The organism is Haladaptatus sp. R4 (assembly GCF_001625445.1).
Taxonomy (GTDB): Archaea; Halobacteriota; Halobacteria; order Halobacteriales; family Haladaptataceae; genus Haladaptatus.
The window spans coordinates 615,466-670,445 of the sequence record NZ_LWHG01000011.1; the positions used below are offsets into that span (position 1 = coordinate 615,466).

The 54,980-nt window shown below is 62.3% G+C and carries 56 protein-coding genes, 2 tRNA genes and 5 pseudogenes; 29 read left to right on the forward strand and 34 right to left on the reverse strand.

Annotation, left to right across the window (positions count from 1 at the left end; translation table 11 throughout):
* Nucleotides 1-73 precede the first annotated feature (73 nt).
* From A4G99_RS28610 to A4G99_RS06810, 3 genes are all read right to left on the reverse strand, one after another.
* A complete protein-coding gene (locus A4G99_RS28610; protein ID WP_255359051.1) occupies nucleotides 74-202 on the reverse strand; it encodes a hypothetical protein in 129 nt (42 codons plus the stop codon).
* Complete coding sequence (locus A4G99_RS06805) at nucleotides 199-621, reverse strand: hypothetical protein (RefSeq protein WP_066141092.1); 423 nt, start codon at nucleotides 619-621, stop codon at nucleotides 199-201. The genes A4G99_RS28610 and A4G99_RS06805 overlap by 4 nt, the downstream gene beginning before the upstream one ends.
* 525 nt (nucleotides 622-1,146) lie before the next feature.
* Nucleotides 1,147-1,231: transfer RNA gene (locus tag A4G99_RS06810), tRNA-Leu, on the reverse strand.
* 89 nt (nucleotides 1,232-1,320) lie between these two features.
* Here A4G99_RS06810 and A4G99_RS06815 point away from each other — a divergent pair.
* Nucleotides 1,321-1,728: a desampylase gene (locus A4G99_RS06815; protein ID WP_066142407.1), complete on the forward strand. Its 408-nt coding sequence runs from the start codon at nucleotides 1,321-1,323 to the stop codon at nucleotides 1,726-1,728.
* A 51-nt stretch (nucleotides 1,729-1,779) separates the two neighbouring features.
* On the forward strand, nucleotides 1,780-2,805 hold the full coding sequence (locus A4G99_RS06820) for a C40 family peptidase (protein WP_082837718.1): 1,026 nt from the start codon (nucleotides 1,780-1,782) through the stop codon (nucleotides 2,803-2,805).
* Here the strand turns inward: A4G99_RS06820 and A4G99_RS06825 are convergent.
* On the reverse strand, nucleotides 2,789-3,673 hold the full coding sequence (locus A4G99_RS06825) for a serine hydrolase (RefSeq protein WP_066141095.1): 885 nt from the start codon (nucleotides 3,671-3,673) through the stop codon (nucleotides 2,789-2,791). The genes A4G99_RS06820 and A4G99_RS06825 overlap by 17 nt on opposite strands.
* Nucleotides 3,674-3,831: 158 nt before the next feature.
* Nucleotides 3,832-3,987: a hypothetical protein gene (locus tag A4G99_RS27020; protein WP_223301804.1), complete on the reverse strand. Its 156-nt coding sequence runs from the start codon at nucleotides 3,985-3,987 to the stop codon at nucleotides 3,832-3,834.
* A gap of 6 nt (nucleotides 3,988-3,993) precedes the next feature.
* Between A4G99_RS27020 and A4G99_RS28615 the strand changes: the two are divergent.
* The 9 genes and pseudogenes from A4G99_RS28615 to dacB all read left to right on the forward strand — a co-directional run.
* Nucleotides 3,994-4,158: pseudogene (locus A4G99_RS28615) on the forward strand (diaminopimelate decarboxylase); the annotation flags it as partial.
* 83 nt (nucleotides 4,159-4,241) lie between these two features.
* Complete coding sequence (locus tag A4G99_RS06830; RefSeq protein WP_255359052.1) at nucleotides 4,242-5,093, forward strand: hypothetical protein; 852 nt, start codon at nucleotides 4,242-4,244, stop codon at nucleotides 5,091-5,093.
* A 75-nt stretch (nucleotides 5,094-5,168) separates the two neighbouring features.
* Nucleotides 5,169-5,483 carry a hypothetical protein gene (locus tag A4G99_RS27025; protein WP_223301746.1) on the forward strand — a complete coding sequence of 105 codons (315 nt, stop codon included), beginning with the start codon at nucleotides 5,169-5,171 and terminating at the stop codon, nucleotides 5,481-5,483.
* A 258-nt stretch (nucleotides 5,484-5,741) separates the two neighbouring features.
* Entirely contained in the window at nucleotides 5,742-7,469 is a 1,728-nt protein-coding gene (locus tag A4G99_RS06840) for an ABC transporter substrate-binding protein (RefSeq protein ID WP_066141098.1), read from the forward strand.
* Between the two features lie 30 nt (nucleotides 7,470-7,499).
* Nucleotides 7,500-8,450: an ABC transporter permease gene (locus tag A4G99_RS06845; protein ID WP_066141101.1), complete on the forward strand. Its 951-nt coding sequence runs from the start codon at nucleotides 7,500-7,502 to the stop codon at nucleotides 8,448-8,450.
* Between the two features lies 1 nt (nucleotide 8,451).
* Nucleotides 8,452-9,528 carry an ABC transporter permease gene (locus A4G99_RS06850; protein ID WP_066141104.1) on the forward strand — a complete coding sequence of 359 codons (1,077 nt, stop codon included), beginning with the start codon at nucleotides 8,452-8,454 and terminating at the stop codon, nucleotides 9,526-9,528.
* A complete protein-coding gene (locus A4G99_RS06855; protein WP_066141107.1) occupies nucleotides 9,525-10,544 on the forward strand; it encodes an ABC transporter ATP-binding protein in 1,020 nt (339 codons plus the stop codon). The genes A4G99_RS06850 and A4G99_RS06855 overlap by 4 nt, the downstream gene beginning before the upstream one ends.
* A complete protein-coding gene (locus A4G99_RS06860) occupies nucleotides 10,541-11,824 on the forward strand; it encodes an ABC transporter ATP-binding protein (RefSeq protein ID WP_066141110.1) in 1,284 nt (427 codons plus the stop codon). Before A4G99_RS06855 ends, A4G99_RS06860 begins: the two co-directional genes overlap by 4 nt.
* 5 nt (nucleotides 11,825-11,829) lie before the next feature.
* Nucleotides 11,830-13,059, forward strand: coding sequence for a D-alanyl-D-alanine carboxypeptidase/D-alanyl-D-alanine-endopeptidase (dacB, locus tag A4G99_RS06865; RefSeq protein WP_066142410.1), 1,230 nt, complete (start codon nucleotides 11,830-11,832; stop codon nucleotides 13,057-13,059).
* 219 nt (nucleotides 13,060-13,278) lie between these two features.
* Here the strand turns inward: dacB and A4G99_RS06870 are convergent, their stop codons facing one another.
* The 5 genes and pseudogenes from A4G99_RS06870 to A4G99_RS06890 form a co-directional block, all read right to left on the reverse strand.
* The gene (locus tag A4G99_RS06870) at nucleotides 13,279-14,115 is read right to left on the reverse strand and encodes a M55 family metallopeptidase (protein WP_066141113.1); all 837 of its coding nucleotides are present in this window, start codon (nucleotides 14,113-14,115) and stop codon (nucleotides 13,279-13,281) included.
* Nucleotides 14,112-16,085, reverse strand: coding sequence for a prolyl oligopeptidase family serine peptidase (locus A4G99_RS06875; RefSeq protein ID WP_223301747.1), 1,974 nt, complete (start codon nucleotides 16,083-16,085; stop codon nucleotides 14,112-14,114). Before A4G99_RS06875 ends, A4G99_RS06870 begins: the two co-directional genes overlap by 4 nt.
* A gap of 74 nt (nucleotides 16,086-16,159) precedes the next feature.
* Nucleotides 16,160-16,885 (reverse strand): helix-turn-helix domain-containing protein, encoded by a 726-nt coding sequence (locus A4G99_RS06880; RefSeq protein WP_066141116.1) that lies wholly within the window; start codon nucleotides 16,883-16,885, stop codon nucleotides 16,160-16,162.
* 224 nt (nucleotides 16,886-17,109) lie between these two features.
* Entirely contained in the window at nucleotides 17,110-17,319 is a 210-nt protein-coding gene (locus A4G99_RS06885) for a hypothetical protein (protein WP_066141119.1), read from the reverse strand.
* Nucleotides 17,316-18,355, reverse strand: a pseudogene (locus A4G99_RS06890) (zinc-binding dehydrogenase). Before A4G99_RS06890 ends, A4G99_RS06885 begins: the two are co-directional and overlap by 4 nt.
* An 86-nt stretch (nucleotides 18,356-18,441) precedes the next feature.
* On the opposite strand from A4G99_RS06890, the gene A4G99_RS06895 reads away from it, so the two are divergent.
* Nucleotides 18,442-19,080: a molybdenum cofactor biosynthesis protein B gene (locus tag A4G99_RS06895; RefSeq protein WP_066141122.1), complete on the forward strand. Its 639-nt coding sequence runs from the start codon at nucleotides 18,442-18,444 to the stop codon at nucleotides 19,078-19,080.
* Between the two features lie 188 nt (nucleotides 19,081-19,268).
* A complete protein-coding gene (locus tag A4G99_RS06900) occupies nucleotides 19,269-19,889 on the forward strand; it encodes a histidine phosphatase family protein (protein WP_066141125.1) in 621 nt (206 codons plus the stop codon).
* A gap of 65 nt (nucleotides 19,890-19,954) precedes the next feature.
* Here A4G99_RS06900 and A4G99_RS06905 read toward each other — a convergent pair whose 3' ends face one another.
* Both A4G99_RS06905 and A4G99_RS06910 read right to left on the reverse strand, forming a co-directional pair.
* Nucleotides 19,955-20,761, reverse strand: coding sequence for a TrmB family transcriptional regulator (locus tag A4G99_RS06905; RefSeq protein ID WP_066141128.1), 807 nt, complete (start codon nucleotides 20,759-20,761; stop codon nucleotides 19,955-19,957).
* 88 nt (nucleotides 20,762-20,849) lie between these two features.
* Nucleotides 20,850-22,486: pseudogene (locus A4G99_RS06910) on the reverse strand (DUF255 domain-containing protein).
* 120 nt (nucleotides 22,487-22,606) lie between these two features.
* Between A4G99_RS06910 and A4G99_RS25795 the strand changes: the two are divergent.
* Nucleotides 22,607-22,780, forward strand: coding sequence for a hypothetical protein (locus A4G99_RS25795; RefSeq protein WP_190303710.1), 174 nt, complete (start codon nucleotides 22,607-22,609; stop codon nucleotides 22,778-22,780).
* Nucleotides 22,781-22,806: 26 nt separating this feature from the next.
* Here A4G99_RS25795 and A4G99_RS06920 read toward each other — a convergent pair whose 3' ends face one another.
* From A4G99_RS06920 to A4G99_RS29785, 5 genes are all read right to left on the reverse strand, one after another.
* Nucleotides 22,807-23,574 carry a creatininase family protein gene (locus A4G99_RS06920; RefSeq protein ID WP_066141137.1) on the reverse strand — a complete coding sequence of 256 codons (768 nt, stop codon included), beginning with the start codon at nucleotides 23,572-23,574 and terminating at the stop codon, nucleotides 22,807-22,809.
* A 99-nt stretch (nucleotides 23,575-23,673) separates the two neighbouring features.
* Nucleotides 23,674-24,192, reverse strand: coding sequence for a peptidylprolyl isomerase (locus A4G99_RS06925; RefSeq protein WP_066141140.1), 519 nt, complete (start codon nucleotides 24,190-24,192; stop codon nucleotides 23,674-23,676).
* Between the two features lie 77 nt (nucleotides 24,193-24,269).
* Nucleotides 24,270-24,482: a hypothetical protein gene (locus A4G99_RS06930; protein WP_066141143.1), complete on the reverse strand. Its 213-nt coding sequence runs from the start codon at nucleotides 24,480-24,482 to the stop codon at nucleotides 24,270-24,272.
* Nucleotides 24,483-24,572: 90 nt separating this feature from the next.
* Complete coding sequence (locus A4G99_RS29780; RefSeq protein ID WP_190303711.1) at nucleotides 24,573-24,746, reverse strand: hypothetical protein; 174 nt, start codon at nucleotides 24,744-24,746, stop codon at nucleotides 24,573-24,575.
* 21 nt (nucleotides 24,747-24,767) lie between these two features.
* Nucleotides 24,768-25,217, reverse strand: coding sequence for a hypothetical protein (locus A4G99_RS29785; RefSeq protein WP_082837720.1), 450 nt, complete (start codon nucleotides 25,215-25,217; stop codon nucleotides 24,768-24,770).
* A 196-nt stretch (nucleotides 25,218-25,413) separates the two neighbouring features.
* On the opposite strand from A4G99_RS29785, the gene A4G99_RS29790 reads away from it, so the two are divergent.
* Together A4G99_RS29790 and A4G99_RS29795 are read left to right on the forward strand one after the other, a co-directional pair.
* On the forward strand, nucleotides 25,414-25,596 hold the full coding sequence (locus A4G99_RS29790; RefSeq protein WP_190303712.1) for a PGF-CTERM sorting domain-containing protein: 183 nt from the start codon (nucleotides 25,414-25,416) through the stop codon (nucleotides 25,594-25,596).
* Entirely contained in the window at nucleotides 25,593-25,970 is a 378-nt protein-coding gene (locus tag A4G99_RS29795) for a hypothetical protein (protein ID WP_066141147.1), read from the forward strand. The genes A4G99_RS29790 and A4G99_RS29795 overlap by 4 nt, the downstream gene beginning before the upstream one ends.
* Before the next feature lie 94 nt (nucleotides 25,971-26,064).
* On the opposite strand, the gene A4G99_RS06945 is transcribed toward A4G99_RS29795, so the two are convergent.
* Nucleotides 26,065-27,384, reverse strand: a complete 1,320-nt coding sequence (locus A4G99_RS06945) for a cytochrome P450 (protein WP_066141151.1) — start codon at nucleotides 27,382-27,384, stop codon at nucleotides 26,065-26,067.
* A gap of 180 nt (nucleotides 27,385-27,564) precedes the next feature.
* Between A4G99_RS06945 and A4G99_RS06950 the strand changes: the two genes are divergently transcribed.
* The 3 genes from A4G99_RS06950 (at nucleotide 27,565) to A4G99_RS06960 (ending at nucleotide 28,917) form a co-directional block, all read left to right on the forward strand.
* Complete coding sequence (locus A4G99_RS06950) at nucleotides 27,565-27,873, forward strand: SHOCT domain-containing protein (RefSeq protein WP_082837722.1); 309 nt, start codon at nucleotides 27,565-27,567, stop codon at nucleotides 27,871-27,873.
* Between the two features lie 52 nt (nucleotides 27,874-27,925).
* Nucleotides 27,926-28,453 carry a hypothetical protein gene (locus A4G99_RS06955; RefSeq protein WP_066141157.1) on the forward strand — a complete coding sequence of 176 codons (528 nt, stop codon included), beginning with the start codon at nucleotides 27,926-27,928 and terminating at the stop codon, nucleotides 28,451-28,453.
* Between the two features lie 266 nt (nucleotides 28,454-28,719).
* Complete coding sequence (locus A4G99_RS06960; RefSeq protein ID WP_066141161.1) at nucleotides 28,720-28,917, forward strand: hypothetical protein; 198 nt, start codon at nucleotides 28,720-28,722, stop codon at nucleotides 28,915-28,917.
* 265 nt (nucleotides 28,918-29,182) lie between these two features.
* On the opposite strand, the gene A4G99_RS06965 is transcribed toward A4G99_RS06960, so the two are convergent.
* Nucleotides 29,183-29,256, reverse strand: a tRNA-Ile gene (locus tag A4G99_RS06965).
* Nucleotides 29,257-29,293: 37 nt separating this feature from the next.
* Nucleotides 29,294-29,839 carry an FxsA family protein gene (locus A4G99_RS06970; RefSeq protein ID WP_066141165.1) on the reverse strand — a complete coding sequence of 182 codons (546 nt, stop codon included), beginning with the start codon at nucleotides 29,837-29,839 and terminating at the stop codon, nucleotides 29,294-29,296.
* A 719-nt stretch (nucleotides 29,840-30,558) separates the two neighbouring features.
* Here A4G99_RS06970 and carB point away from each other — a divergent pair.
* Nucleotides 30,559-33,693, forward strand: a complete 3,135-nt coding sequence (carB, locus tag A4G99_RS06975) for a carbamoyl-phosphate synthase large subunit (RefSeq protein ID WP_066141168.1) — start codon at nucleotides 30,559-30,561, stop codon at nucleotides 33,691-33,693.
* A gap of 15 nt (nucleotides 33,694-33,708) precedes the next feature.
* Here carB and A4G99_RS27035 read toward each other — a convergent pair whose 3' ends face one another.
* The 4 genes from A4G99_RS27035 to A4G99_RS06990 all read right to left on the reverse strand — a co-directional run bounded on the left by A4G99_RS27035 (nucleotide 33,709) and on the right by A4G99_RS06990 (nucleotide 36,634).
* On the reverse strand, nucleotides 33,709-34,113 hold the full coding sequence (locus tag A4G99_RS27035) for a hypothetical protein (protein ID WP_223301750.1): 405 nt from the start codon (nucleotides 34,111-34,113) through the stop codon (nucleotides 33,709-33,711).
* Nucleotides 34,026-34,847 (reverse strand): hypothetical protein, encoded by an 822-nt coding sequence (locus A4G99_RS06980; protein ID WP_223301751.1) that lies wholly within the window; start codon nucleotides 34,845-34,847, stop codon nucleotides 34,026-34,028. The genes A4G99_RS27035 and A4G99_RS06980 overlap by 88 nt, the downstream gene beginning before the upstream one ends.
* 238 nt (nucleotides 34,848-35,085) lie before the next feature.
* Complete coding sequence (locus tag A4G99_RS06985) at nucleotides 35,086-36,219, reverse strand: hypothetical protein (RefSeq protein WP_066141170.1); 1,134 nt, start codon at nucleotides 36,217-36,219, stop codon at nucleotides 35,086-35,088.
* 145 nt (nucleotides 36,220-36,364) lie between these two features.
* Nucleotides 36,365-36,634, reverse strand: coding sequence for a hypothetical protein (locus tag A4G99_RS06990; RefSeq protein ID WP_066141176.1), 270 nt, complete (start codon nucleotides 36,632-36,634; stop codon nucleotides 36,365-36,367).
* 165 nt (nucleotides 36,635-36,799) lie between these two features.
* On the opposite strand from A4G99_RS06990, the gene A4G99_RS06995 reads away from it, so the two are divergent.
* Nucleotides 36,800-37,528, forward strand: coding sequence for an SDR family oxidoreductase (locus A4G99_RS06995; protein ID WP_066141178.1), 729 nt, complete (start codon nucleotides 36,800-36,802; stop codon nucleotides 37,526-37,528).
* Nucleotides 37,529-37,592: 64 nt separating this feature from the next.
* Here A4G99_RS06995 and carA read toward each other — a convergent pair whose 3' ends face one another.
* Nucleotides 37,593-38,663, reverse strand: coding sequence for a glutamine-hydrolyzing carbamoyl-phosphate synthase small subunit (carA, locus tag A4G99_RS07000; RefSeq protein ID WP_066142416.1), 1,071 nt, complete (start codon nucleotides 38,661-38,663; stop codon nucleotides 37,593-37,595).
* A 102-nt stretch (nucleotides 38,664-38,765) separates the two neighbouring features.
* Between carA and A4G99_RS07005 the strand changes: the two genes are divergently transcribed.
* Both A4G99_RS07005 and A4G99_RS07010 read left to right on the forward strand, forming a co-directional pair.
* Nucleotides 38,766-39,179: an Lrp/AsnC family transcriptional regulator gene (locus tag A4G99_RS07005; RefSeq protein ID WP_066141181.1), complete on the forward strand. Its 414-nt coding sequence runs from the start codon at nucleotides 38,766-38,768 to the stop codon at nucleotides 39,177-39,179.
* 294 nt (nucleotides 39,180-39,473) lie between these two features.
* Nucleotides 39,474-40,778, forward strand: a complete 1,305-nt coding sequence (locus A4G99_RS07010; protein ID WP_066141184.1) for an arginine deiminase family protein — start codon at nucleotides 39,474-39,476, stop codon at nucleotides 40,776-40,778.
* 7 nt (nucleotides 40,779-40,785) lie between these two features.
* Here A4G99_RS07010 and A4G99_RS07015 read toward each other — a convergent pair whose 3' ends face one another.
* Nucleotides 40,786-41,502, reverse strand: coding sequence for a CehA/McbA family metallohydrolase (locus A4G99_RS07015; RefSeq protein ID WP_066141187.1), 717 nt, complete (start codon nucleotides 41,500-41,502; stop codon nucleotides 40,786-40,788).
* 54 nt (nucleotides 41,503-41,556) lie between these two features.
* On the opposite strand from A4G99_RS07015, the gene A4G99_RS07020 reads away from it, so the two are divergent.
* From A4G99_RS07020 to A4G99_RS07030, 3 genes are all read left to right on the forward strand, one after another.
* A complete protein-coding gene (locus A4G99_RS07020; protein WP_066141191.1) occupies nucleotides 41,557-42,513 on the forward strand; it encodes a diacylglycerol kinase family protein in 957 nt (318 codons plus the stop codon).
* A 399-nt stretch (nucleotides 42,514-42,912) separates the two neighbouring features.
* Complete coding sequence (locus A4G99_RS07025) at nucleotides 42,913-43,410, forward strand: CBS domain-containing protein (protein WP_066141194.1); 498 nt, start codon at nucleotides 42,913-42,915, stop codon at nucleotides 43,408-43,410.
* Between the two features lie 84 nt (nucleotides 43,411-43,494).
* Nucleotides 43,495-44,430, forward strand: a complete 936-nt coding sequence (locus A4G99_RS07030) for a DMT family transporter (RefSeq protein ID WP_066141196.1) — start codon at nucleotides 43,495-43,497, stop codon at nucleotides 44,428-44,430.
* Nucleotides 44,431-44,463: 33 nt separating this feature from the next.
* Here the strand turns inward: A4G99_RS07030 and purQ are convergent, their stop codons facing one another.
* A complete protein-coding gene (purQ, locus tag A4G99_RS07035) occupies nucleotides 44,464-45,138 on the reverse strand; it encodes a phosphoribosylformylglycinamidine synthase I (protein ID WP_066141199.1) in 675 nt (224 codons plus the stop codon).
* On the reverse strand, nucleotides 45,135-45,386 hold the full coding sequence (gene purS / locus A4G99_RS07040; RefSeq protein WP_066142421.1) for a phosphoribosylformylglycinamidine synthase subunit PurS: 252 nt from the start codon (nucleotides 45,384-45,386) through the stop codon (nucleotides 45,135-45,137). The genes purQ and purS overlap by 4 nt, the downstream gene beginning before the upstream one ends.
* A 210-nt stretch (nucleotides 45,387-45,596) precedes the next feature.
* On the opposite strand from purS, the gene A4G99_RS07045 reads away from it, so the two are divergent.
* Nucleotides 45,597-46,553: a formyltetrahydrofolate deformylase gene (locus A4G99_RS07045; protein WP_066141202.1), complete on the forward strand. Its 957-nt coding sequence runs from the start codon at nucleotides 45,597-45,599 to the stop codon at nucleotides 46,551-46,553.
* Nucleotides 46,554-46,555: 2 nt separating this feature from the next.
* On the opposite strand, the gene A4G99_RS07050 is transcribed toward A4G99_RS07045, so the two are convergent.
* Both A4G99_RS07050 and A4G99_RS07055 read right to left on the reverse strand, forming a co-directional pair.
* Nucleotides 46,556-47,194, reverse strand: a complete 639-nt coding sequence (locus A4G99_RS07050) for a class I SAM-dependent methyltransferase (protein WP_066141204.1) — start codon at nucleotides 47,192-47,194, stop codon at nucleotides 46,556-46,558.
* A gap of 538 nt (nucleotides 47,195-47,732) precedes the next feature.
* Nucleotides 47,733-48,752: a phosphoribosylaminoimidazolesuccinocarboxamide synthase gene (locus A4G99_RS07055; protein ID WP_066141208.1), complete on the reverse strand. Its 1,020-nt coding sequence runs from the start codon at nucleotides 48,750-48,752 to the stop codon at nucleotides 47,733-47,735.
* A gap of 145 nt (nucleotides 48,753-48,897) precedes the next feature.
* Between A4G99_RS07055 and cofH the strand changes: the two are divergent.
* Nucleotides 48,898-50,249, forward strand: a pseudogene (gene cofH, locus A4G99_RS07060) (7,8-didemethyl-8-hydroxy-5-deazariboflavin synthase subunit CofH).
* 74 nt (nucleotides 50,250-50,323) lie between these two features.
* Here cofH and cofG read toward each other — a convergent pair.
* Entirely contained in the window at nucleotides 50,324-51,409 is a 1,086-nt protein-coding gene (cofG, locus tag A4G99_RS07065; protein WP_066141210.1) for a 7,8-didemethyl-8-hydroxy-5-deazariboflavin synthase subunit CofG, read from the reverse strand.
* Nucleotides 51,410-51,521: 112 nt separating this feature from the next.
* On the opposite strand from cofG, the gene A4G99_RS07070 reads away from it, so the two are divergent.
* The gene (locus tag A4G99_RS07070; protein WP_066141213.1) at nucleotides 51,522-52,169 is read left to right on the forward strand and encodes a S26 family signal peptidase; all 648 of its coding nucleotides are present in this window, start codon (nucleotides 51,522-51,524) and stop codon (nucleotides 52,167-52,169) included.
* A gap of 21 nt (nucleotides 52,170-52,190) precedes the next feature.
* Here the strand turns inward: A4G99_RS07070 and cofC are convergent.
* The 3 genes and pseudogenes from cofC to A4G99_RS07085 form a co-directional block, all read right to left on the reverse strand.
* Nucleotides 52,191-52,810 (reverse strand): annotated as a pseudogene (gene cofC / locus A4G99_RS07075) (2-phospho-L-lactate guanylyltransferase).
* 77 nt (nucleotides 52,811-52,887) lie between these two features.
* The gene (locus A4G99_RS07080) at nucleotides 52,888-53,685 is read right to left on the reverse strand and encodes a hypothetical protein (protein WP_082837760.1); all 798 of its coding nucleotides are present in this window, start codon (nucleotides 53,683-53,685) and stop codon (nucleotides 52,888-52,890) included.
* Nucleotides 53,663-54,838, reverse strand: a complete 1,176-nt coding sequence (locus tag A4G99_RS07085; RefSeq protein ID WP_066141219.1) for a tubulin/FtsZ family protein — start codon at nucleotides 54,836-54,838, stop codon at nucleotides 53,663-53,665. The genes A4G99_RS07080 and A4G99_RS07085 overlap by 23 nt, the downstream gene beginning before the upstream one ends.
* Between the last annotated feature and the right edge of the window lie 142 nt (nucleotides 54,839-54,980).

Consider the following 54,980-nt stretch of genomic DNA (forward strand, 5'->3'; position numbering starts at 1 on the left):
ACTCACTGAACGGATTCGATCCTCTTCCAGTATAGTTCGGTAGGGGGACAATTCGATGCTCGTTGAATTCAGATCACAGCAGCGCGGCTTCCTGTCGCTTTTTCACGACCACTGGAATCGACGTCGTATCGGTCTGACCGGCAAACGTCACGGTCACGGTCACGTGGTCGGGGAGCTTCCGCACCATCTCTTTCTGCGTCACCCCCGGCCGGTCGGTGCAGTCGAGACGAACCAATCCCCGTCGTGAGACGACAGGCCGGACGAGGTATATGCGTCGTCGAAAATCACTTCGATGCGCCGTTGAACCCTCCGGATCGCAATCCCCCCGGCTTTCATCTCTCCCCACTGCTCGAACGGCTCCGTCGCGTACGCAACCGCACCCGAACTGTTCCGGGCGGTCACGACCCTGACCTCGTTCGTCTTCGGGAGGTATTCGGCGTCCGTATCCTCGACGGTCGTTCGTACGTCGAGTGGCTTTCCGGTGGCTCGAACCCCGGGAAGCGGGGACAGACTGGCAGCGATTTTCTCCTTCGTGAACCCGTTCACCTGCGAGCCGACGAGGCCGAGTCCGGCCGCCGTACAACCCGCCGCGAGGAAGGCCCGTCGTGAAGAGGGGGACATTGTTGTTTCCACGAATAACGAGAATAAATGCTTTGTGCGAAAAATCCTTGCTCCCTGCTCATCGGGTGTGTCATCCCCTGTTTCGGTCGAAGCCAAAAATACGCGATCAGGAACGCTATTCCCTCCTACTCGAACACCACCTCCGGCGGCACTCGATGGCCGCAGGGCCACACCCGCGCGAAGCCCGGACCCGTACCCGTGGCGATTGCGATCGGTTCCTCACAGCGTGGACACCGCTGAACGGTACCCTTTTCTTTCGCAGAATCGTTTGTGCACATGCTTCGGTAGCGCCGAAGCAAGCGGGGTCGGAGCTCTTACCTCCGGCCTTTCGGCATAACCCGCTCGCTTCGTTGAATAAATGCCATTCTACGGGAATAATTCTATCGGTTAGGTGTTTCGATGTTGGAAAATGCGAGGGATGGGATTCGAACAACGACCGGACATGCTCACTGCGTTGTGCGCGCCCGGTCTAATTCGAACCCATCCGATCGATTCGCACGGCGCGACGGTTCGTCGCGCGACTCATGCGAGGGATGGGATTCGAACCCATGGACGTCTACACGAGCGGGTCTTAAGCCCGCCGCCGTTGGCCTGGCTTGGCAACCCTCGCGCGTCAGTCGATTGCCGCTTCCCCTGCAAGTGGGTTTCGGTTGGTACACGGCCCCCTCGTTTATTCGCGTTCCCGCCGAAATCACGTCCATGCTCGTCTTCTCGCGCGAAGTGTACGATATGCTCGTCAGCCGTGCGCGTCGGGGTCGCCCCGACGAGATTTGTGGAATCCTCGCGGGATCACGCGACGAGCGGGCCGAAGTCGGGGGCGTGTATCACGCCGAAAACGTCGCGGCGGACACGCGCACGAACTACGAGATAGACCCGGAGGAGCAACTCGCTGTCATGGATCGGATCGAAACGGACGGCTCCGAGGTGGTCGGCTTCTATCACTCCCATCCCATGGGTCCCGACGCGCCCAGCGAAACCGATGCCGCCGACGCGACGTGGGACGGCTACTCCTACGTCATCGTCTCGCTGAACGGCTCCCATCCGTTCGTCGGGTCGTGGCGCTGGACCGGCGAGGCGTTCGAACCGGAAGTCGTCCAACTCCGATAGCACGAGCCAACTAGGGGGTGGCTTTTTGAGGGCGCTCCGAACACAGGGGGCATGGACCGGAGCGAACGAACGGGAACCGAACGGTTGGACGACGGCGAACGGTTGAACGACGGCCACCGCGCGCTGTTGGCACTCCAACGCTGTCGAACCGTCCACGCGCCCGACGAGCGGGTTGCCGTCTTCGACGTGACCCCCGAACCGACCACTGATGGAATCGAACTTCGCGGACGCGTCTCGACGCCGCAACTCGAAGCCGAGGCGCGAGCGGCGGTCGAACGAGCAATCGGGACGGCGGTGACGAGCGACCTCGAAATTCTCGATGAACTGCGAACCGAGCGAACCGTCACCGGACCCGTCGCATCCGTGCTCGGAGACCCGGACGACGAGGCCGAACAGGTAACGCAGGTGCTCTACGGCGCGCGAGTCGAGGTGTTCGACGACGAGGGCGAAACCTGGTCTCGGGTGCGAACGCCGGACGGCTATCTGGGATGGCTCGACCGAAGCGCGCTCGCGCCGATCGAGGACGACGAAACGAACGCGGTCGTCGTCCGCGACACGCAGACGGAAGGGGGAAAGGCGGTGTACGCCGGAACCGACTGCCGAATCGAGGACGAAGGCGGGAACGAGACGACCGTTCGCTTCCACACCGGCGAGCACGCAACTGCCTCCGCGGGGGTCGTCCAGCGGCCACCCGAGAACCCGACCGGCGAGGCCGTCGTCGAAATCGCGCGGGAGTTTCTCGGTACCGACTACGACTGGGGTGGCATGACGAGCGACGGCATCGACTGCTCCGGACTGGCGTGGATCGCTTACCGAGTCAACGGAATCACCCTGCCACGCGACGCCGACCAACAGCGGGTCATGGGACGGCCCGTCGAGCGTGACGAACTGCTCCCCGGCGACCTGCTCTTCTTCCCCGGCCACGTCGCGGTCAGCCTCGGCGGCGACGAGTACGTCCACGCCTACGGCGGCGCGGAGTCGGTGGTAATCAACAGCCTCGACCCGGGGGACGACGCGTATATCGAAGATCTGGACGAGAAGTTCGAACTCGCGCGACGGGTCATCCCAGCCACGTGAACACGGCGTCGCCGATTTCCGCGATGGCGTCCGCCGCGTCGGCACCGTTCTGACGGGCGTCCCCGTTTTCGCCGTCCACCGAACCGACGCCGTCGATGAACACCGAAAACACGAGCGGTTCGTTCCGGTCGGGGACCGATAGGACTCCGGTATCCAACGCGGCGGTCGGAAGCCACCCGGTTTTGTGGGCGATTTCGGTTTCGTAGGGAAGGTACCGCGGAATCATCGACGTGTCCTTTTGTGCACTGAGCGGGACTCGCATTCGCTCGTACGCCTCGGTCGAGAGCGTCCTCCGACGAACGAAATCGGCAAAGAACCGGGCGCAGTCGAGCGGCGTCGTGGCGTTCGTCGGTTCGTCGTCCGGAATGTCGACGTCGAACTCCTCGAAGTCCGTCTCCTCCAGCGTCGCCATCATCTTTCGCGCGAGGCGGGTTCGCTCCATGCCGAGTCGGGCCGCCTCGTCGTTCACCGATTCGATGCCGAGGTGGTCGATGAGTTGGTTCGTCGCGGCGTTGTCGCTGACCGATATCATGGCCGCGGCGAGGTCTTCGAGGGTCGGCGTCGCGTCGAGTAAGTGCAACAATCCGCTTCCACCGACGCGGTTCTCCGAGGAGAGCGGACAGGGTCGGTCGAGTTCGTCGAGTTGGCCGTCGTATCGTTCGTAGAGGGCGTAAAGAACGGGGAGCTTGATCGTGCTCGCGCTCTGAAAGACGCGGGTCTCGTCGCGAGCGTAGACCACGTCGAACTCCCCATCGTCGGTCGGAAATCCGAGGAAGACGCCGAGTTCGCCCTCGATTTCGTCGTCGTATCGCTCGACGTATCCCGCCAGTTCGTCGCGCGTTTCGATGCTGGGCGTGTCAGGGCGCATCGGGAATCGACTCCGGTTTCGTTGCCATGCCGACACACTGGTCTCCGATTCCTACAAATAGTTTCGTGTCGGGGAAGGGGTAACGAAACGCGACGGTCGTCGCCTAGCATGGGAGGGCGAACGATTATCCTCGCGTTGTCGGATGTTTTGGCATGGAACTAGCGGACAGAAAGGAGCGACTGCGCACGCACGCCGACGACCTCGTTTCGGCGTTCGGGTCGCCGCTCTACGCCTTCTTCGAGGACGACCTGCGCACGAACTACGACACCCTCCGCGGAGCGCTGGACGAACAGTATCCGAACTCGGAGGTCCACTTCGCGGTGAAGGCCAACTACAACCTCGGCATCCTCTCGGTGCTACGGGATGCGGGCTGTAAGGCCGAAGCGTACGCCCGCTGTGAACTGACGGCCACGCAACGGGCGGGGTTCGAACCTGAAGACGTCCTCCTCACCGGCATGAACCGCACTCCGGCGGACATCGAGCGCGCGCTCGACTGGGGCGTCTCGCACCTGCTCATCGACAACGCGACGGAGTTGGAGAAGGTGGTCGTGGCCGGGAGGCGACCGGGGTGGTTCCGGACGTGCTCATCCGCGGTAATCCCGCGATGGACGTGCCGACCCATCCGGAGGTTGCGACGGCCACGCTGGAAAGCAAGTTCGGGCTGGACATCGAGAGCGGGCGGGCGATGGCCGTCGCCGAGAAGGCGGTCGAATCCGACGCCGTCTCGCTCGCTGGCGTGCAGTTGCACGTCGGCAGTCAGGTTCGCGGCGTCGAACCGTACGGCGTCGCGGCCCGCGAGATGCTCGGCTTCGCGGCGGACGTGCGCGACGAATTGGGCGTCGAAATCGACGTCCTCGACCTCGGCGGCGGCTTCCCCGTCCCGTACGACGAGGACGTCCCCGCGACCGAGGACATCGTGTCGTACATGGCCGACACGATTCGGGAGAGCTGTGAGACACACGACCTTTCGGAGCCGAAGTTGTTCGTCGAACCCGGACGGCGACTCGTCGGCAACGCCGGGACGTTTGTGGCGACGGTCGGCGTGATCAAGGAGACGCCGTTCGCCGACTTCGTGGTGCTCGACGGCGGGACGAACGCGGTCTCCTCCTACTGGCCGTACCCCGTTTATGCAGTGAAAGACCGCGACCCGAGACAGGAATACCACGTCGCCGGGCCGCTTTGCTACTCGGGGGACGTGATAAGCGAGGACGTTTCCCTTCCCCAACTCGGCCCCGGTGACCTCGTGGCGGTGGACCGAATCGGCGCGTACTCGCTCGGGAGCGCGAGCCACACGAACGCCGAGCCGAAACCCCCGGTCGTGCTGGTTCGAACGGACGGTACGCACGAACTACTCCGACGGCGCGAGACGTGTGACGACGTTCTCGGGCGGGATTCGATTCCGGACGGGTTGGAACGGTGAACACCGTGAGAAAGATATTTCGAACGACGAATGCCGTGAGAAAGACATTTAGGCGGCGCGTTCCCTGAAAAATCCATGCAACCACCGAACCCGCTGTCGCCCGATCCGGCGGGTGGAATCGACGATACGGGGAGCTTTTTCGCGGGTCTCGTACCGGACCCGGTCGCGCTCCGGTGTCTGTCGGTCGAACTCCGCGCGCCGAGGGAAATCGTCGTGGGCGAACCGACCACGTTCCTCCTTCGGATTCGCAACCGACTGCCCGCGCCCGTGAGCGTTCGATTGCCGACGAGTCGGCTATGGGGATGGGCGGTAGACGGTATTCCGGAGGCGGACGAACGGGGGGTTCGAACCGCCGGAGACCTCACGGACGGTTGCGTTTCGGACCCGTGAAACCAAACAGTTCGAGGGGGCGTGGGACGGTCATATCCGGCGCGCGGGAATCGACGGCGACGTGTGGCGGCCTGAAGCGGGAACGCACACGCTCAGCGTCCATCTCGCGACGGAGGATCCACGGCGGCAGCTATCCGATAGCGTACAAGTAACGGTCGTATCGAGTCAATCCTAGTATGAAAGGGCGGCGTTATATGCCCTGTTCATCTTTGCTATTAGGTATCACGAACCGGGCGACTTGTCCCGACGAACGATATCATGACAGAAAAACCAAAATATTCGTGGAACCGGCGGCGGTTTTTGACGGTGAGTGCCCTTGGCGGAGTGACGGCCATCGCAGGATGTGGCGGGAAGAGCACGACCGGAGACGGCTCAGGCGGTGCCGGGACTTCCGACGGTGGTAACACGAATACGAACAGCGGCAGCGACGACGGCAACGGCAACAGCAACGCGAAGAAGGGCGGGACGTTCGTCAACGTCGCACCCGAACAGGCGACGACCCTCGACCCGCGGATGAACGAACTCGCATGGGCGAACGGGATGATGCACTACCTCTTCGACGGGTTGCTGGCCATGAAACCCGACGGGAGCGAACTCGTCCCGCACCTCGCAAAGGAACTCCCGAAACAGCAGGACGACACGACGTTCACCGTCCCGCTCAAAGAGGGCGTCAAGTTCCACAACGGGGCCGAACTCACCGCCGACGACGTGGAGTACTCGTTCAGTTGGGTGCTCGACTCCGACAACAAATCCACGAATCAGGAGAACCTCTCCTTTGTCGATAGCGTCGAGAAATCGGGTGACATGGAGGTTACGTTCAACCTCAAGCACCCCTACGCGTTGTTCGAACAGACGCTGGCGGGCATGAACGCCGCCATCGTTCCGAAGAAGTACGCGAGCGACAAGGGCCAGAAGAAGTTCTCCCGGAAACCCGTCGGCACCGGGCCGTTCAAACTCAAGAACTGGCAGGCCGGGTCTTCGCTCACCCTCGAACGCTTCGACGATTACTTCATCGACGCGCCGAACCTCAAACAGCTCAAATATCGCGTCATCCCCGAGTCAGATACCGCGTTCTTCGAACTCGCGAGCGGGGGCGTTCAGCAGGCGTCGGTTCCCGAAAAGCTGCTCGGGAATGCCCAGAGCAAAAAGAACCTGAAGATAAAGCGTATCTCGCAGTTCGACTACAACGGTCTCATCTTCAACGCGAAGCACGAACCGTTCGACAACCGCAAGGTGCGCGAAGCGATGCAGTACCTCGTCGATTACGACGCGATGCTGAAGGTGACGAAGGGGGAACTCGGCAAGCGCACCTACGGGTACATGCCGACGGAGGTCAACAAGGCGTGGGACTTCCCGTGGCAGGAATGGAAGAAGAAGTACTTCCCGAAAAAGGACCACGATAAGGCGAAACAACTGCTCAAAGAGGCGGGATACGGCGACGGCTTCGAGGTTGACCTGCCGACCGCCGCCTCTGGGAAGTTCAAGAACATGGCCATCATGCTCCAGAACGAGATGGAGAACGTGGGGATCAAAGCCAACGTTCGGGAGATCACCATCGGCCAGTGGCTCGACCTGCTCGACAACGGCAAGTACGACGTGACGTTCTACGGCTGGTCCGGCGGGCAGGACCCGGACGGGTTCTTCTACTACCTGTTCCGCGACCCGCAGAACGACGACAGCCCGGTTCCGGACGATTACGTCGGCAACGCCTCCGCCGGAATGCTCTACCAAGCCTATCCGGACAGCAAGAAGCTACAGGACGCCGACGCGAAGATTCGCAAGGCGCGCACACTACAGGACCGGGACAAGCGTCGGAAACTGTACATCGACATCGCGGAGACGTTCCAGTCCGAGTATCCGCACATTCAGGTGTACTCGGAACAGTCCGCGACCGCGTGGAACACGTCGGTGAAGGACTACGACCCGACGGCCTACGTCGCCCAACCCCTCTGCAACGAGTGGTCGAACTCCTGGCTTAGCAACTAACTCCCCCTACCTTTCCATACACACGAAATCATGAGCATGTACCGATACACCGTCCGGCGGATTTTGCAGATAATTCCCGTTCTGCTGGGCGTTTTCACGCTGACGTTCGTAATGATGCACTCCCTGCCGGGCAACCCAGTCAAGATCTATCTCGGGTTGAACCCGAGCAAGGAACTCGCGGACCAACTCATCCACCAGTACGGTTTCGATCAACCGCTGTGGAAGCAGTACCTCGACTACCTCAGCAGGGTTCTTCACGGCAACCTCGGCGAGTCGTTCATGCTGAAACGACCCGTCGTCGACTTGATGCTGGAGCGCATCGGTCCCACGTTCACCCTGATGGGACTGTCGTACGTCATCGCGCTCCCCATCTCGATCCTGCTCGGTATTTATGCAGCCTCGCGGCACAACGAACTCGGCGACCACGTCTCCCGATTCGTGGGGCTGGCGGGGCTTTCGACACCAAACTTCTGGTTGGGGCTGATGCTGATGTTCATCGTCGCAGTCAAGTTGCAGTGGCTCCCGGTGTCCGGGTACGTGCCCTTCGCACAGGCCCCGGTCGAGTCCGCAAAACGGCTCGTCATGCCGGTCATCACGCTCTCGACCGCGATGACCGCGACGTTGATGCGGATGACGCGTTCCAGCATGGTCGAGGAGCTATCACAGGATTACGTCCAGACGGCGCGGGCATATGGCCTTCCCGAGCGGCGAATTCTGCTCAAACACTCGTTCAGGAACGCGCTGTTGCCGCTCGTCACCATCATCGGACTGCAGTTGTCCTTCCTGCTGGACGGCAGCGTCATCACCGAGAAGATCTTCGCCATTCCGGGCATGGGTCGGTTGTTCTTATCGGGCCTCCTGAACAAGGACTACGGTGTCGTCATGGGAATGACCTTGACGTTCGCGCTCTTGTTCCTGGTGGGCGTCCTGCTGACCGATCTCGTCTATGCGTACATCGACCCGCGGATAAAATACGACTGACATGAGTACGAATCAACCAGTTACCGAGAGTGGAATCGACACCGAAAGTCGCCTACGGGGAACACTTCGGGAGCTACGGTACAGTCCGACCGCCATTGCGGGAGCCATAATGGTCGGCATCCTCGTCGTACTGGCGATATTCTCGACCATCGACATCGTGATCTTCGACAGACATTTAATCACCGCACTCCTCGCCGATCCGCACGCGCAAGATCCGCTACATATCGACGCAGCACCGTCGCTCACCCACCCGATGGGGACCGACAATTTCGGCAGGGATATACTGGCACGGATAATCTACGGCAGTCGAATCGCGCTCGCCATCGGCGTCATCTCCGTCGGGATCAGTTTCCTCGGCGGAATCGCCTGCGGTGCGACGGCAGCGTACTTCGGGGGTAGAATCGACGACATCATCATGCGACTACTGGAGGTTCTGTACTCGATTCCGGGTCTCATCCTCGCCATGACGCTGATGGCCATCATGGGACCGAGCGTGTACAACCTCTTTCTCGCCTACGGCGTCATCGGCATTCCCGCGTACGCCCGCGTGATGCGCTCGGAAGTACTCTCCCTTCGGGAGGAGGAGTACGTCGAAGCGGCACGCGCCGCCGGACTGCCCACCCGAACCATCCTCTTCCGCGAAATCGTCCCGAACGGGTTGGCCGCGGTGCTCGTCCAAGCCACACTCTCGATGGGCGGCGTCATCATCGGCGCGGCGGCACTGTCGTTCCTCGGATTCGGCGTCCAACCCCCGACGGCGTCGTGGGGTCGGATGCTGAGCAACTCGCGGGAAGCCATGATCATCGCGCCGTGGATTACGATCTTCCCCGGTCTGATGATATTTTTCACCGTGATGGGCTTCAACATGCTCGGTGACGGCTTGCGGGACGCGATGGACCCGAAAACGACGCTCTGGAAGGCGGATTGGGACGAACTCGGCGACGACTTCCTGCCCACGGAAAACTCGCGCGACGAACCCGAACCGATCACCGAAAACCCCGCCACGGACGGCGGAACGGAGACGGAGAAATGGGAAGAACTGGATAGGAACGACGAAACCGACGGAGGTAAGCGATGAGCTTGCTCGAAGTCGAGAATCTTCGAACGTACTTCTACACGCAAAGCGGAATCGTGCAGGCAGTCGATGGCGTCAGCTTCGAGGTCGAGAAGGGCGAGACCATCGGCCTCGTCGGCGAGAGCGGGGCCGGGAAGAGCGTGACGGTGAAGAGCCTGCTCGGCCTCATCAACCCGCCCGGCAAGGTGGTCGATGGCTCCGTCCGGTTCGACGGACGCGAGTTGACCGACTGCACCGAGCGCGAACTTCGACAGGAGGTCCGCGGCAGCGAGATATCGTTCGTCTTCCAGGACCCGATGTCGGCCCTGAACCCCGTCTTCACCGTCGGAAATCAGATCGCCGAAGTCGTCGAGTACCACACCGACTGTACCGACAAGGAGGCCCGACAACGGGCCATCGAACTGCTGGACGACGTCGGAATACCCGACCCGGAACAGCGGGTCGATCAGTACCCGCACGAGTTCTCGGGCGGGATGCGCCAGCGCGCCCTCATCGCCATGGCGTTGTCGTGCAACCCGAAACTCATCATCGCGGACGAACCGACGACGGCGCTCGACGTGACGATCCAGGCCCAAATCCTCGACCTGTTCGACGACATCCAAGACAAGTACGACACGAGCGTCGTCTACGTCACTCACGACATGGGCGTCGTCCGTGAGGTCTGTGACCGCGTCGCCGTGATGTATCTCGGCAAGGTGGTCGAGCAGGCCCCCTACGAGGAACTGTACCGCAATCCGAAACATCCGTATACGCAAGCGCTCCTGCGGTCGGTCGTCCGCCCCGACCAGCGCGTGGACGACTTGAATCCCATCCAGGGAACGGTGCCGAGCGCGATAGATCCACCCTCCGGCTGTCGGTTCCGCACGCGATGTCCCGTCGCCATCGATGACTGTTCGAAAATCGAGCCGCCGCGTATCGACGTGGGTCCGAACCACGATTCGGCGTGTCTGCTCTACAAGGAGGGATACGGTGCCGAGGAGCCACGACTGCACGAGGAAGCACGACGGGGGAGACCATGAGTCAACACGTACAACAACGGCCGAAAGCGCGGGGCGAACCGCTGCTCAGGGTTGAAAACCTGACGAAACATTTCCCGGTGAACACCGGGTTCATCAGCTCACTCCGGTGGAACTCCGAGGGCGGATTTCCGCTGACGTTTGACGACGAGAGCGTCAAAGCGGTCAACGGCGTGAGCTTCGACCTCTACCCCGGCGAAACGCTGGGAATCGTCGGCGAATCCGGGTGCGGAAAATCGACGCTCGCACGAACCCTTCTGGGACTGACCGACCCGACTGACGGCGTCGTGGAGTTCCAGGGAACGCGAACCACGTCGTTCGATTCGGACGCGAAGCGCGAGTTCCGGCGGAACGCACAGATCGTGTTTCAGGACCCGATGAGCAGCCTCAATCCCCGAAGAAAGGTCGGCAGCATCATCGCCGACCCGCTGGAGGCCGCCGGGTGGGACCCGGCGGACCGCCGGGAGCGCGTCGTGGAACTGCTCGACCAGGTCGGACTCACGGAGGAACACTACGGACGGTATCCGCACGAGTTCTCCGGCGGACAGCGCCAGCGAATCAACCTCGCACGGGCGCTTTCGATCAACCCGGACCTCGTCGTCGCCGACGAACCCGTGAGCGGCCTCGACATGAGCGTGCAGGCCCAAATCCTCTCGCTCATGCAGGACATTCAGGACGAGTACGACCTGACCTACCTGTTCATCACCCACGACCTGAGCGTCGTCCGCAACGTCGCCGACCGCGTGGCGGTGATGTATCTCGGCGACTTCGTGGAAACCGGGCCGGTTGACCGACTGTTCACGGAGCCACACCACCCCTACACCCGCGCGCTCCTGGACGCGGTTCCAAACCCCGACCCGGACACGCGCGGTGTCGAATCGAAACTCGTCGGGGACGTTCCGAGCCCGAGCAATCCCCCATCCGGCTGTAAGTTCCACACGCGCTGTCCCGACATCATCGTCCCCGAGCCGTTCACCCGCGAGACGTTCCGCGAGTACATGGACCTCAAAAGCGACGTCGCCGAGGAATCCCTTCGGACGGAGGCCGAACCCGCCGCCGTCCGCTCGGAGTACTTCGAGCACGACCCACCGGCGGGCGTCGAGAAGACGGTTCAGCGTGCCGTTTCGGAAGCGGCCGACGGAAACTGGGACGACGCGTCCGACACGTTGAACGAGTATCAGTCGCCGTGCGAAACCGACGTGCCGAAACTGGAATCCGTGGGTGACGACCAACTCTCGGCCTGCCACCTCGACGCCGACGAACGGGAACCGTTCTCGTGGTGAACGGGATGACCGGTCTCGATACGGGATCGTTCGGAACGAGCATCCTCGTCCGCGAACTCGGCGGAACCGGCCTCGCGGCACGCAACCCGGACGTTCCGCTCCCGCCAGCCTCGAACACGAAACTGCTCACGACAGCGCTCGCGCTGCACTATCTCACCCCGGGCTACCGCTTCGAGACACACGTCACCCGTGTCGGGGACTCGCTCGTCCTCTCCGGCCGTGGAAACCCGTCGCTCTCGGGGGAGGAACTGACGACGCTCGCCGACGCGGTGCGGGATGCGGGCATCGACTCCGTGACGGACATCGTCGCCGACGTGGCGTGGTTCGACGGGGAGTCCCGCGGTCCGGGATGGATGTGGGAGGACGGACAGTACGGGTACGGCGCGGAGAGCACCCCGCTCGCACTCGACCGAAATTTAGTCTCGGTGACGGTGTCCGGCACCGACGTCGAACTCACGCCGAACACGGACGAAATCGAATACGCGACCGAGTTCGACGAGTCCGCCGACGAACTTCGGGTGTTCCGTGACCTCACGACCGAAACGATCCGAATCGGGGGAAAACCGACGGACGCGCCGCAGACGGAAACCGTTCCGGTCGGGAACCCGGTTCGCCACTGCCTGTTGGCGTTTCGTGACGCGCTCGAAACGGCGGGGGTGGCTCACACCGGAGAACTCGGCATCGCCCGAAACCAGACCTCCGGCGAGCGGATCGCGGCGGTGAAATCACCGCCGGTCGCCGACCTCGTCCGCGAGATGAACGTCCCGTCGGACAATTTCCTCGCCGAAGGACTCGCCCGAACCGTCGCCCGCGACGTTCGTGGAGAGGGGTCGTGGGAGGCGTGGGAAACCGTCGTTCGGGATTTCCTCGAAGAACGAGGCGCTAGTAAGTTCCGCATCCGGGACGGGTCCGGTCTCTCCCGCTACAACCTGATTTCGGCCCGAGGAATGGTCGAAACCCTCGACTGGGTTGCCGACCAACCGTGGTCCGAGGTCTTTTTCGAATCGCTTCCGACCGCGGGTGAGGGGACGTTGGAGACCCGGTTTCCGAATACGGAGTCCGAAATCCGAGCGAAGACCGGAACCCTGACCGGCAGTCGAACGCTCTCCGGAATCGTTCGCAGGGAGGGCGAACCGGACGTGGTGTTCTCAGTCCTTCTCGGCGGATTGGTCGGCGAGGACGAGGAGTACGCACGGAACCGAATCGACGAGTTCGTGCGCGAACTCGTCGAGTAAGCACGAAGGTTTTTCAGCGAAAACGGAACCAGTGCGGTGTGATGTGCTGGTTCCTCGAACTGCTCGTCCGACTTCGTTTCGAGCGAGCGGTTTGGACGGTTCTCGGCCCGTCACTTCTTCCGATTGAGAGCGACCACGGGGTCGAAAATCGAAAACCGAACGGCGTCGCCTCCATGGAACGCCTTCGGGGGAAAATTCTCGACGCTGGACCGCCACCGCCTACCCGTAAAACTCGTTTCGCCCAGCGCCGCCGCCGTGGAGCATCGCCACGGAGGCTTCGAACGCCTCGACGTACGCGTCCGCCTCGACGCGGGTCGTCCGGCCAGCGACGCGTTCGACCGACGGAATTGCCGCCGCGCTGGCGGCTTGGTTCGTGGCCGCCCAATCGACCTCGATAGCAACCGGTTCGTCGGGAATCGGCTGTTCGAACGTCGATGCGCGGCGAACCGCTCGCTTCGCACCCTCTCGAATCCGGTGGCGTGCGTCCTCGGGGGGCAAGCAATCCGCCGTGAAGCGGTCGATACCGTCCTTGACGACGGCGGTTTCGACGGTTTCCAACCGGTCGATAGCCTCGGCTTCGGTCGCATCGTCGCCCGTCACGAGACCGACCGGAACGCCGAGCGAGGCGGCGAGTCCGGCGTTCCAGCCCAGTTCGCCGACCTCCTCGTCGTTCACGCGGAGCGAGACGAGCACCTGTCCGTAGTAGGTGTGGTTGAGGACGGCGCGCTCCGTCCCGGCCTTCGCGTGGTAACCGACGAAGCAGGCGACGTCGTGGTCCTCGGTGAGTCCCTGCATCATCGACCACGGTTTCGTCCCGCCGCGGATCAGGCGCGCTGCTTCGTGGACCGAATCACGGGGAAGGTTCGTCATCGAGGAATGGGAGTCGTTGACCAGCACCTCGTCGGCACCGCCAGCGAGCGCGCCCTCGATGGCGGCGTTCACGTCGCCGACCATGAGTTCCCGTCCGGCGGGATAGTTCGCTTCCCCTCGCACCACGTCGAGCGGGTCGGCGATGCCGGTGATGCCTTCCATATCGGCCGAAATGAAGACCTTCATCGGTCGTCCTCCAGCACTCGCTCTACCTTCCGCAGGGTTCGTTCCCACGTCGCCCGCTTCGAGAAGACGTGGTTTTCGTCGGGATAGTGGTCGGCGTCGAACTCCTTGCCGAGGTCGGTGAGCGTCTCGACCACCACGTCGAGTTGCTCGAAGTTGACGTAGCGGTCGCCGGTCCCGTGGAAGTTGTAGAGCGGAGCCTCGTAGTTCTCCATGTGCGTCTCCGGGGACGCCTCGGCCCATCGCTCGGGAACTTCCCACGGTTCGCCCCCCATTCGGAGCGCTTCCGACGAGGCCGCCGCCGGATGCTTCGTCTCCTCGGCCCACTCCTTGTACAGTTCGAGGTCGGCTAATCCGGCGAGGTTGATTCCGAGCGAGAAGGTATCGGGATGTGTCCCGAGGACTTGTAGCGTCGCGTAGCCGCCGTAGGAGAGCCCCCAAACCGTGACCACGTCGGAATCGACGTACGGGAGTCCCTTCAGGAACTCCCCCGCTCGGGTGACGTCCTCGATTTCGTCCTCGCCGCGGGTGCCCGCGATGGCCTGCCTGAACTCCTTCCCGTAGCCGATGCCGCCGCGATAGTTGACGAAGAGACAAGCGTAGCCCTTCGTGGCGAGGTACTGGTGATAGCTGTAGAAGAGGCCGTAGGAACGCGACGGGTGCCACCCGTCGCGCATCTGGCGCATCGGCCCGCCGTGCACGCAGACGACGGCGGGGAGGTCCGTCGCGTCGTCGGCGACGGCATCCGATTTGCGCGGGTCGAGCAGGTAGCCGTCGATGGTTCGACCGGCGCTCTCGAACTCGATTCGTTCCGGCTCGATCGGCGGTATCGACCACTCCTCGACCGTCGAGCGCGTGAGTCGTTCGCGTCCGCGGTCCCTGAAGTCGAAGATACGGAGTTCCGGCGACAGCTCCCCGTCGGCGTGAACGTACGCTATCGTTCCGCCGTCCGGTGCGGGTCGTGGATGGACGTTCGTTCCGTCGGTCTCCACGAGCGCGGTCGTCTCTCCGTCCAACGTGACCGAAAACAGGTGGCGCTGGCCGGAACCGTTCCGATTGGACGCGAAAACGAGCGTTTCGTCGTCCGACCACTGCGGCGTCGCGTCCGCGACGCCTTTGTCCTCGAACGCTCCCTCGGTGAGTTGCGTTCGGTCCCCGGTTTCCACGTCGATGACGTGAACGTGATCCCACCCGTCGAGCGGGAGCGACAGGGCGATTCGGCGACCGTCCGGTGACACCTCCGGTGCGCCGCTCGAAACGATTCCCCGTTCGAGGTCCGATTCACGGAAGAGGACCGTTTCAACGCCGGTCTCCGGATCGGCGGCGACGATCCGTCTGACCGTGCCGCCCTCGCCGCGCTGATCGAACAGGACGCGTCCGTCGGCCAGCCATGCCGGGGTTGAACTCGCCAGTTCGCCGTGCGTGCGCCACGTCAATTCTCCGGACTCGGCGTGGACGACGCCGACGTGTGTCGTCCCGTCCTCGACGAACCGGTAGGCCAACAGGGTATCGTCGTCGGACCACGCGAACATTCGGGTTTCGCCGAGGAACGGACCGCGTTTTGGTCCGTCGAATCCCCGTTCTACCCCGGTTTCGACGTCGCGGACGAACGGGCGACCGTCGCGGTAGAACGCGAAGCGGGTGCCGTCGTTCGACCACGTGTACGCGCTCCTCTCGTCCGGCCCGGAGAGCAGACGGGCGGTCGTCCTTTCTTTGGGGTCGGCGAGCAACAGGTCTCCGGCGTCCGTTGCGACGAGAAGGGAGGACTCGGTCGGCGACCACGCAAATTCGGTAACGTGTCCGTCGTCCGGCGTGAATCGCCACGGTCGGTCGTTTTTCGGATCGGTAACCAACAGGACGTTTCCATCGTCCTCGTAGACGGTTGCCGCGAGAAAATTCCCGTTCGCGGACCACGACGGCGCACTGGGATATTCGATATCCAGCGCATCCGAAAGTGTGAGTGCGGGTGGCATGACAACCACATTCGTACCCACCTCCAAAGCGGTTCCTAATGCGGCTATTCAGGGTCGATGGGTACGTCGTTCGGTCAGTAATTCCGCCCGGCGAGTTTGGTGAGGAAGGCGTCGAGGACTTTGTGTTCCCCCTTCCGAAGGTGTTCGAGGAACGTCGGGCCGCTGATGCCGAAATCACTCGCGATTTCGCTCGCTGCCACGTCGCGAGGCCAGTTGTAATATCCGGCGTCGTGGGCCGCGAACAGACATTCCATCTGCCGCACCGAGAGCGAGTCGTAGATGCGGTCGCTGGTGTTCGCGAACTCCACGTTGTCGTTCGGGTTCACCTCGTGAATCGACTCCAACTGGATGTCGTACTCCTCCTCCAACCGGGTGAACACCGATTCGAGTTGATCCGAACGGACGAGGACGGTCCAGTACTCGTACCCGCCGGTCATGTGAACCGGTTCTATCGGCATGAACTCCGAGTTGACGATTTCGGGGACGATACTGGACGAACGCTCGTAGGTGACGACGACGCGGGCCCGGTCGCCGCTGTTTTTGAGGATGGCCGTGCTCTCGACGACTCGGTGGGCGTCGATGGCTTCGACGAACGTTTCGATGTCGTGGTCGCCCTCCGAGACGATGATGAAATCCCCCTTGACGGTTTCGTCGGTCGGATACAGCGATTTTTCGAGAATATGGACCCCGTCGTACTCGTCGGTAACTTCGAGCGTCCAGCACCCCGGATGCCACAGTTTGAGTTCCACTTGCCGGTGTGTCGTTCTATCGTCCCGAGCAGTAACGTCGATGACGCTCATCTTGTGTGTGATTCTCCCACACCATGAAAAATTTGTGCATTCACGAAGTTACACTTTTCAGTGGTATTCGGGTGGAGATATTGCACTCAACACCGGTGGTATGGAATAATCTCCTGAAATTCGGAAGGAAACAACCTCGATGTCTGTTCCGAAACAGAGCGTGAGTGTCAAACGGTGAATAAAACGAGCTCGATCCGTCGCTCCGACCCCACTCGTCGTGTGATCTATTCCCGCTCCTGGGCCGACCACACCGATAGTGCGCCGAGCGCCAGCGCCGGGATCATCGGCAGGATGAGATAGGCGAATTTGAACGGGAGGTACGGCGGGTGGAGGTAGATGAGCAGCGGCGACACGATAAACGCCAGTATGATCGCCGCGACCAGTATCCATCCGCTCCGTCCGAACTCCCTCGTTTTGGTGTGCTCCGTCGTCATAGCTCGCTATCGGGTTTTACCACCACTTTACCAAAGCCTTCCCGATTTTCGAGCATCTCGTGGGCGCGTGCCGTCTCGCTCATCGGGAGGACTTCCCGAATCGCGGGCTCGAACGTGCCGTCCCACACCAGTTCCATCACGTCGCTCGCCTCGCCGAGGCTCGCCATCGTTGAGCCGATGACCGAAAGCTGATTCCAGAAGATGCGGTTGATGTCGGTCTCCGGCTGTCCGCCCGTCGTCGCGCCGCAGGTGACGATTTTCCCGCCCTTGGCGAGCGCCTTGAGCGAGTTCTGCCACGTCGCCGCGCCGATGTGGTCCACGACGATGTCCACGCCGCGCCCGTCGGTCAACTCGCGGATTCGCTTGGCGAAGTTCTCGTCCTCGTAGTCGATGGCGTGGTCGGCACCCAACTCGCGGGCGTGTTCGAGTTTCTCCTCGCTGCTGCCCGTCGCGTAGACGGTCGCTCCGGCGTAGTCCGCGATTTGGACCGCCGCGTGGCCGACGCCGCCGGACGCACCGAGGACGAGGACGTGTTCGCCCGCTGTGAGTTCCGCGCGCGAGATGAGCATCCGCCACGCCGTCTGGAAGACGAGCGGGGCGCCGCGGCCGTCTCCCACGAAACGCCTTCGGGAACCGGGAGCAGATTGTCCTCGGGGAGGGCCGCCATTTCGCTGTGAACGCCGCGAACGTGTTCGCCGATGATGTGGTAGCCCACGCACATCGAATGTTCACCGTGGCGGCAGAACTCGCATTTGCCGCAACTGACGCCCGCCGAGAGGGCGACGCGGTCGCCGGGTTCGAACCGGGTCACGTCCTCACCGACTTCCACGACTTCGCCCGCCCCGTCGCTGCCGGGGATGTGAGGCATATCGAGGTCGATGCCGGGGAGTCCGCGGCGCGTCCACACGTCCAAGTGGTTCAGCGCGCCCGCCTTGATGTCGACGAGAACCTCGTCCCGGTCGGGTTCCGGGTCCGGGAATTCGTCGTACTCGATAACCTCCGTCCCGCCGTGCTCGGAGAACTGGACGGCTTTCATGCATGGCACGTCGGGCGCGAACACTAAAATAGTATTCAAAGCGGGGGCCCGTGTGAACTTTTGCGCTGGCGTGTCGAAGTAACGGTATGACGGATCACGACGGACACGACGAGCAAAGCGAAACTGACGAACACGGTCACGGACACGACGATCACGACCACGACCACGACCACAGCAACGACCACGACCACAGCAACGACCACGACCACAGCAACGACCACGACAACCACGAGCATCACGCTCACGACGTGGACGAACTCGGCTTCGCCGTCGTCACCGTCTCGACCTCTCGGTCGGTCGACGACGACCCAGCAGGAGACGCCATCAAGGTCCTGGTAGAGCAGGCGGGTCACGACGTCGTGACGCGGGAACTCGTCGCCGACGACCACGACCGCGTGCAGAAGACGGTGAACAACATCGTCGGGCGCGGCGACACGGACGTCGTCGTCACGACCGGCGGCACCGGTGTCACTCCCGACGACGTGACCATCGAGGCGATTTCGGCGTTGTTCGAGAAGGAACTGCCCGGGTTCGGCGAACTGTTCCGGACGCTCTCCTACGACGAAATCGGGACGAAGACCGTCGGCACGCGAGCGACCGCGGGTACCTCGAACGGGACCGTCGTCTTCTGTCTGCCCGGGAGCGAGAACGCCGTTCGGTTGGGTGTCGGTGAAATCGTTCTCGAAGAAGCGGGCCACCTCGTCGGCCTCGCCGGACGGGAGTGAGAAGGTGGACGACGTCGTTCTTCCCCCGTTCGAACCCTCACAGGACTATCGGCGATAGGTTTCGGCGACCGTCTCGAATCGGTGGCGCGAATCTAGCAGTTCCTAAACGATGTGGTGGCCCATCACGACGGAGGTGGGTCGGGTGCCACGTGAAAACGTACTTGTCATCGGTTGAACCAAATACGAACATGATCACGGTCGTCGTCGTCCGACACGGTGAGACTGCGTGGAACCGCGAGCATCGCATGCAGGGGTGGGCACCCACATCACTTACAGAACTCGGCCGGGAGCAGGCCAGACAGCTCGGTAAAAACCTCCATCGGAGATACGACATCGATAGAATTCGGTCTTCGGACCTCCATCGGACGAGGGAGACGACGGAGTTGCTTCGGGACTTCGTCGATGTCCCCGTAACGTTCGACTCGACGTGGCGGGAACGCGATTGCGGGATATTTCAGGGGCTCCCGGCAGACGACTTGTTCGAACGGTTTCCCGAGTACGCCCTCCACCAGGTCGGTCTCGAAGCGGCGTACGAAACACCGGACAGCGGCGAGAGCCTCGTCGACGTTCGCAAACGGGTGCTTGAGGGATGGGAGCGGCTGTTAGTTGAAAGCGAACCGGTAGAAACCGTCCTCATCGTCGCTCACGGTGGCCCCATCCGCCTGATTCTCGGGTATATCAAGGGTTTCGACATCCCAGAGGCGATCCTGGATCAGCCACAATCGAACTGTGCCATCAACGAGGTCAACTACGACACTGAAACGGGTGAGACAACCATCGTACGTGAGAACGACACGTGTCACTGCTGAGATGGGACTGCGGTGACGTACGCGAGTGCTGAACACTCACGAATCGAAAGGGATGATTCGACCGCTCAGAAGTGAAGCGGTTCGGCGGTCTCCCAGCGAGAGGAGAACTGATTGTTGACGTTCGCCGCGAACTCGGGGTCTTTCAGGTCGATCATGGCGAACGCCTCGCCGGGCGAGAGCGGGTTCGCCACTTCGATACAGACTTCGAGGTCGTCGATGAGGTTGAAGGTCCCGTCGAGTTCCGCCGTCGTTCGAACCGAAAATTTCGGATGATCCGAGAGCGTGTCGGCGTAGCGCCGACCGACGCTCTCGGGGAGCGTGCTGACGAGTTCCGGCGACATGAGGACGGATACTTCCACGCCCCGTGACAGCGCCGTTTCGAGGTGCTCCGCGACGGTGTCCCCGACGTTGCCGATGTCGAACGTCGGGGACACCCGACCGGCGACCATGACGATGCGGCGTTCCGCGGCGTCCAAGCGTTCGATGAGGAGTTCGAGCGAATCGTCCGGACCGACCGCCGCTGTCCAGAAGCCCTCCTCTATCGGCGGGTCCACGGCGTCGAGTTCGGTGCTCAAATCGTCCACGATGTCCTCGTACTGGTCGGCCTTCGCGTTCAGTTCGTCCAGTTTGTCGTCCAGCAGTCGGTCGAGCGCGGTGGTCGGCTCGACGGCGACGTACTTCTTCGGGCGACTCGCACTCTGACTTCGCACGAGGTTGTGCGTCTCCAGGCTGTTGAGCACGTCGTAAATCCGCCCCATCGGAACGTCGCTCACCCGAGAGAGGTCCTTCGCCGTCGTCGGTCCCGTGTTCAAGAGCGCTCGATACGCACGCGCTTCGTACTCGGAGAGACCCAAATCGCGAAGACTTGCCATAGCTGTTGACATTAGCCCGACAGTATATAAACTCTACGTGCGTTTTATGTGCCTCAACTGGACAGAGTATCCTTTTCGCAAATATTGCTCAAAAGAAACTCGATGCTAGTTCACTCAGCTCCGCCGGAGATGTCGCCGGATCGGATTCGTTCTCGCCGTCGATGAGTCGGGCGGTTCCCCGCTCGTACTCGCCGTCAGGCGCGAGGACGACGACTTTCTCGTGGTCGGCGAGTCGAAGCGCGGCACGGTGTAGGTTCGACCCCGGTTCGTCGGCGACCACGACTTGGAGGGGTGGCCTGCACAGTCGGGAGGCGGCCGTCGCGTAGCCCGCGACCTGCACGCCGATTCGGTCCGCCGCACCTGCGAACGCGCCGACCGCCTCGCGTGCGGCCTCCTCGTACGACGAATCGCTCGTCAGGACGGTCAAATCGACCAGCGCGTCGGCCAAGACGGCGTTGTCATCGACGGGGCGAAGTTCACGGTCGAGCAGTCCCGGCCCTTCGCGCGGTCCGTCGACGAACGCACCGTCGTCGGCTTGGAGCGTTTCGATGGCGTGATCCGCGACGCTCGCGCGGTTTCGAGGTACTCGTCGCCGCCGAGGACCTGTGCGGCGGTGACGAAGGCTCGCGTCACGTAGGCGTGGTCGGCGAGCAGGCCGCGTTCCCCAACCTCGTCGCCGTCACGGTAGTGAACGACCGCACCGTTTTCGACGCACGTCGAGAGGAATTCGAGGGTTCGTTCGGCGTACCGTCGTGCGTGTTCGTCGTCGGTGTAGGCGGCGTACGTGAGCAACGCGTCCGCGGCGAGCGCGTTGCGGTCGGCGAAGGCGGTGAAATCGACGGGTGGTGCCTCCCGACTCTCGCGGTCGCTCGCGTCGCCCTCGTAGTAGCCGTCGCCGGGTTGTTGGCTGCCGCCGAAGGCGTCGCCCTCCCAGAGCGTCGTCGTCAGATATTCGACGGTCTTCGCGGCAGGGTCGCGGTAGCGGTCCTCGCCCGTGTACAGGTAGGCGTTCGCGTAGGTGCGCAGGAGTGCCGCGTTCAGGTCCAACATCTTCTCGCGGTGGATGTCGTTCCACTCGGGGGTGCCGGAGTAGCGGAAGAACCCGCCCTCGTAGTCGTCGTAGAGGTTCGCCGTGATCGGCGAAAGGGTGGCGAGTGCGCGCTCCCGGTCGCGTTTCAGCGCGAACTCGACGGTTCTCGGGAGCGGGAACTTCGCGTCGTCGCCCCAACCGCCGTTGGTCGGGTCGAACTGGTCCTCGATCTGTCCGACCATCAGGCGCTCGATTTCGCCGGTGACCTCGCCGGACGGGGGGCTCTGGTCGCGGATGTTGCGCGGTACTTGCGAGGCTTCCCGGCCCTTGTGCTCCCAGAGGTCGCGCACCTGTCCGACCACTTGGCGCATGGTGTTCGCGTCGAGGAACGTCGCGCCGGTCAGGTGTTCGCCTTCTGGCGTCAGAAACACCGTCGTCGGGAACCCGCCCATGTTGTATCGCTCCCTGACACGAGGTTGGCGGTCGATGTCGGCCCGGACCGGGACGAACGAGTCGTTGACGTTCGCCGCCAGCGTCGGCACCGCGTAGGTCGTGTCGTCCATCTCGTGGCACCACGAGCACCACCGAGCGGACAGCGAGAGAAGGACGGGTTTGTCGGCTTCCTGTGCCTCCTCGAACGCCGCGTCACCCCACTCGCGCCACTCGATTTTCGTCCGTTCCGCAGACTGATCCATGGCCTGACTTTGGGTCGAACGTGGGAAGTGGTTTCGGAATCCGCGTCGGTAACGAAGGAGTCAACCTACCTGCTTCGAACTGACCGAAAAGATATACAAATCGAACTCATTGCCACGGATATGAGACCGAAGACGAAATTCCTTGTCACGGTCATCTTTCTTCTCATCGGGGGCCTTCTCGACTTCCTGCTCGTCACGCAGTTACAATATGGGATTACAGAAAGCACCGTGTTCGTCGCCGTGGTCGTCGGCTTCACGCTGGTCGAAATCGTACTGGACAACGCGTCCATCTGACTGCTACACCGGTAGCTAACCGCTATTCAAATCGCGTCGCGTTCTGCTTCGATCCACTCGGCGTACGCCGTCGCGATGGCGTCGAGGATCTCTTCCCCGGCCTCCGCCGTTCCCTCGCGCGGATCGCCGAGAACGCCGTTCTCGGTGATGGTTTTGAATCCCTCGCTGAGGAGTCGGGAGACGGAGATTTCATCCTCGTGTCCAACTTCGAGTTCGTCGGTCCGAACGAGTCCCTCGTCTACCGCCAATACCATCGCTGTTTCCGCGGCACCAGCGTGAATCACGTCCTCTTGGTACTCTACGCCGCCCGCGCGAAGCCCCTCGTTCTGGAGTTCCATCAGGTTCGAGAGGTCGGCGAGCTCGATGACGTTCGCGTCGACCTCGCGGGCGACCTCCGGCGCGACGGTGTTGACGGGTGCGAAGTTCCCGCCGTGGGTCGGAACGAGGGCGATATGCTCGAAGCCGTGTTCGTCCAGCGACTCGCAGTACGCCCGAATCAGATCCATGAGGGTCGTCGCGGGAATCGTGATGGTCCCGGGGAACTCCATGTGGTGGCCCGAGCAACCGGGGCGAATCGTCGGCGCGGCGAGCGCGTCACCGAGTTTCTCGGCGATGCGCCTCGCCAGTTCGTCGCCCGCCAGCGTGTCCATTATCAGCGGGAGGTGCGGGCCGTGTTGTTCCACGGACCCGACGGCGACGATAGCGGTTCGTCTTCCGTCGTCGAGCGCCGTTTCCACGTCGGTCCATGTGCAGTTCGTAAGTTCTACGGTCGAATCGTTGGTCGTTTCCGTCATAGTTGCTGATCCCTGTCGATTGATGGCGCTGGAAAGAAGCGGTACCAGTAACCGAACGATCCGCAAAAAAGAACCGAGTAATCGAATCGAAAACGGCGCTCAGTCGTGAATCTCGACGGATTCGAGGACGACGTCGTCGAGCGGCTTGTCCTGCGGGTTCGTATCGACGGAGCCGATTTCCTCGACGACGTCCATGCCGTCTACGACCTCACCGAACACGGCGTGGCGGTTGTTGAGGTGCGGCGTGGCGTCGAGCGTGATGAAGAACTGCGAGCCGTTGGTGTTCGGGCCGGAGTTGGCCATCGAGAGGACGCCCTCGCTGTCGTGGGTGAGTTCCGGGTGGAACTCGTCGTCGAACTGGTAGCCGGGACCGCCGCGGCCCGTTCCCGTCGGGTCGCCACCCTGAATCATGAAGCCCTCGATGACACGGTGGAAGAGCACGTCGTCGTAGAGCGGTTCGTCGGTCTTTCGGTCGCCCGACTGTGGGTCAGTCCACTCGCGGTCGCCCGTCGCCAGTCCGACGAAGTTCGCCACCGTCTTGGGTGCGCGCTCGTCGAACAACTCGACTTCGATGTCGCCGTGATTCGTGTGAAGTGTGGCCGTTAGGTCGTCTGCCATATCCGTACTGTCGGCCTCCAAGGAAAAAAGGTGTTCTATCCACCAGCGGTGTCCGAACGGGAGAAAGATAGACGCCGCTACGCCTCGCTGGACCCGGTCAGTTCCAGCGGACGTATCCAGACGAACCAGATGAAGATGGCGGCCGTTAGGTACAGCGTGAAGAAAATCACGGTTCCGAGCATGCTGTAGCCGATCTGGGTCAGGAAATATTTTATCAGTCCCGGAACGATGATGCCGAGGGCCATCATCAAGCCGAAGCGAATCTTCCCCCCGGCGTTTTTCGTGCTCATGCAGGGGCTTCGTGCTCCACCTGCCTGAATCGTACGGTTTCAAACTACCAAAAATATCACATAACAGATCACAAAGTATTTGCCCGAACGTTACACGAATCGGACATGAGCCGAGAACGAATATTGGCGGTCGCCATCGCAATCGTCACCGTGGCGGGCCTGCTCACGCTCGCCGTTCTTCCCGGTGCGATTGCGACGGCGTCCACGGACGACGAACCGCCGAGTCGTCTTCGAATCGAGGACGTCGCCATCGCGCCCGGTCACGTTTCCGGTGGAACGGCGACGTTACGCATCGAAACCCGACTCGACCACAGGGGAGGGTCGGCGGAAAACATCTCCGTCCTCGTCCGGGCGATTCATCTCGATTCCGGGTTGGTCGAGGCGACGACACGAACGCGAGTCCCGACCATCGACGGGGAACGGGAAACGAGCATTATCGAAAACCTCTCGGTCGAACGTCGCGGCGGCTACCGGATCGAAACCGTGGTTTTCGAGAACGGGGAACGAATCGCCGAGGGCGGTAAGGAAGTACGGGGCGTCGATGCGCTCGAACCTGCCTACGAGCGGACGGCCGTCGATTTCCACTGGAACAGCGACACGAGCGGACTCCCACCGATCGACTACTCCATCGCTGACGTTCACGACGATACGGCGTCGCTCAACGTCTCCACGTATCTGACGAATCGCGGCGACGACGCGTCGGAGAACGTCCGTCTCGTCTTCGTCGCGCGGCAAGCGGATTCCAACATCGTCGCCGACCGCGTCTCCGTTCCCGTCGGGACCATCGAGGCGGGACGAACCGCGGACCCGTCCGCGACCGTGACCGTTCCGGACGGCTACAACTACTATCTCGACGCGATCCTCTGGAAGGACGGCGTCGTCGTCGGCTCAGCGCGGAGCGCCGCGACTCGACCCGTCGAAGCGGCTCTCGGTGAACGGGACGCAGACGGACGTCGAACTGTCCGTTTCGGACTTCCAAGAGGGCGACAGAGGAAAATCGGAGCGGACGACCAGAACGGCGAACGACGGCGGTCAACCCGGTTTCACCGCCCTCGCCGGTATCGTCGCCCTTCTCGGGGCGGGACTACTCGCGCGGCGAAACGGACAACCATGACTGAAACCGAATCAACGACGACCTCCGAGCGGTCGGAATCCGAATCGAACCGAGAGGAAACCGAGCGGACGAACACGGACGAAGAGAAGAACGGGCAAGTGGACCACCACGCCCGCCACGAAACGCCGGAGAGGGCCGGACGAACGAAGCCGTCCGGTGACCCGAACCCACGGAAGTACCTGTATCAGGGGGCGCTCGTCGTCCTCGTCCTTCTCGCGGTCGTGGCCCTGTTCCAGTTCTACATGAGCGCCCTCGACGTGATTCGGACGTTCGTCGCGGACCGGTACCGACCGCTGTTCAACGCGGCGTTCAATCTCGTCGTCCTGCTGGCGGCCGGTATCGGTATCTCGTTCACCGTCCGGTCGATGGACTGAGAACGCGACACGGCGGAACGTCGAAACGGAACGGAAGAACGGAGAAATGGAGCGGCAAAACGGAGCGGCGGAACGGCGAACGGAACGGCGCGCGTTAGCGATCTTTCACGGTCACCTCGACCGGATTTTCGGGGTGCAAGGTGACGAGCGGAACGAGCGTCAGCGGCGTGTCGGAGACGAGGTCGAACTCGAATCGCTTTCCGAGCGTCGCCAACACGAGTTTCGCCTCGCGCATGGCGAAGCCATCGCCGATGCATTTGCGCGGACCACCGCCGAACGGGAAGTACGCGAACTGTGGGAGTTCGCGGCGGAACTCGTCCGTCCAGCGTTCCGGTCGGAACTCCCACGGGTCGTCGAAGAAGCGCTCGTCGTGGTGAACGACCCACTGCGGGGTCGAAACGACGGTGTCGGCGGGGACGTGAAACCCGGCGAGGTCGTCCGCCTCGTTCGCCTGCCGGTAGACGACGTAGGCGGGCGGGTAGAGTCGCATCGTCTCCGTCACGATCTCGTCGAGGTAGTCGAGATCCGTGAGGTCGGCGACGGTCGGCGTTCCGTCGACCACTGCATCGAGTTCGTCGTGGAACTTCCGCCGTACGTCGGGGTGCTTCGCGAGCAGGTACCACGCGTACGTCAGCGTCAAAGCGGTCGTGTCGTGACCCGCGAGCAACAACGTCATCATCTCGTTGCGAACGCTCTCGTCGGTGAGGTTCCCCGCTTCACGCTCGCCGAGCAACGTTCCGAGCAGGTCGTCCTCGTCGCCCGAGTAGTCGTGCTGTCGTCGAATCTCGCGGAGGATTCGATCCAACCTGTCCACGGCGCGGCGGTAGCGAACGTTTCGCGGCGTCGGGGCCTCCTCGGGGACGAACCCTGCCGGTCCGGGCTGAAACCGCTCGCCGACTTCGATGAGGGCCTCCCGGATGGCCCGCTCCATTCCGTCGATTCGCGAACCGAGCAGGCTCTCGACGACGATTCTGAGGGTGAGTTGGGACATCTCGGCGTGGATGTTCGTGTGCTCCCCGTCGGTGAACGAGTCGGCCAGTTCGGTCGTATCGCGGACGATGATATCGCCGTACTCGTTCAGTTTCTCGCCGTAGAACGACGGTTGCATGACCGTGCGCTGGCGTCGCCAGTGCTCGCCGTCGCTCGTCAGTAGACCGTCTCCGAGCAACCCTCCAAGTCCCTCGTCCCCGCCCAACGTCGGCTTGCGGTAGTTCTCGGCGTTCGTCACGAGGACGCGCCGAATGGCTTCCGGGTCGGCCACTTGGTACACCTCCGTTCCGTACACGTCGATTCGGGCCACGTCGCCGTACTCGCGTGCGACGCGCTCCATGAACCCCAACGGGTCGTCTGCGTACTGGAGACTCGACCCCAAAAACGGTACCCCCTCCGGTCCCGATGGCACGCGGTTTGCCATGCAAGAGATTGGGTTGCACACCGTAAGAGCCTGCTCCCTAACGAGTGACAGAGTTTTTATGAACCGTGGTAAAGATGCTGACATGAGTGATGGTCATATCTCTCTCGTCGACCAAATTCCGCCCCTCGTCGCGATTGGGGTCCTCGGAGCCGGGTTGCTCGCGCTGTTTCTCGGCTACAGTTGGTTCTGGATGGTGTTCGTATTTGGATTCGCCGTCGTTCTCCCGCTTCTGACGATACTCTCGCAGTCGTTTTCGGAGCGCCAACGAACGCGACGAAAAGAGACCATCAACGGTACGACGACCGCCAAACCGACCGAGCGGAGAAACGAAACGATGACCGACAGGACGCCCTCGATACGCTCCGAGACAGATACGCCCGCGGGGAGATCGACGAAGTGGAGTTCGAACGGCGGGTGGACATACTCCTGGAAAACGAGACGGTAGCGGACGTGAAGGCGCGGCGGGAGCGGGAACGGGAATTCGAGTAATATCGGTTACCGAACTGAAAGCTTATGCCGTCGTTCGCGTTTTTTCTTCCCGATGAGACGCCGCCGTCTACTGGTCTGCGGGAGTGCTCTCCTGTCGAGCGGACTGTCCGGTTGTCTCGGTTCCCTGAACTCCGCGGGGGAGAACGGGGAACCGACTACAAACGAATCGACCACTCGAACCACGACGCGAACCACGACCGACACCGGAACCGAAGGCCTCGCACTGGCGAACAGCAGTTCGAAAACACGGACGGCCCACGTTGCCGTCTCTCGGAAATCGGATCCAACGCCGCTGGTCGATGCGAAATACGAAGTTCCAAGCGGGCATCTCCTGTGGTTCTCCGAGACGCTCGAACACGGGCAATCGTATCGCATCGACGCCGAAATTACCGGCGGGAAATCACGCGAAACGACGCTGACCGCGGAGGGATGTGCAGGGGACCCGTACAACTCCAGTGGCAGTCGCCCGGTTATCATCTACGTCGGGAAGCAAAAACCGACAATCGCGTTCAAAGAGTGCGACGTGGAGTTCCCACCGAATAGGTACACAACGGAGGGAACGGACAGGCACGAGGTGTGAACGCCACGACCGTTTTCCAGGGTTCGACCGACCGTGGGCCGTAAAACGGGGAAACTGACGAGGACTGGCAAACCACCGTCGAACCCTAGTGCTATCGGAGAGCGCCCTCGTCGAAACCCGCAGAGCGGGATCGAAACGACGTGCCGAATACGGAGGAGTACAACTCGAAGGCTCGTCGTCCCTCTAGCAACCACGAGTACGGCTCACGGGTTATCCGTCCAGTTTTCAACCGATGGGACCTTTTAGCTCCCTGAAGAAGTGGCCACATGGCCCTGAAAAAGAGCCTTCTGAGCGGCCTCGTCGCATTCATCGTCTCGACAGCCGCTGCGCGTGTCGTCGGCGGGAAAGAACTCGGGACGAGAATCGGCCTCCTGACCGGGGTATCAGTGGCCCTGAGCACCTGGGTGTCCAGTCGTCAGAGTGGGAAAGAAACCGAACTCGCAGACGAAGCGACGGCTGTGTGATCGGACGAGAGCGTGAAGTGGCAGATACGCCGGACATTTTGCACACGTCCCTCGAAACGCAATTTCATCGAGTAACTGACACTGTGATCATATACGGAAGTCGAGAACCGTCCATTCACTTTGGTCGAACTGACGCTGTATCACTTGCGAGAATTCAACTCCATACGGCAAGCGGGTCGCTGTAGAAAGTAAGTACCGTAAGATTAGTTGGCTGGGGAGGTTACGCCCCGATTTTCGATCGGTCAGTGACCGAGTGAAACTCGGATGGGCCAACGCGGATTTGAACCGCGGACCTCCCGGTTATCAGCCGAGCGCTCAACCTAACTGAGCTATTGGCCCGCTGTTGGGCGCATTTACTCATTGCCCGGTGAGATTTTTAAGGGTTTCCTTTCTCCTCCGCGTCGTCATCGAAACCGATATCGTAGGAGTCCGAATCCACCCGGTACGTATCACCGTCCTGACCACTCGAACTGGCCGTGCCGCTGCCGCTCACGCTGCCACCGTCAGGGAAGCCGAAGGTGTAGACGTTACCCGAGGCGAACCCGCCGGTCTGTTTGTCGATGTAGGGCGTGATGACCCACTTTTTCGCCACGGTGCGGAACACCGCGCGCGTGGGCGGGAGCGCGAACAGGAACCCGAGCGTGTCCGTGATGAGGCCGGGCGTGAGCAGGAAGGCACCCGCGACGAGCAGGAATCCGCCGTCGATGATCCGATTCGTGGGGATGTCCCCCCGCGCGAGGTCGGATTGGATCTTTCTGATGGTGTGTCTCCCTTCGGCACGAACCAGCAACATCCCGAGCAGGGCGGTCAGTACGACGAGCAGGACGGTTATCTGCCAGCCAATCTGGGTGGCGACGAAGACGAGAAACAGCCCGTCGAGTAACGGAATCAACAGCAACAGCGCCAGCATCCGTTTCCACATGATTCGACGTAGTGGTTCAGGCTGTAAAACCCTTTACCTGCTGATGTGTGCTCGGAGAGCGTAAATCGGGACGGAGAATTCGAGACCCTCATTTGGTTCTCGTCCTTGTCTCGTCCTTGTCTTTTCGTTTGGCCGCGCGCCTGCACAACGCGTGCGACGACGGACAAAACCACAGAACGACTCCGAATTCTACAGCGGCGGTAACGATTACGCTTTCCGCAACGACGACGGCGACACCACAGCGACACCACAGCGACAGCAATAACGGCGACGAATTCGACGACTACACCACCAACTACAACGACTCCCGTTGTTAGGGAACACCCCGCCCTCACTCGGTCAGCCGCTCGTGGGCGCACGCGCCCACTCGCACTTCCCTCGTTCGCCCGGGACCCGCCAGGACAGCGGCGGGCCGGGTGCGCCGCACCCGGCCCGCAAGCGGTTGGTTGGCCTTCCATCTACATTTTTCCTCATCGATCATCAGTATCTCCCGCTCACCCCCGTTCTTCGAGTACGATTTTCACGAAGAGATAGAAACGTGTCTACTGTCCTCGTTCATTTCTACACCCGTTCCTTCGTCTTTCGGCCACTAACGACTGCCAATCTATCGAATAACTCCAATTCTTCGTTTGTCCTTCCGAAATTCGAAATCAAGTTTCGTACCTCGTAATGATTCGTGGGGCTTATTACGATGTACGAACTTCACACGGGTAACAGCCATGAGTGACACCGAGAACAGGACGATTTTGCTCATCGGAAGCGGACCCATCCAGATAGGACAGGCTGCGGAGTTCGACTACTCCGGCGCGCAGGCCTGCCGTGCACTACAGGAAGAGGGGGCGCGAGTCGTTCTCGTGAACTCCAACCCGGCGACCATCATGACCGACCCGGAGATGGCCGACGAGGTGTACATCGAACCCATCACCACCGAAGCCATCGCCGAAATCATCCGGAAGGAGCGCCCTGACGGGGTTATCGCCGGACTCGGAGGACAGACGGGACTGAACGTCACCGCGGAACTCAGCGAGGAGGGCATCCTCGAAGAGTACGACGTGGAGATTATGGGAACGCCGCTGGAGACCATCTACGCGACGGAGGACCGCGACCTCTTCCGTCAGCGGATGCAGGAACTCGGCCAACCGATGCCGTACTCGACGACCATCACGCTCGACGAGGGCGAGTCTGTCGCCGAGTTGGACGAGGAATCCCTCGGCCAGCGCGTCGAGGACGCCGTCGACACCGTTGGCGGACTCCCCGTCATCTCGCGCACGACCTACACCCTCGGCGGGTCCGGGTCCGGCGTCGTTCACGAGATGGACGAACTGAAAGAGCGCGTGCGCAAGGGACTGCGCCTCTCGCGCAACAGCGAGGTGCTCATCACTGAATCCATCGCGGGTTGGGTCGAACTGGAGTACGAGGTGATGCGCGACGCGGACGACTCGTGTATCATCATCTGCAACATGGAGAACCTGGACCCGATGGGGATTCACACGGGCGAATCCACCGTCGTCACGCCCTCGCAGGTCATCCCCGACGAGGGGCACCAGGAGATGCGCGACGCGGCCCTCGAAGTCATCCGCGACTTGGGGATTCAGGGCGGATGTAACATCCAGTTCGCGTGGCACGACGACGGCACGCCCGGCGGCGAGTACCGCGTGGTCGAAGTGAACCCGCGTGTCTCGCGGTCCTCCGCGCTCGCATCCAAGGCGACGGGATACCCCATCGCCCGCGTGACGGCGAAAGTCGCGCTCGGCAAACGCCTGCACGAGATCGAGAACGAGATCACGGGCGAGACGACGGCGGCGTTCGAACCCGCCATCGACTACGTGGTGACGAAGGTACCGCGCTGGCCCAAGGACAAGTTCGACGACGTGGACTTCGAACTCAGCACGGCGATGAAGTCCACGGGTGAGGCGATGGCCATCGGCCGGACGTTCGAGGAGAGCCTCCTCAAGGCGCTCCGCAGTTCGGAGTACGAACCCGACGCGGAGTGGGACGAAGTCGGCGACGACGAACTCGAATCCTACTATCTCGAAAGACCCTCCCCCGACCGTCCGTACGCCATGTTCGAGGCGTTCGAGCGCGGCTACACGGCCGAACAGGTCGCCGACCTGACCGGCATCGAGTCGTGGTACGTCGAGCGCTACGGCCGCATCGCCGAGGCCGTCGAAGCCGCACAGGACGGCGAGTTCGCCCCCGCCGCGGAGAAAGGGTTCACGAATCAGGAAGTCGCGGCGATGGCCGGTGCGGACGTCGGTTCCGTCGAGACGAGTGCTCCGGAACGCTCGTTCAAGCAGGTCGATACCTGTGCGGGCGAGTTCGCGGCGTCGACGCCGTACTACTACTCCGCGCGTTCGGCCCGCGAGACGAACGTGTTCGGGAACGACGAACTGCAAGTCGATCCGGACGTCGAGAACGTCGTCGTCGTCGGTGGCGGCCCGATTCGTATCGGGCAGGGCGTGGAGTTCGACTACTGTTCGGTGCACGCGGTCCGCGCGCTCCGCGAGATGGGCATCGAAGCGCACGTCGTGAACAACAACCCCGAAACCGTCTCGACCGACTACGACACTTCTGATGGGTTGTTCTTCGAACCCATCACCGCCGAGGAGGTCGCCGACGTCATCGAGGCGACGGACGCCGACGGCGTGATGGTGCAGTTCGGTGGCCAGACTTCGGTCGATATCGGTCACCCGCTGGCGGAGGAAATCGAGCGCAGAGGTCTCGACTGCAAGGTCCTCGGGACCACGGTGGACGCGATGGACCTCGCGGAGGACCGCGACCGCTTCAACCGCCTGATGGACGACCTGGGAATCGAACAGCCGACCGGCGGAAGCGCGACGAGCGAGGAGGAGGCCCTCGAACTCGCACACGACATCGGGTATCCCGTCCTCGTGCGCCCGTCCTACGTCCTCGGTGGCCGCGCGATGGACATCGTGTACGACGACGAGGAACTCACGGAGTACATCGAGGAGGCGGTTCGCGTCTCGCCGGACAAGCCGATCCTCGTGGACGAGTTCCTCGCGGACGCGGTGGAACTGGACGTTGACGCCGTCTCGGACGGCGAGGACATCGTCATCGGCGGCATCATGGAACACGTCGAGAGCGCGGGCGTCCACTCGGGCGACTCCGCCTGCCTGATTCCGACCCGCTCGCTCTCTGAGGAGACGCTGGGTCGCGTGCGCGAAGTGACGGAGGACATCGCCCGCGCCCTCGACACGGTCGGGTTGATGAACGTGCAACTGGCCGTCCAAGACGATACCGTCTACGTCCTCGAAGCCAACCCGCGCTCCTCGCGGACGGTCCCGTTCGTCTCGAAGGCGACGGGCGTGCCGATTGCGAAACTCGCGGCGAAGGTGATGGCCGGGAAGACGCTGGCCGACCTCGACGTGACCGAACAGATTCCCGAGCAGACGAGCGTGAAGGAGGTCGTCCTCCCGTTCGACCGCCTCTCGGGGTCCGACCCCCGCCTCGGCCCGGAGATGAAATCGACGGGCGAAGTGATGGGTACCGCGGATTCGTTCGGCAAGGCATACGAGAAGGCCCAATCCGCCGCCTCGAACACGCTTCCGAAAGAGGGCGTTGCAGTCGTCGACTTCGACCTCGACGGCTTCGGCGACTACTACGAACTCGGCGAGTTCGAGGACATCAACGACGCGATTCGCACCGGGAAAGTCGACCTCCTCGTGAGCGACGACCGCGCCGCACTGGAGACGGCCGTCGAGGAGGACATCCCGTACTTCACGACCGTCGCCAGCGCGAAGGCGGCGCTCGAAGCGCTCGCGGCCCGTGACGAAGACCTCTGCGTGCAGTCGGTCGGCGACAGGCCGAAAGTCGCCCGCGAGTGGGGTCGCTGACGGGACCGATTCTCTTTAACTGGAGTTCAGGTAGAACTCGTTTTTCGAGGAGAGATCGTAGCTATCGCTGCCGTTCGAGAAGTTCGCTTTCACCTCGTTTCCGGAGAGGGTTCGTCGTCCCATCGAGTCCTCGTAGTGGTTCATCGACGCTGCGCTCGACGGCTGGAAGCCGATGAAGTTCTCGCGGGTGTCGTCGTCCCACGCGGAGTTGAGCTTCAACTGCCATCGGTTGTACTCGTTGGTCGGCGAAGATTCGTCCACGACTTCGACGTTCGGTTGGGAGTACGACCAGCTAAGGCCCGCCGTGACCGACGCGGTCATCCAGCCGACGCTTACGCTGAGCGAATAGCTGGTCGAGGACGACCCGCCCTGCGTTCCGTACGGGTTCCACTGCCCGTAATCCACGTCGGTATTGCCCATATCGCTCTGATTCCATTTGTGATACACTCTCCCCCACTCGTTCTTGTAATCGCTTCCGTACGCGGAGATTCCCGGTTCGAACCGGCCGGGGAGTGGAGAGCGAACACGTCGCCCTCGCTGCTCCCGAGCGTGTCCATGAACACGTAGAACGTGGCACCGACCGTCCCGTACGGGTCGTCGGCGTATTCGAGTTTCTGCGAGAACATTTGCTCCATGTTGTCCGTGCTGGACACGGTTCCACCGGCCATCGTGGTAACCTGCTCGGACGCTTTGATCGTCGAGGAGATGTCCGCGACGTGACTGTCGAGTTGGTCGTGAATCAGGGCTTCGGAGCGCCCCGATTCCGCCTGCGGTTCGGTCATGTCCTCGGCAGCGACGCCGACGTAGGAGTGGCCGACGCCGTCCGCGTCGAAGCCGTAGGCGTACGCCACGACCCCGCCCGAACTCGTCTCCTGCTCGCTCGCAGGGATAACCGCGGGAGCACGACCGTTCTTTTCCGCGAAATCATCGGCGGCTCGCCGACGAACCGCTCGTCGTTGCTCGTCCGACACCGCGGCTCCACCGGACGCCTTCGCGGTGTACACCGCACTTCCCCGTGAGCGCTTTTCGTTCAGCTTCGCGCTGGCGAACCCGGTACCCGTGACGAGGCTCGTCATCCCGAGTGCGCCGGTTTTGAGAATCGTTCGTCTGTTCGTCCGTCCGTTGCTTCCGCCGGAGTACTCTTTTTCTTCCATGCTACGGATATATGATAATAACGAAGATATAAATAACTAACTAGAAATTGAGTAAATTTAATACTTTATTTTCCAGGGGTAATTTGGTGTCCGAAAACATGCTTTGGGAGCGAACCGGGACGTGAAGTCGCACGAGCGTTTCGATCGCACCACTTGGTGAAGACGAGACGGGCGTGAGCCACGGTTTACGGCGGCGTCTTCGTACACGCTTGGAATCGGTCCGCTGACGCGTTCGAGCCTATGCGGGTTCTTTGTAGAACGTGGTCGTGTGGGCGAGCCAGTGCTCCGAGCCGTCGTTAACGAACTGGCCTTTCACCTTGTTGATGCAGATGGTTTTCTCTCCCATCGAGCTATCGTAGTGGTCCATCGAGGCGGCACTCGACGGCTGGAACCCGACGAAGTTCTGACTCACGTCGTCCCCACCGTTGACCTTCAACTGCCACTGGTTGTAATTGTGGTACGACGAGGACTCGTCGATGACTTCGACATCCGGCTGCGTGTACGACCAGCTAAAGCCCGCCGTAACCGATGCCGTCATCCAGCCGACACTGACGCTAAGCGAGTAGCTTCTGGACGACGAACCTCCTTGGGTGCCGTACGGCTGCCACTGACCATAATCGACGTCCACGTTGCCCATCTCGGTCTCGTCCCACTGGTGAAACACGCGTCCCCAGTCGTTCTCCCAGTCGCTTCCAAACGCCGAGGTGCCCGGTTCGAATCCGGCGGGTGAGTTGAACGAGTGAACGTCCCCGTCGGTGCTGCCGAGGGTGTCCTGGTACCAATACGACGTTGCCCCGGCGACGCCGTACGGATCTATCGCGTTTTCGAGTTTGTGCGAATAGATCTGTTGCATGTTGTTCGTCCCCGTCACGGGACCACCGGACATCGTCGTCGCTTGTTCGGACGCCGTGACGGCTGATGAGAGTTCAGCGACCCGGCCGTCGAACCGGTCGTGAATGAGCGCCTCGGCCCGTCCGGACTGCGTCTCGGGGTCGTCCGTGTCCTCGCCAGCGATGCCGGTGTACGCCCGGCCGACGCCGTTCGCATCGAGCGCGTATGCGTATGCGACCACGTCACCGTCGTCGGATTGCAGGTCGCTGGCAGGGATGGTATCCGGGGAACGCCCGTTTTTCCGCTCGAAATCGCGGACCGCACGTCTCCTGACCTGCCGTCGCTGTTCGTCGGAAATCGTCGCTCCACGGGACGCTTTCGCCGTGTGAACCGCACTTCCCCGCGGTTGCTTCTCGTTCAGTTCCGCACTGGCAAGACCGGTACCCGCGACGAGGCTCGTCACCCCGAGCGCGCCGGTTTTGAGGACCGCTCGTCTGTTCGTTCGATTGTCGTTTCCGTCTCCGCTTGGACTTTCTTTCATGGTCCAGAATAACAATCAAAATAGAGCCACAAATAATTAACTAGAAATTGAGTGAAATTAACAAGTAGTGACAGAAACGTAAAGTTATTGGTCTGTGTGGTTGTTTTCGAGAATCCAACGCTCTCGCTAAGAGAACCGACGAAAATCAGGGAAGCGTTCCGAGCGCTCCGCCCATCAGGAACGCGGCCAACGCGTACCACGGTTCCCGGCGGAGTTTTCGGTGGACGCCTGGCATCGTGCCGTTGACACCGACACCGAGCGAGAGACCGATGAAGAGCACACCGCCCGCGATGGCCACGCTTCGGAATCCGTGTTCGCTGGCGTACCCCGCGAGGACCCCGATTATCACACCGAAAATCGCGGCGAGAAAGTCGATTTCGGTGATGTGGTGATCGGTGGTAAATCGCGGTTGCATACCTGTCTTAGGAACTGACTCATATTATTTCATTCTATTCGTAGCTAACATTTCTGGAGCAAGTGCCCGGCAAAACGACGAGCGTTCACGGGACGGTATCTTTACCCTCGGGTGCGACACTGTTGGCCGGGAAACCTTTCCGCTTCGTGCACGAATTCCCGTAAAATGTCGAACGAAATCGAGCGCCTGCTGGTCGCAGGTGCGAGCGGCGACACGGGGCGCGAACTCCTCCGACAGTTACGCAGCGTTGACGTGCAGGTCAGAGCCATGACGCGCTCGCCGAACAAGGAACGGGAGTTGTCGGAGGAAGGCGCGGACGAGGTCATCGTCGGTGACCTCCTCGACCCGGCGGACGCCTCCCGTGCCGTCGCGGACTGCGACGCCGTTCTCTGTGCGGTCGGGTCGTCCCCCGGTCTCGACGCGCTTCTCGGCGGCGACCTCGTGGACGGTGTCGGTGTCGAGAACCTCGTCTACGCGGCCGTTGCAGCGGGCGTCGAAGGCTTCGTCTTCGAGAGTTCCATCGGCGTCGGTGACTCCCGCGAGGGGATGCCCGCCGCGCTTCGACTCCCGCTTTGGCACGTTCTCAACCAGAAGAATCACGCCGAATCGGTGCTCCGCACGTCTGGTCTCTCCTACACCGTCATCCGCCCCGGCGGCCTGACGAACGCACCCGCGACCGGCAACGTGCTGGTCGGTGAAGGTGGCGAAAGCGTCTCCGGGAGCATTCCGCGCGAGGACGTCGCCCGACTGATGATCGCCGCGTTGTTCACGCCGGACGCCGAGAACCGGACGTTCGAGGTCGTGAGTCGGGAGGGTCAGCGCGGCACCGCTCGGGGAGTCGTCGAGATAGACTGGCAAGTGCCCGGCGAACACGAAATAGAAATCGAGGAGTAAGCGGTACGCGGGAGTTCGCCGACCGCCAATCCTCGGCGGTCAGCGTCGTCACAACGGGTTCGGATCAGTCAGCAGCGACGAGTCGCCGTCGAGGTGCCATCGCGAGGACGTCGTCGAAGAATCCGAGGGTGTCGTTCGGGCCGGGGTTCGCTTCGGGGTGGTACTGACGCGTGATGACGTCGAGTTCGTCGTTTTCCAGTCCTTCAGGGGTATCGTCGTTGACGTTGATCTGCGTGACTTCGAGGTCGCCGGGCTCGGCGACCGTGTAGCCGTGGTTCTGCGTGGTCATGACGACCTGTCCCGATTCGAGGTCACGAACGGGCTGATTGACGCCGCGGTGACCGAAGTCCATCTTCGAGGTGGTTCCGCCGAGCGCGCGGGCGATGATCTGCTGTCCGAGACAGATGCCCGCGAGCGGGAGTTCCCCGGCGAAGGTTTCGACGAGTTCCTGGGCCGCTTCGAAGTTCGCAGGATCGCCCGGTCCGTTCGAAACGAAGAGGATGTCGGCTTCGAGGGCTTCGACGTCCTCGGGCGTGGCGTCGTGCGGGAGGACGTGAACGTCCGCACCGCGTTCGACCAGCGCGTCGATGATGCTTCCCTTCGCGCCACAGTCCACGAGCGCGACGGTTTGGCCGTCCTCGTCGCCATCGCCGAGGTGAACCTCGGGTTCGGAGACGCTGACCTGCGCGCCGATGTCGTGGTGGTCGCTCATGCCCGGGCAGCGCGCGAGTTCCGCGAGCGCGTCGTCGGGCGTGGCGTTCTCACCGACCGCGATTCCGCACTTCATCGCGCCCTCTTCCCGAATCCCGCCGACGAGGTCGCGGGTGTCGAGGTGGTCCACCGCGGGGACGCCCTCGGCTTCGAGCCACTCCGCGACGTCCTCGGTGAGTTCGCGCGCGACGACCGCACGCGGGTGGACTCGGTCGCTCTCGAAGCGTTCCTCTCGGACGCCGTAGTTCCCGATGAGGGGGTACGAGAACGTGAGGACCTGTTCCTCGTAGGACGGGTCGGTGAGGCTTTCCTCGTAACCCGTGTATGCTGTTGTAAAGACCAGTTCACCGCAAGCCGTACCTGGGGAGCGACCACGGGCTTCCACCACATGGCCACCCTCCAGCGCGACGTAGGCACCCGGCATTACGAGATTCATATGCAACACGGCACTATAAACCTTGCTTTCGAAGCATTCTTACGAAATTCGTAATCATCAAGTAGCGGGCGACACTACCTGCAAATCTCCATGGACGCACTCGACCGACAGATATTGAATCTTCTCCGGCGAGACGCCCGGACGCCGTACACGGAGATCGCCGAGAGCGTCGGCACATCCGAGGGCACGGTTCGAAATCGCGTCGAACGCATGACCGAGGACGGCGTTATCGAACGATTCACCGTTACCACTCACACGGGAAACGTGAAAGCTATGATAGAGATCGGTGTGGACGTCGCGGTTGACACGACAGCGATATCCGATACGTTCGCGGAGTGGGAACAGGTCGATTTCGTCTGGCAGGTCAGCGGCGAGGACGACATCGTCCTCATCGTCGACGCCTCCGACACGCAGGGCGTGAACCAACTCATCACTCGCGCGCGAGAGTTGGAGGAAGTCGTGAGCACGAAGACTCGACTCATCTTGGACGAGCGACTTGGATGAGGCCATCTCGGCCGAATCCAAGTTGCACCCGAGATGAGTCGAAGAGTGATTTTGGACGAGCGACTCGGGTAAGCGCCAGCGTCCCGAGTCGTTCGACGGAATCGGGATAATATCCGTTCGTTTGGGTTCGGGCGCCGACCACGAGGTTTCGAACGTTTGCTTTTCGGGCTTCTTATGTACCACTCCCCGTCTAAATAGGTCATTCTGTGTGGGAAAAGAAGACGTATGGGAACCAAAACCTCCCTTTGCACTATATTTATGCAGTTATTCGTCGTGCGTCTATTCGAACGTCAGATGTACGATTATCGAAGCGAAGCGGAGTTCGATCGACTCCGCGCCGTCCGGGTACACAAACCGGGGTGTGAAACGTTCGTCGGCGCGGTCGATCCGGTTCCGAACCTGTTTCGCAGTCAGTCCTCCGTCGCCAACGCACAGCGGGAACACGAACGACTGGTCGAAGTCCTCGAAGCGAACGGCGTCACCGTCCACCATCTCTGTGACGACCTCGCGGAGGGGACGACCCTCGACGCCCTGCTCGCGTCGCGGGTCCGTATCGACTGCAGCGATTTGCCCCGCGACAGACGGACCGCGACGCGGGATTCGATGTGGAACGAACTGCTCTCGCTTCCCCCGTACGAAAAACTGCAACTCGTCGGGAGCAACGCGACGCTGTACCGCCACCGAAACGGGTCGGGGAAGACCGGCGACCACGAGTTCAGCGTCGGGCGTTTCGACACGACGAGCATCCGTTTCCGACAACCGCTCTCGAACCTCTACTTCCAGCGCGACCAGCAAATCGTTACGGACGACGGTCCCGTCATCGGATCGTTCCGGAACGAGACGCGGGACGCGGAGACGGGAATCGCGGTCAAGGGGTGGGAAGCGATCGGCGGTTCGCCGCGACCCCACAACGGTCTCGTGGAATTCTTCCAACCCACGGACCAGACGTTGGAGGGCGGCGATTTCATTCCGGCGGGCGAGTTCGCACTGCTCGGTATCTCCGCGTTCGAGGGCGAAACCGAGATTCCGATACGGACGACGCGCGGCGCGGGTCGGACGTTGTTGGAAGCCGACGTGATGTCCTACGACGAAGTCGGACTCGTCCACGCGCCGCGCACCGCGGACGCCGAGGAACAGGCCCGGAAGACGAACGGCGCCGAGACGGCGGAGACGGACATGGAGGTGATGCACCTCGATACGTGGTTCAACATCGCCGACGAGGGTGTTGCCGTCGCTCGAAAACACCTCGTGGACAACACCGACGTGGAGGTGTACGGTCGGACGGGAACGGGCTACGAGCACCTCCGAACCATCGGTTTCGGGGAGTACCTCTCCGAGAAGGACTACCGCATCATCGACGTGCCGTTCGACGAGCGCGCCGTCGGGACGAACTTCCTCACGCTCGACGCCGGGAAGATACTTCCGATACACTACCCCGACGAGCACGGCGAGTACGACCCGGCGCGCAACGAACTCATCGAGACCATGCGCGCGGAAGGACTCGACGTCGTTCCGGACGGCGTCGGAATTCCGCTGGAACACCTCCGGGCGGGATACGGCGGCGTCCACTGCGTCACGACGCCGCTCCGGCGCGCGTAGTTATCGTTCAGTCGTCCCCGTTCGTCTCGCTTTTCGGCGGTTCTCCCACACCCGGCGTTTCCTCCTTCGGGCGATGGAGGTACTCCTTCTGTTGGTGGACCTTCCGATAGCCGCGGCGGACGAGTTTGTCGAACGTCCCGCGCCGGACTTCCGGTTTCACTCGGCCGTCACGAATCGCGGCGACGACGCTCTCGGGCGTGAGCGTGTCGGCATCGACCAGCGTGTAGGCCCGTCCGACTTCCATGGGATAGTGAGCGTCACTCCCGCCGACGAGCGGCAGGTCGTACTGTTCCGCCAAGTCCCGCGCCCACTGCTCGGTACGCGGATGTTTGCCGTTGACTTCGATGGCGTCGAACTCCGCGTCCACCTCGCGCACCGTGCTGTTCCGGTAGGGATGGGCGACGATGGCGACACAGCCGCGTTCGTGGGCCAACTCGACCACCTCCTTCGGCGTGAGCGTCCCCGGGGAGGTGCGCGTCGGTGGATCGGGACCGACCACGAGGATGTGGCCCTTCGTCGAGGAAACCTCGATACCCGGAATCGTCTGCACGAGTTGTCCGGAGAACGAATGGTAGTAATCGTGATTCGTCAATGCGACGCCGTCCAACCCCCGGTAGCGCGCTCCCAGTTCGAGCAGTCTGACGCCAACCGGATCGAAGAGCGCGGCGGCCTGTTCGTGGCCGTGGAAAAATCGCGTGTGGGCGTGTAGGTCGATGGCAAACACGTCCGTAGATATGCAGCCGATAGGTCTTTGGTTTTTCCGCCGGTTTTCCTCGTCATGAAAGCCGACGGGGACGCCGTGGATGACCTCGCGGCGACCGAGGACGGAATCGAGTACGAGCGCGTCGTGATCTCGAACCCGATCAGCGGCGACGGGACCCACCGCGAACAAGTCCGGAGCCTCGCCATCGAACACGACTACACCGTCCTCGAAACGCAGGGAGAGGGCGATGCCGTCGAGTTCGCACGAAAGGCCGCCGAAAGCGGCGCGTCGCTGGTCGCTGCTGCGGGGGGTGACGGAACCCTCCACGAAGTCGTTCTGGGGTTGGACGAAGCGGACGCGCTGGACTCGGTGACGTTCGGCGTGGTCCCGGCCGGAACGGGCAACAACTTCGCCGGAAACATCGGCGTTCGGAGCATCTCCCACGCCTTCGACGTGCTCGATTCGGGCGAGCGCAGGCGGATCGACCTCGGGACGGCGAACGGTCGCCCCTTCGTCAACTCCTGTGTCGGCGGGTTGACGGCCGACGCGAGCCACAAGACCGATCCCGAGCAGAAAGAGCGCCTCGGCGTGCTGGCCTACGTCGTGAACACCCTCCAGTTGATGACCGACTACGAGGGGTTGCCGCTCTCCATCGAGGCGTCCGACGAGGGCGACGTTTCGTGGTCGGGCGACGCCGTCTTCGTCCTCGTCGGCAACGGCCGACGGTTTCCGACGAAGGGGCGCACGCAGGCGAACATGGAGGACGGCCTGCTCGACGTGACCATCGTCGAAAACGTCCCCGCCGCGAACCTCCTGCAGGAAGCCACGATGCAGCGCCTGTTCGGGGCCGAAACCGAGAACGTCACCCACCTTCAGACGCCGACGTTGAACATCGAAATCGAGGGGAACTCGCCCGTCGAGTTCAGCCTGGACGGCGAGATGGGCGAATGGGACGAACTGACGCTCGACGTTCGTGAAAACGCGCTCGAAATACCCGTCGGTGAAGGGTACGAGCGATATCCGGAGAAGTGAAACGGCGAGAGTGAATCGAGATTATAGAACTCTGTTCGGTATCGCCCAATCTGTCCTGACCGAGTGGCGCGCGCGAGAAACGCGTGCGAGGTCTTCGTGAACGGAGTGAACGAATGGCTCGTCGGAGCGTGTCTCTGACGGTGGATGAGTGAGCGACCAGCGGGAGCGAAGGAATCGGCTGGGGAGGTGTGTGGCGCAGTGCGGGGGCTTTCTGGGTCTGCCTCCCAGTAGTTGCAATCGCAGCCGAATCACAATCTTCCCGACGTAGCGAGCGGGCAGGTGCTTTAAAACTCCACGTTCCAGTAGTTGCAGTCAGAAGAAAACCAGAACCACGAGAATAGTGTTGCTCTCGCCGTCTTCGTAACAACGTTTACGCCGCCCCCGTGCCTCAGTTCGCGTATGGCAATCACGGCCCGCGATTTGATGACGACTGAGGTGGAAACCGTCTCGCCCGACGACGAAATCGGGGAAGTGCTGACCCGTCTCGCGCGGGTGCAGTTCAACGGGTTTCCCGTCACGGACGACGGGGAGGTCGTCGGTATCGTCACCCAACACGACTTCGTACATATGTTTCAGCCGAGCGACCGAACGCTGTGGATTCCCATCGGCTTCCCGCCGTTCCTCGAAAGTCTGGAATACGGGTTCGACCTCTCGTGGGACGAGTTCGACGTGGGTATCGACCTCGTGCGAAACGCCGGAAAACCGGTCCGAACGGTCATGAGCGAGAACGTGGTGACGGTGACGCCCGACGACGACATCGACCGCGTCCTCGATCTGCTGGTCGACGCGGAAAACGACATCAACCGCCTCCCGGTCGTCGAGGACGGTAAACTCGTCGGCATCATCGCCCGACAGGACGTGCTGCGGGCGCTTCGGGACGAACGCCGCGCGCGGTGAGATGGATCGACGTTCCGCTCTCGAATCCGGCATTCGGGGTGGGTTTTCGAAACCTACACCACCTCTCGGGAGAGACCTCGTACAGTGACCCGGTATCGAAACGTTCTGCTGTTCGTTATTCTCGCCGCGTTCTGGGGGTCGGCGTTCATGGCCATCCGGGCCGGACTGGAGTTCATTCCGCCGGTCCTGTTCGCGGCGATTCGTTACGACGTGGCGGGCGTGTTGATGCTCGCCTACGCCATCTACGTGACCGACCGCTGGCGGCCACGGACGCGCGGCGAGTGGACGCTCGTCCTCGTCGGCGGCGCGCTGATGATCGCGGCGTATCACTCGTTCCTGTTCATCGGTGAGCGACGGACGCCGAGCGCCGCCGCCGCCATCATCGTCAGCCTCAGTCCGATTCTGACCTCCGGTTTCGCCAGGATATTCCTCCCCAGCGAGCGGCTTACGCCCGCCGGAATCGCCGGATTGCTTCTCGGATTCGTCGGTGTGGCGGTCCTGAGCCTCTCGAACTCCGGTTCGGGTGAATCGCTGACGACGACGGTGATTCCGCAACTGCTCGTGTTCCTCGCCGCGTTCTCGTTCGCGCTCGGCAGCGTCCTCACGCAGCGAATCGAGGCCGAACTCCCCATCGAGACGATGGAAGCGTGGTCGATGCTCCTCGGCGCGCTCATGATGCACGCCATCAGCGTCGCCCGCCCGAGCGAATCTTTCTCGGCGATCCGGTGGACGCCCGACGCGATTGCCGCCATCGCCTACCTCTCCATCTTCGCGAGCGCGATCGGCTTTCTGATCTACTTCGACCTGCTCGACCGCCTCGGCGCGGTCGAGATCAACCTCGTTTCGTACGTTGCCCCGCTGTTCGCGGCGCTCACGGGTTGGTACTTCCTCGACGAGGTGGTGACCCCCCTGACCGTCGTCGGATTCTGTATCGTCTTCGCGGGCTTTTGCCTGCTGAAACGGAACGCGATTTCGCGCGAACTACCGAGAATTACCGGCGTGTTCACGTCCGGACGCTGAGCCGAGAAAAACCGACTTTTCGAGAATCGAAGCTCAGGCGAACCCGTAGAGGACGCCCTCGCCGTCGGTGCCGCCGATGTCGGGGAGCGTCGCTCGCTCGGGATGGGGCATCATGACCGCGACGGAGTCCGAACCGCCGATGATTCCAGCCACGCTGCCTTTCGACCCGTTGGGGTTCGTCTCGTCGCTGACGACGCCGTTCTCGTCGCAGTAGCGGAAGAGGATACGGTCCTCAGCGTCGAGTTCCTCGTACTTCTCGTCGGTAATCTCGAAGCGCCCCTCGCCGTGTGCGATGGGGACTTCGATGACTTCCCCTTCCTCGTAGGCCGCGGTCCACGGCGTGTCGGCGTTTTCGACGCGCAGGTAGACGTATTCACACTGGAAGCGCGCGCTCCGGTTGGTGGTGAACGCGCCGGGCGTCAATCCCGATTCACAGCCGATTTGCGCGCCGTTGCAGATGCCGAGGACGGGAACGCCCGACTCGGCGGCCTCGCGCACCTGTCCCATGATGGGCGAGTTCGCCGCGATGGCACCCGCGCGGAGGTAGTCCCCGTAGGAGAATCCACCCGGCAGCATCACGCCGGTCGTGTCCTCCGGCAGGTCGTCCTCGTGCCAAACGAGTTCCGCGTCCACGCCGATGTGGGTGAGCGCGCGAATCGCGTCGCGGTCGCAGTTGCTCCCGCCGAACTGGACGATTGCGACCGTCATCGCTCCTCGACGGCCACCGTGTAGTCGTGAATCGTCGGATTGGCCAGCAGGCGCTCGGCCATCTCCCCGGCGCGTTCCTCCGCGTCCGAGGACGATTCGGCGTCGAGGTCGATTTCGAACTCGTCCGCCGAGCGCAGCGATTCCAGTTCGAAACCGAGTCGTTCGAGCGCTCCTCGGGTCGTTTCGGCCTCCGGGTCGAGCACGCCCGCCTTTAGCCGAACCGTCACCGTCGCGGTGTAAGCAGTCATCGGTTGACCGTGCGCGTTCGTGTTCAAAAGCTCTTTTGGAACCGATTCGTTGTGCACGTTCGTGGTGCTCCCAGGCAGTGGGAACCCGTGTAGGCCCCCCCTGACGATTGTCAGCACGGTCGGGAAATTTTGCACGGGAGCGAATACTTTTCCCGCCCGCCCGCAATACACATCCTCTATGGCCCAATTTCGCAACCGGCAGGTGAAGCGATGAACCACCGAGAGCTAACCGAAATCACCGTCGTCGGCGACGACGACACTGGACTCGTCGCCAACGTCACGACCCTCCTCTTCGAGCGCGGAATCAACATCGAGGACGTCGACCAAGCCGTGCGCGAGGGCGTCTTCCGGATGACGGTCCACGTCGAGACGAGCGACATGGACGTGAGCAAACACCGACTCCGGCGCGACCTCGCCGACCTCGGCGACGATTTGGATGTTGACGTCCGCGTCCGCTTCCCATCCGAACGCGACGCCCGACAGGTCGCCGTCCTCGTCACGAAGGAGTCTCACTGCCTACAGCGACTGCTCGACGCCCGCGACGAGTTCGACGCCGAAATCGGAGTCATCATCGGCAATCACGACGACCTCGAACCGCTCGCGACCGAGCACGGAATCCCGTTCCACGACGTCGGCGACGACGGCGGCGTCCACGACGAAGAGAAATTGCTCTCACTGCTGGACGACTACGACACCGACCTCGTCGTCCTCGCGCGGTTCATGCGCATCTTGAGCCCCAACGTCGTCTTCCGCTACGAGGGGCGCATCATCAACATCCACCCCAGCCTGCTCCCGGCGTTCCCCGGCGCGAAAGCCTACCGACAGGCCAAGGAAGCGGGCGCTCGCATCGCGGGCGTCACCGCCCACTACGTGACGACCGACTTGGATCAGGGCCCCATCATCTCCCAGCGCGTGTTCAACGTCCCGGACGACGGGAGCGTCGAGGAACTTCGCGAACGCGGCCAACCGCTCGAAGCCGACGCGCTCCTCGAAGCCGTCCGCCTTCACCTCAACGACGACGTGGAGATCCGTCGCGGTCGAACGGAACTGCGCGAAAGCGGTGGAGACGAATCGAAGTATCAACTCGGCATGCCACCCGAACTCGACGCCGAGATGCCCGACGAACCGATCGACGGGACCCTCGCTCTCGGCGAGTCCGACGACTGAAACTACTTCGTCTCTTCCGACTCGGTACGCCGTGCGAGGACGAACGTGGCCGTTCCGCCCATCTCGTCGTTTACGGTGTGTCGCCAGCGAATTTCGAACCCCGACTCCTCCAGAATTCGCTCGCTCTCGTCCGGTGACGGGATGCTCCAGTGCATTTCGACGCCCGTCCCGAGCCAATCGTCGTTGCTTCCCTCCCACGCCTCGGAGCCAATCGTGAGGAGGAGATGGCCACCCGGCCGCAGGAGACGACGGAACTCCCGCGCCACGTCGGGATGGTTGCCCGACGGTACGTGAATGATCGAGTGGTAGGCACAGATACCGTCGAACGTGCCATCCCGAAAGCCGAGTTCGGTCATGTCCGCTTGGCAGAACCGCCCCTCGGGAACGTTCTTCCGGGCGCGGCCGATCTGTTCGCGCGAGAAATCGATTCCGACCAGATCGACGTCCCCCGCCAGCAGTTGCGCGATGGGACGACCGGCCCCACAACCGGCGTCGAGCACGCGGGCGTCCTCCGGGAGGTGCATGTAGAACTCCTCCAACAACGCGAGGTCCTCGCTGTCGTCGTCCTCGTTTCGCTCGGCGAGATACTCATCCGCGATTCGGTCGTACGCGCGACGAACGTCGTTTCTATCGTAGGGCATGGGTTGAGTAAGCTGACGGTGCTGTGGGTCCCCTTGGTTCGGTCTCGCATAAAAAGCTTCGTCACCGACAGGGATTGCTACGTAACTGATTTCGAGCCGAATTTCTTGTGACGGCAAGGACTACGATGAAGGCCTAGAAAGCCCCCGCCCGTCCAACCGAGTGGCGCGCGCGAGAAACGCGCGCGAGGGATGACGGAGCGACTGAAATTCCCGTGAGCGGTAGCGAACGGGAGCACGGAAGAGCTTCGCTCTTCCGGTGAGGGAGCGGAGGAATCGGTTGGGGAGGGCGTGGTGCGATTGCGGTATTCATGCGGCTCGGGTACTGAAATCAGACTAGGAATCAAACCCTTCTGTGCGGAGGGAACGGGCGGGGGCTTTCGAGGTAGTCTACCTACCAGTAACCGCAATCACACACCAGACAACCCCATCTCGTTGCTGTTCCGAGAGACGATTCTCGACGACAGTCAGCGAATCCAGAGTAATACTTCTTTCCGAAAAACAACGCTAAAACGCACCTATCCAAGCCCGCTCGTCGATTTTACAGCTCTTTGACGGCCATGACGGCGTCCTCCAGCGACGGCGCGTCGAAGAAGTCGCGGCCGACGTAGGCGTTGGTACCGGCGGTGTAGAGGTCGCGGGCGGCGGTGAGCAGTTCGTCCGGGAGCGGCTGTGGGTCCTCGGAGCACAGCGATTTCCAATCGGCGATGTCCCGCTCTTTCGCCTCGACTTTGGCGTCCTTGACGGCGTCGACCCACGCGGGTTGCTCGCGCTTGTGGTACTGGCGGATGAACTCCTTGCTGACCTGCTGGCCGTGGAAGGTGAACCGGTTCTCGTCGAAGGTGCCGACCACGTCGGCGACGCGAATCTCGCCGTCGTAGTAGAGACACTCGATTTTGCCGTCCTCGTGGGTCAGGTTCGATTTCGCGGCCTGCCGGGTAACGAGGTCGTTGACCTCGCGTGCGACGCGTTCCAGTTCCGAGATGTCGGCCTTCCCCGCGATTTCGTCCGCCTCGCTCCGGGAGAGATATCGGTCGCTCTTCTCGAACTTGGTCGAGAACTCGATCACTGGCTCTTCGAGTTGGACCGCTCCATCGGGCCACTCCGGGAAGTCCAACCCGTGGTCGGCGGGGTCGGTGCGGCGGCGCAGACTCGACCCGACCGGGACGCTGTTGCGGAAGACGACCTCCAGCGGGATGAGGTAGTTGTCGTTCGCGCCGCTGTGGAACAGTTCGTAGTCGTAATCGCGCCCCTCGTGCGGCAGGTTCGGTACCTGCGTCAGATCGATGGCCATCTCGGTCGGCGGTTCGGTCACGTCCGAGAGGGAAACCACGTCGCCGTCGGAAACGACGCCGCGGTAGTGGGTCGGAATGCCTTCCTCCTCCAGTCGTTCGAAGTTGAACGCGCCCATGGTACAGAGGCTCGCGCCCTTGTCCGGAATAGTATCAGGCATCTTGCCCCAGTCGAACACCGAGTAGTCGTTCGTGAACACGAACGACCCGCGCCCGAGTGAGTCCGGCGTCGGTTCTTCCTCGACCCGGAACTCCTTCACACTCGTCATGGTGGTGTTTCTGCCGTCCCCGGACTAAGTAGTTTCCATCTTCGTGCTGAACTGAGCCGACATGTGGCCGAAAGATGTACATATGCATGCAGTGGTGTCTGCCGTGACCCTGCGATTTTTGGGGGTCGGACGGGATGATTGTCCCATGGCTAACGTGCGCGCGGAGAGCAACATCCCACGGGACCGGTTCGGGTTCGAACACGTCCCGGACACGGATCAATCGTTCGAGAACGCCCTCGAACGGGCGCGAAACGGCGACCGACTGACGGTCGCCGACGGCGTCGAACTGCTAACGACCGGCACCGACCACCCCGGCATCGACCTCGTCCGAAAGGAGCGCGTGTTGGAGGCCGCCGACCGCCGCCGCGAGGAAGTTGTCGGCGACACTGTCACGTTCGTCGCTAACCTGAACAACAACGTAACGACGGCGTGCAACACTGGCTGTCTCTTCTGCAACTTCAAGAACACCGCACGGAACTTCGAGGTCGGCGCGGACGAGGACCACGGCGGATTCACGAAAACGCCGGACGAATCCCGTGAAATCGTCGCCGACGCACGCGAACGCGGCATCTACGAGGTTACGTCGGTCAGCGGTCTCCACCCCGGACTCGCGCTCGACGACGAACACCTCGAAATCCTCGATGCGAGCGAGCGCGGCGATTTGAACTTCAAACACCCGGACGAGTACAAAACCGACCCCGCGACGTACGTCGAACAGATTCGCGCGATGAGCCTTCCCGGCATTCACATCCACTCGATGACGCCCGAGGAAGCGTATCACGCCCGTCGCGGCACGGACTGGAGTTACGAGGAGGTGTACCGCAGGTTGAAGGCCGCCGGACTCGACAGCGCGCCGGGCACCGCCGCCGAGATTCTGGTGGACGAGGTGCGGGGCGTCATCTGCCCCGGGAAGATTCGCACGGACGAGTGGATGGAGTCCATGGAGGCCGCCGCGAACGTCGGCCTCGACACCACGGCGACCATCATGTACGGCCACGTCGAAAACGAGATGCACCGCGTGATGCATCTCGAAAAGCTCCGCGAGTTACAGGACCGAACCGGCGCGATAACGGAGTTCGTCCGCTCTCGTTCATCCATCAGAACACACCGCTGTACGAGCGCGGGATGGTCGAGAACGGCGCGAGCATCCACGAGGACGAACTGCTCATCGCGGTCGCCCGACTCTTCCTGGACAACATCGAGAACATCCAGTCCTCGTGGGTCAAGTACGGCGACGAACAGGGACTCAAGATGCTCTCCTGTGGCGCGAACGACTTCATGGGCACCATCCTCTCGGAGGAAATCACGAAACGCGCGGGCGGCCAGTTCGGCGAGTTCCGCTCCTTCGAGGAGTACGTCGAGATGATAACGACCATCGGTCGCACTCCCGCGGAGCGTTCGACCGACTACCGGCAGATACGCGAAATCGACCCCGACGACCCGCCGTTCGGCCCGACGCTCGGCCCGTGTGCGGACGGCACGCCACTCCTCGACTGACGGTCCTCGATACACAATTCTCGACGGACGATTCTCGACGGACGATTCTCGACTGACGATCCGTTCCGCCCGAATCAGCGCTCCAAAACGTCCCGGTATCGCCGACCGGCGTCGGTATTCGCGTCGATTTCCGTCCGAATTCGGTTCGAGATCCAGTCGTCCGCGACGTATCGTTCGTACACCGGGAGACGCTCGTGGAGCGGAACGCCCGCCGATTCCGCGATGTCCTCCAGTTCGCGTAGGGCGGGCCACTCGTAGTCGGGATTGATGTAATCGTCCGTGACGGGCGACACGCCGCCCAGATCGTCCACGCCGCAGTCCAGCAGTTCCCGCGTCGGCGAGAGGTTCGGCGGCACCTGCACCGAAATCTCGTCAGGAAGCGCCACCCGCGCCATCGCCACGACTCGCCGCATCGTCTCGACCGAGGGTCGTTCGAACCGCGAGCGCTCGTTCGGGACGACGTTCTGAACGATGATCTCCTGAACGTGTCCGTACCGTTCGTGCAGTTCCCGAATCGCCAGCAGGCTCTCTGCCCTGTCGCGCCACTCCTCGCCGATGCCGACGAGCAGACCGGTCGTGAACGGCATCCCGAGTTCGCCCGCGTTGCGAATCGTGGCGAGTCGCTGCCCCGGGTTCTTTTGGCGTGGTCCCGCGTGTGCGTCCACGTCCGCCGTCGTCTCCAGCATCACGCCCATGCTGGCGTTGACGTCCGCGACGAGTTCCATCTGCTCGCGGGTCTGGTCTCCCGGATTCGAGTGGGGAAGCAGCCCCACGTCCAGCGCGAGTTCGCATACCTCCCGGAGATAGGAGTGAATCGAGTCGTGGCCCCACTCGTCCAACTGCTCGTGAATCCGCGTGTAGCGGTCGTCGGGGTCGTCGCCGAAGGTGAACAGCGCCTCGGTACAACCCGCATCGACGCCGGTTTCGAGGATGTCCCGCACCTCCTCGGGGGACAGCAGCGACGCCTGCCCCGGTGCGTCGAAGTAGGTGCAGTACGTGCAGGTGTAGCGACACGCCGTCGTCAGCGGAACGAAGACGTTCTTCGCGTAGGTCAGCGCGTCGGCGGGCGACGCGTCCGCCGGGGTGACGGCGAGCAGTCGGTCGATTTCCGCTTCGTCGAAACTGATGTCGATGTCGTACTCTTCGGCCCCCGGAATCATATCATGGGCTACGGAAGGAGGGGTAAAAGGGTTTGGAGCTTCGGGTCGGAAACGAATCCCCCACTTCCCGAATCCGAAGTTTCAAGCGACGATACAAAATACGAACCGGTAGATGTCCCCGCCAAGCGACGCCGGGCCGAAGGAACTACTCCACTGGTTTCGGACGACCGACGAGGAGCCGGTTCCCCTGCTCCGCGACCTACTGAAGACGCTACTGTGGCTCGTCGCCATCGGTGCCCTCCTGTTTGCGATCACGGGTGTGTGGCCGCCCATGGTCGCCGTCGAGAGCGGCAGCATGCAACCGCACATGGAGAAGGGCGACCTCATCGTCGTGATAGAGAAAGGTCGATTCGTCGGGGACGGGTCGTACGGCGACACGGGTGTCGTGCCGTATCGCGCGGGGAAGGGGTCGGGCTATCGGTCGTTCCACAGCTACGGGGACGTGATCATCTATCGGCCGGACGGCGCGACCGGAGAGACACCGATCATCCATCGTGCTCGTTTCTGGGTGCAAAAGAACGAGAACTGGTACGATAGGGCGGATCAGAAGTTCATCGGAAGCGCGGACAACTGCGAGGAGTTGCCGAACTGTCCCGCGCCACACGCCGGATTCATCACCAAGGGTGACCACAACGGCGAGTACGACCAGGTCTATCGGGGAATCGGCGGGCCGATCAGCAGTCCCGTCGAATCCTCGTGGATCGTCGCCAAAGCGAAGATTCGAATCCCGTGGCTCGGCTGGGTTCGCCTGGCGGTCTGATCGTTCGTATTCCGGGTTTTCCTACCGCGTCACCGTCACGCGACCGCTCGTCACCGACAGCGAGAACCCGGCGTCTTCGAGCCAATCGCTGGCGGCACCGTCGCCATGCAACAGCACTTCCGCGAGGTCGTCCGGCTCGTCCACGTCCGTCGCGAGGCGATGGGAGTCGAGTTCGGTGACGGACGCGTTCGCCGTCGCCGCGATTTCGACGTGGTCGAGATACGAGGTGCCGTGATAATCCACCCGAAAGCCGGGATGACGGGCGACGAGCGCGTTCGTCCCCCCGCCACGCCCCGGCGCGAGGACGACGTCGCCGTCGCCGAGAAGAGGCGTTCGAGGGCGTCCGGGGTCGCCAACGCGAGGTCGGCCATCACGATTGCCGTGGAATCCGCCTCTGATCCGGCCGATTCGGAAAGCACCGCGTTCACCGCTGGCGTCAGCGGGCGAGTGTCGATGGAGAGTGGTGCATCGATATCGATTTCCCGGGTCGTGAGCACTCGTGGGCACCGACCGGTCGCACGAATCGTTCCGAGAACGTCTTCGAGCATCACCAGCGCGAACTCGCGGCGCTCGTCGGCTGACAGCGTCCCGGCGAGTCTCGTCTTCGGCTCACCCGCGGCGAACGGCACCACTACCTGCATGGGCGGTGGTACTCGGTCGGCGTGTTAAGTGGTTGCGAAAACGGGGACGACAAAAGAGGTCGAATTGCGTGCCGCCGTCAGCGCAGGCGGTAGTTGTTCTGCTGCTGGGAACGGTACCAGAACCCAGCACCGCCGATGATGATGATGACGAGAACTGCGATTCCACCGTACATGAGCAGCTTGTTCTGTTGTTCCGACTGCTGTGCTTTGTCCGATGCCGAGTTGGCGCTCTTTTTGGCCTTGTCGGCGAGGTTAGCGGCGAGGTCGAAGTTCTCCCCGTTGTACGCCGAGATGGCGTCGTCGAGGGAGCTCTGCGCCTCCTTCGTGTTCGCACCCGAGGACGCGTCGTCGATAGCGCCCTGTGCGGCCGCGATGGCGTTACGGGCGTTCCTGCTGTCCTCGGTGTGGTAGTTCGCCGTCCACGTGTCTATCTCCTCGGTGTTACCGCCCTTTCGGGTCTGGCTGAGTTTTGCGAACGTGAACGCCTGTTGGGGGTCGTACGAGAAGTTCTCGACTTCGGGCACCGTGCCGGACACCTTCACGACCGCCTTGCTCGCGTCGCTGTCGAGCGCGAGCGAGTGGTTGAACGTCCGACCGTCGTAGGATTTCTTGGCCTTCTGGTTGCCCGCTTGGTCGTACGTCGTGACGGTCCACGTCACGTCGGTCAGTTCGGTTTTCCCTTGCAGCGTCCACTCCTCGTAGTTGCTGTAGAGGTCGGTCAGCGTCATCGTCGCGGTGACGGAGTCGCCGACTTTCGCGTCGCTCGGAACGTCCTTCCCCTTCGTCGAAATCGCCGTGGCAGGTGCGACTGCCGAGAGGGCGAGCGTGGCGACGAGGAGGAGGGCGAATAGCTTAGAACAACGGGTCGAGTTCATCTTCATCATCCTCGACGAGGTTTTCGAGGTTCGTCTGGCTCTCTTGTTGAATGTCGTCGATGTTGTCTTGGGCTTCGATGGCGACCTGCTGGAGTTCCTTGATTCGTGGAACGTTCGTGATTCCCGAGAGTAGGACGACGCTGGCGACGCTGGGTTCGTTGACGGGGTAGTCACCGCCACGGACCTCCATGCTGCCGGTCTGCTCTTCGAGCCACTTGCGACCGCGCTCGATACCTTTCCGGTTCAGGTGGGGGGACGGCCCGCTCATGACGAGGAGGGCGCGCTCCGTTCCCTGAATCTCACAGGGCATGGTCAACCGACCGAGCGCCGCCTTGCGAACGAGGCTCGTGATTCGGTTGGTCGTGTGTGCCGTGTCCTTGGCCTGTCCGCCACTGCCGCTGGTGAAGCGGGAGAGAAGACCGCCGGAGTTCTGCATCTCGACTTCCTCCGCGGCGTAGCCGATGGTGGAGACGCCGCCACCGGCGAGCGTGTTGATGATCTCGCTGGAGTCGACGACGCTTTCGGCCACGTCGTCGCCGCCACCGACCTCACCGGCACCGAACAGGATGCCGAAGCGGGTGACGATTTCCTCGTTGATCTCCGCGTAGCCGCCCTCCATGCTCTCGCCGGATTGGCGCCACGCGTCGTTGTCGAACACCATCAGGTTGTCCACTTCGCGGACGAACGTCTGGAACGAACGCGCCGCGTTGAGCGTGTAGATTCCCCCTTCGTCGCCACCGGGCAGGATACCCAGCCCGTAGACGGGTTCGGTGTAGATTCGCTTCAGATGTTTCGCCACGACGGGCGCTCCGCCGCTTCCCGAACCGCCGCCCATTCCGGCGATGATGAGGAAGGCGTCCACTTCGTGGACGGGAATGTTGTCGATAGCCCCCTGTACTTCGTCGATATCCTCTTCGGCGATTTCCGCGCCGAGTTCGTTGTCCGCACCCACGCCGTGTCCTTTGACGCGGGACTGTCCGATGAGCACCCGGTTTTCCTCCGGAACGTGCTGTAGACCCATGAGGTCAGCACGGGCAGTGTTGACGGCGACAGCCGCGCGGACGATGCCGCTCTGTGTTCGCTGGTCGTATTCCAGGAACTTGTCGACGATTTTACCGCCTGCCTGACCAAATCCGATCATCGCGAGTTTCATTTTTCGGTACCGTTCTCCGTTGAGAGAAGAACAGAAGGAATAAGGGTATAAACTTTGTGGTATGTTCTATTTCAAATTGCAGACATACACAACACAAAAACGCAATACGGCGTCGGATTTTAGTGCAGTTTTCTTCCCGACT

What these genes read in the sequence shown, in the direction of transcription:
- A4G99_RS06805 (WP_066141092.1), bottom strand. Translation starts at nt 621, where the DNA reads ATGTCCCCCTCTTCACGACGGGCCTTCCTCGCGGCGGGTTGTACGGCG.
- A4G99_RS06815 (WP_066142407.1), top strand. Translation starts at nt 1,321, where the DNA reads ATGCTCGTCTTCTCGCGCGAAGTGTACGATATGCTCGTCAGCCGTGCG.
- A4G99_RS06820 (WP_082837718.1), top strand. Translation starts at nt 1,780, where the DNA reads ATGGACCGGAGCGAACGAACGGGAACCGAACGGTTGGACGACGGCGAA.
- A4G99_RS06825 (WP_066141095.1), bottom strand. Translation starts at nt 3,673, where the DNA reads ATGCGCCCTGACACGCCCAGCATCGAAACGCGCGACGAACTGGCGGGA.
- A4G99_RS27025 (WP_223301746.1), top strand. Translation starts at nt 5,169, where the DNA reads ATGCAACCACCGAACCCGCTGTCGCCCGATCCGGCGGGTGGAATCGAC.
- A4G99_RS06840 (WP_066141098.1), top strand. Translation starts at nt 5,742, where the DNA reads ATGACAGAAAAACCAAAATATTCGTGGAACCGGCGGCGGTTTTTGACG.
- A4G99_RS06845 (WP_066141101.1), top strand. Translation starts at nt 7,500, where the DNA reads ATGAGCATGTACCGATACACCGTCCGGCGGATTTTGCAGATAATTCCC.
- A4G99_RS06850 (WP_066141104.1), top strand. Translation starts at nt 8,452, where the DNA reads ATGAGTACGAATCAACCAGTTACCGAGAGTGGAATCGACACCGAAAGT.
- A4G99_RS06855 (WP_066141107.1), top strand. Translation starts at nt 9,525, where the DNA reads ATGAGCTTGCTCGAAGTCGAGAATCTTCGAACGTACTTCTACACGCAA.
- A4G99_RS06860 (WP_066141110.1), top strand. Translation starts at nt 10,541, where the DNA reads ATGAGTCAACACGTACAACAACGGCCGAAAGCGCGGGGCGAACCGCTG.
- dacB (WP_066142410.1), top strand. Translation starts at nt 11,830, where the DNA reads ATGACCGGTCTCGATACGGGATCGTTCGGAACGAGCATCCTCGTCCGC.
- A4G99_RS06870 (WP_066141113.1), bottom strand. Translation starts at nt 14,115, where the DNA reads ATGAAGGTCTTCATTTCGGCCGATATGGAAGGCATCACCGGCATCGCC.
- A4G99_RS06875 (WP_223301747.1), bottom strand. Translation starts at nt 16,085, where the DNA reads ATGCCACCCGCACTCACACTTTCGGATGCGCTGGATATCGAATATCCC.
- A4G99_RS06880 (WP_066141116.1), bottom strand. Translation starts at nt 16,885, where the DNA reads ATGAGCGTCATCGACGTTACTGCTCGGGACGATAGAACGACACACCGG.
- A4G99_RS06885 (WP_066141119.1), bottom strand. Translation starts at nt 17,319, where the DNA reads ATGACGACGGAGCACACCAAAACGAGGGAGTTCGGACGGAGCGGATGG.
- A4G99_RS06895 (WP_066141122.1), top strand. Translation starts at nt 18,442, where the DNA reads ATGACGGATCACGACGGACACGACGAGCAAAGCGAAACTGACGAACAC.
- A4G99_RS06900 (WP_066141125.1), top strand. Translation starts at nt 19,269, where the DNA reads ATGATCACGGTCGTCGTCGTCCGACACGGTGAGACTGCGTGGAACCGC.
- A4G99_RS06905 (WP_066141128.1), bottom strand. Translation starts at nt 20,761, where the DNA reads ATGGCAAGTCTTCGCGATTTGGGTCTCTCCGAGTACGAAGCGCGTGCG.
- A4G99_RS25795 (WP_190303710.1), top strand. Translation starts at nt 22,607, where the DNA reads ATGAGACCGAAGACGAAATTCCTTGTCACGGTCATCTTTCTTCTCATC.
- A4G99_RS06920 (WP_066141137.1), bottom strand. Translation starts at nt 23,574, where the DNA reads ATGACGGAAACGACCAACGATTCGACCGTAGAACTTACGAACTGCACA.
- A4G99_RS06925 (WP_066141140.1), bottom strand. Translation starts at nt 24,192, where the DNA reads ATGGCAGACGACCTAACGGCCACACTTCACACGAATCACGGCGACATC.
- A4G99_RS06930 (WP_066141143.1), bottom strand. Translation starts at nt 24,482, where the DNA reads ATGAGCACGAAAAACGCCGGGGGGAAGATTCGCTTCGGCTTGATGATG.
- A4G99_RS29795 (WP_066141147.1), top strand. Translation starts at nt 25,593, where the DNA reads ATGACTGAAACCGAATCAACGACGACCTCCGAGCGGTCGGAATCCGAA.
- A4G99_RS06945 (WP_066141151.1), bottom strand. Translation starts at nt 27,384, where the DNA reads ATGGCAAACCGCGTGCCATCGGGACCGGAGGGGGTACCGTTTTTGGGG.
- A4G99_RS06955 (WP_066141157.1), top strand. Translation starts at nt 27,926, where the DNA reads ATGAGACGCCGCCGTCTACTGGTCTGCGGGAGTGCTCTCCTGTCGAGC.
- A4G99_RS06960 (WP_066141161.1), top strand. Translation starts at nt 28,720, where the DNA reads ATGGCCCTGAAAAAGAGCCTTCTGAGCGGCCTCGTCGCATTCATCGTC.
- A4G99_RS06970 (WP_066141165.1), bottom strand. Translation starts at nt 29,839, where the DNA reads ATGTGGAAACGGATGCTGGCGCTGTTGCTGTTGATTCCGTTACTCGAC.
- carB (WP_066141168.1), top strand. Translation starts at nt 30,559, where the DNA reads ATGAGTGACACCGAGAACAGGACGATTTTGCTCATCGGAAGCGGACCC.
- A4G99_RS27035 (WP_223301750.1), bottom strand. Translation starts at nt 34,113, where the DNA reads ATGGGCAATACCGACGTGGATTACGGGCAGTGGAACCCGTACGGAACG.
- A4G99_RS06980 (WP_223301751.1), bottom strand. Translation starts at nt 34,847, where the DNA reads ATGGAAGAAAAAGAGTACTCCGGCGGAAGCAACGGACGGACGAACAGA.
- A4G99_RS06985 (WP_066141170.1), bottom strand. Translation starts at nt 36,219, where the DNA reads ATGAAAGAAAGTCCAAGCGGAGACGGAAACGACAATCGAACGAACAGA.
- A4G99_RS06990 (WP_066141176.1), bottom strand. Translation starts at nt 36,634, where the DNA reads ATGCAACCGCGATTTACCACCGATCACCACATCACCGAAATCGACTTT.
- A4G99_RS06995 (WP_066141178.1), top strand. Translation starts at nt 36,800, where the DNA reads ATGTCGAACGAAATCGAGCGCCTGCTGGTCGCAGGTGCGAGCGGCGAC.
- carA (WP_066142416.1), bottom strand. Translation starts at nt 38,663, where the DNA reads ATGCCGGGTGCCTACGTCGCGCTGGAGGGTGGCCATGTGGTGGAAGCC.
- A4G99_RS07005 (WP_066141181.1), top strand. Translation starts at nt 38,766, where the DNA reads ATGGACGCACTCGACCGACAGATATTGAATCTTCTCCGGCGAGACGCC.
- A4G99_RS07010 (WP_066141184.1), top strand. Translation starts at nt 39,474, where the DNA reads ATGTACGATTATCGAAGCGAAGCGGAGTTCGATCGACTCCGCGCCGTC.
- A4G99_RS07020 (WP_066141191.1), top strand. Translation starts at nt 41,557, where the DNA reads ATGAAAGCCGACGGGGACGCCGTGGATGACCTCGCGGCGACCGAGGAC.
- A4G99_RS07025 (WP_066141194.1), top strand. Translation starts at nt 42,913, where the DNA reads ATGGCAATCACGGCCCGCGATTTGATGACGACTGAGGTGGAAACCGTC.
- purQ (WP_066141199.1), bottom strand. Translation starts at nt 45,138, where the DNA reads ATGACGGTCGCAATCGTCCAGTTCGGCGGGAGCAACTGCGACCGCGAC.
- purS (WP_066142421.1), bottom strand. Translation starts at nt 45,386, where the DNA reads ATGACTGCTTACACCGCGACGGTGACGGTTCGGCTAAAGGCGGGCGTG.
- A4G99_RS07045 (WP_066141202.1), top strand. Translation starts at nt 45,597, where the DNA reads ATGAACCACCGAGAGCTAACCGAAATCACCGTCGTCGGCGACGACGAC.
- A4G99_RS07050 (WP_066141204.1), bottom strand. Translation starts at nt 47,194, where the DNA reads ATGCCCTACGATAGAAACGACGTTCGTCGCGCGTACGACCGAATCGCG.
- A4G99_RS07055 (WP_066141208.1), bottom strand. Translation starts at nt 48,752, where the DNA reads ATGACGAGTGTGAAGGAGTTCCGGGTCGAGGAAGAACCGACGCCGGAC.
- cofG (WP_066141210.1), bottom strand. Translation starts at nt 51,409, where the DNA reads ATGATTCCGGGGGCCGAAGAGTACGACATCGACATCAGTTTCGACGAA.
- A4G99_RS07070 (WP_066141213.1), top strand. Translation starts at nt 51,522, where the DNA reads ATGTCCCCGCCAAGCGACGCCGGGCCGAAGGAACTACTCCACTGGTTT.
- A4G99_RS07080 (WP_082837760.1), bottom strand. Translation starts at nt 53,685, where the DNA reads ATGAACTCGACCCGTTGTTCTAAGCTATTCGCCCTCCTCCTCGTCGCC.
- A4G99_RS07085 (WP_066141219.1), bottom strand. Translation starts at nt 54,838, where the DNA reads ATGAAACTCGCGATGATCGGATTTGGTCAGGCAGGCGGTAAAATCGTC.